We start from the raw sequence: 57,671 nt of genomic DNA, 5'->3' as shown, positions 1-57,671 counted from the left end.
CGCAGAAAGAACTTGCAGAACTGGTCGGCGTATCACAGCGTGCAATCGCAGCTTATGAAAGTTCCGGCACCATCGCACGAATCTCTACTATGAGAAAGCTCGCTCATGCATTAAATGTCTCTTATGATTATTTAAAACATGACGAGATTACAGATCCTTCTTATGGAATTGAAAAAATGGATTATATTGATGAAGTCAATGGACAGCTTGGTGAAAAAGGAGCCAGGGACATCAATGAGATTCTCGAAGCCAACCGTGCTCTTTTCGCTGGTGGCGAACTTGACGAAGAAGCAAAAGATGCTTTCTATCAAGCTGTAACCAAAGCATATCTTTCCTGTAAGATGGAAGCTAAAAAGACATTTGGACGGAAAAAGAAAAACACTGAAACGGAAAGTGATTCATAGGTGTCCGTATTTTCGTACAGCACTTTTGCTACTCTATACTTGCAGCAAACTATCTTATGAAATATCGAGGTGTTTTTATGAGTTCAAAATGTATAAGAGACACTGTTAATAAAGTAAAAACAAAATATCAGGAAAGTGATCCGTACCGCCTTGCAGCCGCTATGCATATTATTGTTAAGAAGCTTCCGCTTGGAACTGATCCAAACTGTTGTAAAGGCTTCTGTATGCGGGAATGTCGAAAGACCTGCATCGTCATTAACAGCGATCTGCCGGAAATCATACAGCAGATTATCCTGATCCACGAGATTGGGCACGCACTCCTTCATCAGAAAACCCTTCAGATCAAGTGTTTTCATGATTTTGAATTATTCGATGGAGTATCACAATGTGAATATGAAGCGAATTGCTTTGCCGCTGATTATCTTCTGGAGGATGAAGATGTCCTGGAGATGCTTAACGCTGATATGTCCTTTTTCCAGGCTGCAACTGAACTGAAAGTTCCACCGGAACTTCTTGATTTCAAATTCCGAATGATGAAACGTAGCGGTGTTCAGATTGTAGATTCTCCGATTACTTCCAACAGTGACTTTTTAAAAGATATCCCTACTTCGGGAATAATAGAAAATTACTAAATATGCTATTTTTGAAAATGATCAACTTAAATAAACATATTGGAAAAGGGGATGTAGGCATTGGTGTCATCGGTAACACTACAGATTCCGCACAACTGGCATTTTATAATCAGAGTGCACGTCCCATCCATATACTCAAGAATCCAGATCAGAATCCTGGGTTCGAACCCATGGAATTTAAAGAAGAACCTTTTATCATGAGCTTCTCCAATCCTGAAAGCATTGATGCAGTTATTTCAATTTTACAACGTGCCAAATATATTAATTTCACTTCCAAAAACGAACCGCAAAAAACAGAATAGATGAATGATGTATCTTATAAAGAATGGCTGTCTTTTCTCCAATGAGCAGGCAGCCATTTCTCATGTAATTCTTTAATACAAGTCTCCCACATATCCATCTGCTTCCAGATGCATATAGCACTCGTCCACCTTCTCTGATTCCAGAATCCGCAAAACGTGTTCCATACCTGTAGCAAGTTCTTTTGTTTTTAACTCTTCCAGCGGAATCCAATAAACTCTTCCTTCCTCAGAACTCTTTAATTCTCCGGTAAACTTATCCGCTTTATACAAGGTAATAACATAGTGCACTCCGCTCTTATGCCAATGATATAATCCTCCAAGCTTCGGTGCTTCAACCGTAAGTCCTGTTTCTTCCCAGACTTCCCGAATCATAGATTTCTGAAAAATCTCATTTGCTTCTACGTGACCGCCTGGAAAAGTTGTACCGGTATAGCTATCATTTACTTTATCCAGAGCCAGTACATTCCCTTTATGATCCTGAATCATACACATATTCATAAAACAGACCTTCTCAATCTGACTCTCTTCTTTTTCATTCAGAGATTTTCTGACACGTTTGTTGATATCCGATCGTTTGGATTTATAATGCTTGAAGACCTCTCCATACGGAATCCAGATTTCTGCATCTTCAATTTTTTCATAAACAGAATCCACCACTTCTTCCAGATGTTTGTCACTCGGAAAAGTACATTTTTTCATATAATAATCTCTGGTTGCCTGAAACATCCATTCCGCAATCTTTTCTTTCTGCTTCATTTTTAACTGGGAATACTTCTTATTCGTTTGCAGTAATCTCCCATCTATCATCTTATGGTTTTTCCGTGACATCGGTTTGACCTCTTTTCTTCTTTTTCATTCAGATTTTACTATACCACAGAATCATGCTTGCGTCATACTTCTGAGCTTCGATGTCCTCTTTTTCTTCTCTCAGTACCTTATTTATAGAGGGTTCTTTTTTAAGACTCTCTTCCGGCGGCTGTGCCACCGGTAAATAGCAAGGACAGGAAGTGAGGATACACTTCCGGGAAATCCCAATTCAGGGTACCCTACCCTAAATTGAAAAACGCTGAAAGCAACGATACTACTGCCCTCTCAGAAAGGAGAAACTGCTAATGGCTGAAAGAAAGCGAAACAAAGAAATCCATTTTTATGTCACAGAAGAAGAACGAAAGCTTATCCGCAGAAAGATGATAGAATCAAAAACAAAAAACATGGGAGCTTATCTGCGCAAAATGGCAATCGACGGTTACATCGTCAACACTGATACAACTCCACTGAAGAAACAATATGAGGAAATGCACAAGATTGGCGTAAATATCAATCAGATTGCAAAAAAGGTAAATACCACCGGAGATCTATATCCAGAGGAAATGAAAGAATTGAAAGAGATGGTGAAAGAACTATGGCATATATTAAGATCTTCCCCATTAAAGTAACAGATAAGAAATCTCTGGACTATATCACGAATCCAGACAAGACTGATGAAAAACTACTTGTTTCCAGTTTTGGCTGTTCTCCTGAAACAGCTGATCTGGAATTTGCCATGACGAGAGAACAGACAAAAAAGAACGGAATGGATAAAGGTGATAACCTGGCATTTCATCTGATCCAGTCCTTTAAGCCTGGTGAAACAGATGCAGAAACCGCCCATCGCTTAGGACAGCAATTTGCAGATGAAGTACTGAAAGGAAAATATGAATACGTGATCAGCACTCATGTTGACAAAAATCACATTCATAATCACATCATCTTTAATGCAGCAAGTTTTGTTGATCATCACAAGTATGTTTCCAATAAGCGGAGCTACCATAAAATCTGCCGGATCAGTAATCACATTTGCCATGAAAATGGACTTGCCACCAGTATGCCAACCGGAGAAAAAGGTAAAAGCTATAAAGAGAACATGGAATATCATCGTGGCACCAGTTGGAAAGCCAAGCTACGTGTCACAGTTGATAAGGCAATCTGGACTTCCATCAACTATGAGGAATTTCTACAAAAAATGCAGTTAGCCGGATATGAAGTCCGCCAAGGAAAACACCTGTCCTTCCGTGCACCGGAGCAGAAGAACTTCACTTATATGAAATCTCTCGGAAGTTATTATAGTGAAGAAAATGTCCGCATCCGCTTATCAAAAAATCGTAGCAAAGTGAAAACTCCAAAGCATCTGTCCAGAGAAGCTCGCCTGTATATCAATATCTCCACGTATGTAACGGCAGGCAATCGAGAAGGATTTGAACATTGGGCAAAACTCAATAATCTAAAAGAAGCAGCCCGCACGTTCAATTATCTTTCTGAAAATAATCTGCTGAATTATGAAGACTTCCAACAGCATGTTTCTGACATTGAAGCTTCTGTTAAAACTGCTGATCAGAGAATAGCACAAATCAACAGTGATCTGAGCACACAGAAAGTCATTCAGAAACACTGTGATTCTTACCGGCTCTGCCGTAAAGTGATAGAAGACTGTAAATCTGCAAAAAATCCAAAAGCATACCGCACCAAGCATCAGGCAGAATACCAACTCCACGATGCACTAAAAAAAGAGCTTCAGGATCTCGGCGTTACCAAAATCCCAAGCTCTAATAAAATTCAGCAGCAGATTGAAAATCTTGAATCTGAACAGGCTGCTACCGTCCGGGAAAAACAGGAATTACAGAAAAAGCTGAAAACCCTAGGAATCATTCAGCAGAATTTCACTGCGCTACTCGATGCTCCAGAGATGCAACTTCCCATATCAGGAAAAGAGCCAACTCTTTAAAAAGAAGAGGTGCCTACATAACGGTGCCTCTTGCTTTTCGTCTAATCTATTTATATCTTCCTCTTTATGCAATTTCCCATATTACAGTTACCGTATCAGTAACATTAATATCATCTGCCTCAATATCTATATCATATGCTCCCGGTGCACTCATTTCACATTCCGTACACTCCATTAATCTCATTTCATTCAATGGCTTTGTTACAAAATCTATCTCTCCCCATGAATAATCAATTGCCTGTATTTCATCCAGTTTCACATTCGCTGCTGTCGTAAGTACCTGTGCCTTTTGAATGGAATCCTCAATCGCTTTATGTAACAGCTCATTTTTACATTTTTCTACATCAGCTACAGTATATTCAATAGAAAACTCCGGTTTTAATGAACTATGTGCCAAAGCATATAGCACCTGTCCCAGCTTTTTGTTATCAGAAGCAAACTCTATTTTCATATGATGAATATACTTATATCCCTCAAATCTTCGCTTCCAACTCTTATCCCTGTCCTGATAGCTTTCATATTCTGTATCAACATTAAAATATACTGTTTTAAGGTCTTTTCTCTGAAATCCAAGTTTTTCAAATAAATCCTTGAGCAGCTCTGTATCTTTGAACCGCTCCCCGTCAAGAGGACAGTGAAAAAATATAAAACTTTCCCGGCCAGTAGCCTATGTGTGCTGCTGGCCGCTTTTTATGCAGCGAGATACAATTCGTGCTTTTCCATGGGTGTCAGCACACCCAGGTTTCGCTGTACTCTTCTGGTGTTGTAGTAGCGGATGTAGTGTTTGATCATCTGGACAAGTTCCTTCTTGCCGGTAAAGCGTCTGCCGTAGTAGCGCTCCCGCTTTAAGATACCCCAAAACCCCTCCATGGGGCCGTTGTCAATGCAGTGGGCCACACGGGACATGCTTTGTGTCATCCCTGCCTGCACGAGTTTGTGGTGGAATGTTCGGTTTGTATACTGAAAGCCTCTGTCACTGTGGAACAAGGGGTGAGCACCTGGATTTGCCTTTACAGCCTTATCAAAGGTTTTGAATACAAGAGGGTTATCGTTGCGTTCACCAATGACATAGGACACAATACGCCGATCATAGAGATCCAGAATGGCACTGAGATAGACTTTATGTACTTCAATACCTTCATACCATTTGAACTCGGTTACATCGGTCAGCCATTTTTCATTTGGCTTTTCCGCATAGAACTGGCGATCCAGTAGGTTTTCAGCTAGATACTGAGGGTTCTTGGCTCGCCTGGTACAGCCGTGGTTACTGTACTTCACGGTAGACCGAATATCTCTGGCCCGGCAGATACGAAGCACTCTCTTGTCATTGATGCGGATACCGTAGTCATGGCGCAGATCATCATTGAGCCTACGATAACCCTTGTCTGGGCTTTCAGAATGAATTTTCTCGATCTGATCTGCCAACCGCTCATTCTCTGTGGCTCTGCGGCTCCGCTTTCCAGTGGCCCACTTATGGTAAGCGGAACGGGCCACATGGAGTAGCTTGCAGGCTGCCTCAATGGGGAACCCCTGCTCCTGGTGGCACTCCTGAATGGCTTGATAAGTACGGCGCTGTCTCACTTCTTCCAAGCATCTCTCCTCTCTATCTCGTCCAATTTTTTTAGCAAAGCATTCTCCATTTCTGCCAGATACAGCTTGTGCTTGAGTTGCTCAATTTCGATTTGGGCTTTTTCCAGTTCAGTGCGGGGAGTTTGGTCTTTTTTCCGGCGGCCTCGCCGATCTTCCAACCCTGCCGCGCCCATCTGCTCAAACCTAAGTGTCCAGGTCCGTACCTGTTGATAGCTCACCTGATATTTTAGAGCCATTTCTCCATAGTTTTTCCCACTGGCAATGCAATCCTTAGCAATTTCAATGCGCTCTTCCTGTGTGGTTTCTCTGCCTTGCTTCATGTAGCTTCCTCCTCCGGAAAACCTGACTGAGTTGAAGTCTCCATGAGCATTATACACCTTTATCCATTTGCGAAGTTGGTCTGTTGATCTGATCTCATATTTTTCACAGATATATTCCAAGCTACCATTACCAGAAAGGTATTCCTGGACTGCTTTTCGCTTTACTTCTTCCGGATATATATTGTTCTTGGAATTTGGCAGGAGTCCCGCCGCTCCCTTTTCTTCATACAAATGCACCCAGCGGCGGAATGACGCCGCACTGTTATTTGCTCGCCGTATACTTTCTTTATACCCCACTCGACCATTCAGGTAGTCCCGCACGATCTCTATTTTCTTTTCGTATGCCACCTTGCTTTTGGACATAAATATCTCCCCCCTATGGAAACAGTGTTTTGTTTCACTGTCTCCTATAGGGGGAGCATATCACTTCTGTTGATCTGCGAAGAGTATCTTCATATTCATGGCAAAGTTCTTCCTTGTTTACATATAATCGGATCATATCCGGCTTTACTGCTATTTTTCCTTTTCCCGTAACTTTAATTGTTCTCATCATCTTTGATCTTCCTTTCATTCTCATAATGTTCATACCCATTGATTAAAAGCTCTATCATCTTCTTTGTCATCTGAATATACTTACCAAAAGGATTAATCACAATTCCATTTACCTGTTCCCAATTAAGAGCCAGACGAAGTATTGATTCAATAGACTGATTCATCTGCACATTTCCAGCAGAACCCTTATGCATTTCATCAGAAGATGTAAATACTCCAATCCATTCTTTTTCATCAGCATCTTTTACAGTTTCTATTTTAAGTCTTACATCATGGTCAAGTGAAATCGTGTCACCAGCCTTTACTTTACTTATCTGTTCTTCCGACATAAAAGGATTTTCCGTAATATATGGAACAACAACTTCTCCTGCCTGCTGCATTCTTGTTACCATAACTTCCATAAATAACAACATTCCATTTTTATCCTGCTGAATATAATACTGATCGATTGCTGCCTCAATCATCTGATCTGCCTGTATCTCATCCATTTCATCTGAATAAGTATCCATGCTCCTGCCAAGAACATGATCAAATTCATCAAGGACATCCGTCATCAGTCCCTTATCAATCCGACTTTTACACTCTGCAATCAGCACAGCAGGGATTCCATAAAATGCTTCTGCAATACTTCCTGTAATGGCTCCAAGTGTATCCGTATCTCCACCAAGTGATACTGCATTACGCACTGCGTCCTCAAAATCCTTGGATTCCAGAAATGCGATGATTGCCTCTGGTACTGTTCTCTGACATGTCTCATCCATGTGATATTCAGGTCTGATCTCATCAAGTGTTCTATCAAGATTATAGTTAAACTCTCCCTCTATATACTCTTTGATCTCTTCTTTTGAAGAGCCATTCCTTGCCATGTATATTGCACTTGCAGTTGCCTCTGCACCCTTTATACCTTCTGGATGATAATGTGTCACATTTGCTGTCGCTCTTGCTACCTCTCTTGTTCTTTCAATTGAATCATAAAGCCAGCCTGCCGCTGACACTCTCATGGCTGAACCATTTCCATAGCTTCCGTATGGCTTCGGATTATTTTCTTTAAGCCAATGTCTGAAGCTTCCACCATAACCTGCATGTGGATATCTTTTTCCCCAATCCTGCATATTGGATGCTACCGCCTCTTCAATTTCCTTTACTGCAGCTTTTGGTCCGACTGCCATGAGAGCTTCTCCAACTGCTATTGTCATAACAGAATCATCTGTAAAGCCACAGCCTTCACTAAACAAATCAAAGTTCTTTGTTTTATCACCTCTGTCAAACTCAAACGGGCTTCCAATAATATCTCCTAAAATTGCTCCGTACATATATGCCTCCAATCCCCGGATTACTCCGGCACCTCTCTTTCTCTGTTACAATATGAGTATAATTAAAAGTCATCTTCATATGGTCGCTGTTCGGGCGACACTTTTAAGATAAAAAACAAACGCCGATACTATGTGAGTACCGACGTAACATTTACTAATCAATATTTACTTGTAAACTCTTCATAGAAAATACTTTCTTCATCCGCTGTTGTATCCTTATCTATGAATTCCTGCAAGTCTTTTTTCATATTATCAAATACTTCCTGACTATGACTTTTATCACAAAAAGCTGTATGCATCATACATCCATATACTCCACATGTAATTGCATCATATCTTTCACATCTTTCCAAGGTTATCCTACACGATTCTTTATATTCCTCATCTGCAATAATCGTGCCACCCTCACTGCAAATAGAATTCGGTTTATATATGTCATCCCACATATCAATCTTGCTCCTATACTCCAAGAATTTCATTCGTATACTTAAATAATGTCACATTCAGCTGCATAATATCATACTGCTTATCTGTAATAGCCTTCTGCACGATCAGATCCACCTTACTACTTGGGCTAAATGCCCAGTCTGCTCTGGCAAGTAAGTCTTTCGACTGTTCCAGATCAAGCTTCAGTGCAATGCAGAGTGCCATCACAGTCTTCTTCTTTGGATGATAATTCTGGTCACATTGAATCTTTGAAAAATGTTTTCTATCAAGGTTTGCCCGTTTCCACACATCCTTATTATCAAGATGCGATTCGTCGATCAGCTCAAATAATTTATCATGAAATGAAACGCCAATATTTGCAAGCTGGTCTTCCAAAGAAATGTCTGCTGACAGCATACAAGGCTCTGCTAACCCTATATCTTCCTCAAGTGGATAGTTATCTTCTGCTTCTCTTTGAAGCATTTCCTCATAGAACGCTTCCTCTGGCAATTCTCTCATGCGAGCGTTGCTTCTGCTTCGCACCGGATATTCTTTTCTATGACTTTCCTTGACATAATTAGCATCTATGTAGGAATCAATATCCCCAACAATCTGACCGGACAGCTGAAAAGACCTTTTATCAAACACTACAAGTATAATTTCCATTTCATTTTCAGTAAGAAACTGACTGAATACTGACACAGCAATCTGTAATGCCTTATCCTTGGGAAATCCATATACACCTGTCGAAATCAGTGGAAATGCTATACTTTCACATTCAAGCTCCAATGCTTTCTGTAATGATTTTCGATAACAATTCTCGAGAATTTCAAATTCATGATTCTTTCCGTCTGTCCATACCGGTCCTACTGTATGAATAATATATTTTGCCTTTAGATTATATGCACCGGTAACAGCAATATCACCTCTTGCAATTTTGCCGATATTCGTTCTTTCTGCGAGAAGCTTTTCTTTTCCTGCTGCCTCATATATGGCTAAGTCTGTACCGCTTGCACATATTGGATTCGGATTGGCAGTATTTACAATCACATCTGCTTTTACTTTTGTTATATCGTTGCGAACTATCTTAAATGGCATCGTACATCTCCTTATCTCCTAATTCTCATTCGATTCGCAATAACATTAGTTTCATTTTGTTTCATCGCTTTCAATATCTTTAAGTGTAATACCGTCTGCATTTTTCCAGCTTGTCAATCCGTTAGCACTCTTACCTACCACAAACATTGCTGCACCAGATGGACTTGAAAACAAAACATCCTCCTGTAGAATACCCTCTACAATATTAGCTTTATTTCTCTTTTCTTTAATACCTGCTGAGATTGTCTCATCATCCTCTGGAGCAATATGACTCCCATTTAGCACTACAAAACCTTCAGATGTACGAATACCATCAGCTTCTATCTTTCCTATTCCCTTCACTGTTCTTTCTAAGTGCAACTTTATTTCTTCTTTTTCAATTTCGTTACCATCATTTTCTTCTATAGTTGCTGGTTTATTGACTGGTTCCAATACTTTATATCCTAAAACACTTATCAAAATTCTCACATTATCAATAAATTCTTCCATAACTGCTATTTGTGATTCCTTCATCACCGTATTTCGATAAGTGTTTTTTGTAAGCACCAGATATCGTTTACACTGTCTTGCAATGTCTACAAATCGATTTTCAAGATAACGAATCAATGCCTTGTTCAGGTCTCTCCCTATAAAAATCACTGCCGTGGTCCAATAATATTTCTCTTTTTCAGCTTGATAGTCTCGCAAATGTTGCAACAAACGTTCTTTTACATTTTCCGCTTCTCCGATATATACTGAATCTGTTCCATCATCTTCTTTGCAAAAGAGGAAATATACTCCCGCTTGAGCAATATCCTCTCTATAGCACGAAGACACTTCTATTCTTGGTATCTTAATTGCTTTTCCATTCCAATTTGACAACTCCGCTATAGTCAAGCTATCCGCTGTTCCATTGACCAAAAACAGCTCTATAGACTTTCCATACGCCATTGCTATTCCTCCCTGTTCTATCCTTGGTTTAACACCTACTCAGCATACTTTTCAATCCAATTTTCGCCATCATATTCGTTAATCTGCTTTTCTAACCTTGTAAGATAATCTTGCAACCTGCGATCCTCTTCACTGGCATACCAGACATTCGCTCGTCCAAAACCATAAGCCCAACCACTTGATTTTCTTGGAACTTCCCATTGAACTTTTCTTGATCTGGTTCCTGGAGGAAGCAAAACACAATCAGACGATTTGGCTATTGCATTGTAATATTGTATATCTTCAGGAGCAAACACCGCCTCTTGATAATGTCTGTAAACGGTAGCATGCTTGTACCATCCAACAACTGTTGTGAATTTATGTGCCGGATGTTTCGCGCAATATACAACAAGTACATCATCTACTGATTCTTCTTTTTTACATAGATCACAACCTGCAATATTCTCTATCCGCATTTGATTGACATCTTTCCCATTATGTGATTTTGTCTCGAAGAATCCCAAACAATATAAACCTTCCTTACCCTCTATATTCACTGGTGTGAAATTATACTTTTCATGTGCATCTCCGGTCTCATTGACAAAACTTCCGCCATTTACTGGAATATCCCTTCCATCTTCGTTTCCATGGTATTCTTTCATCCATGCTATATTGCAAAAAAGTATTCTCATTTCATCAGCCCTCTTTTCCTTTTGAAAACGGACTCAAATCAATAAATAATTCTTTCAATCCGCTTGTATCTTTAAATTCCTTGAACAAATATTCCAGAAGTTCTTCCTGCCTTGCCTGACCCAATGTGAGCCGATAAAGAGATAGAATCTTTATCAGTCTTTCATAATTCACCTCGTCCTTACTCATCGGATACATTGGCACAAGTCTCTCTATCTTTACACTCTGATTTTTCCCAAAACACCAGAATGGTACAAGTTCTGATTGATCATCCTGCTTTTCCGCTTTTGCTGCTTCAAACATTTCTTTCCAAATGTCACGCTTAAACTCCATTCCGACTGCCTTACCATATTTATCGGCAACATTCTGTCTGATTGCCAGGCACTTAAATCTGTTAATTCTTCCCTCTCTCTGCTCAAGATCAATCGGATTTCTAGGAAGATTCCAGTGCATAATCACACGACAGTAGTTATGAAAATCAAGTCCTTCCTGCCCGATAGATGTTGTAGCAAGCACAAACGGACGCATTGGTGAATTAAATGCATTTCTAATGTTTTCTTTACGCATGACTACCTTGGAATTATCTCCCGCATCCTTTGTAAATCCTACCGCATAACTTGACCTGATTCGACACCCGTCACTTTTCTTGTAAGCTCCGTTAATACGCTTTTTGAAATCAGGATAAGTATCAGCGATATAGGTAGCTGTATGTATTTTCAATGAATCCATCATCATATCATGAACGATTTGATACTGGTTACCCTCTGACTGAAAACCCGCCGTTTCTTTCAACATATGGATATACTCATCAATCATTGCCTGAAAGCAGCCATCCTTACAGTATTTAAGTACATTCTGCCAATGGGAATTATCATCTCTGCATCTACCATAGGCAAGGTCAATAATAGCTGTTGACTCTGGTAAGTTAAAATTATTCACAAACACTTTTGCCAGTGATGTTGCTCTGGCTGTGCTTCTTCCATTTGAACGATAGATGCATATTGCTGGCGATCCTAATACCATATTTACCAATGTTTCCAGAAGATCATCCGGCTTTCTTCCAAGATGAATCTCTTCCGGTGCATCGAGATAACTTCTTAGCCTATCAATATGAGCAATAAATCCTTTATTTCTTTTATCCTTCGAACTGCTTCTGACCTCAGATGTTGTATCCTCTTCATCAGCATTCATTTCCCACACAATATCGTCTATCCAATGTTTTGCATAAAAGACTCCATCCATGAGCATCGGTGCAAGATAATACCATCTGGCATCCTCCTTATTGCTAGACGAATTACTATACTTTTCATCGATTACTGCAAGCTTCTCTTTCAATTTCAGCCGTACCGATTTTTCTATTACTTCCAATGATTCATGATTATTCAATGACTCAATCGGTAAATACATATCCGAAAGTGTCTTAGATGGGTAAAGCAGTGCAAATAGGCTCATGCCTCTTACTTCTCCATTTGAGACATTAAACCTCAGTCTTGCCACCGGGTATCTCCTCGAACCTTCCGCAAAATAACCTGTATTCTTCTTATCTTGGTTCTTAATCTGATGTACCAGTTTTCCAACTGTAAGTCTTTCCGCTTCGTAGGAAACAAGTGCACCTATCATTCGTGGAACCATCTCCCATGCAGAAAAAACAAGTATTTTTGAAAATCCTTTACTGTTTTTATATGCTCCCTGCATCTCATAATATGGCAGTGATGGAGGAATCCACAGATATTTTTCTGCCCCACCGGTAAATGCCTTTTCTTTCAATGCTTCAAGCCTTGCATTGGTTTTCGGCAGTTCATCATATTTATTGATTTTATTGCGATTCAGCCACAAAAGACTTTGTTCTCTTTCACTTCCAAATTCATCCGGATGTTTTGTATAATATTTTTCAATCTGCTCCTTAATCTTATATTTCTTCATAAAGGACATAAGATACGGACAGCTCTTTGCATAATCTACCGGTAAAGTGTGATTTGAATCTGTTTTTGACAGCAATCGTGACATCTGTATATAGGAGTTTATGTCATTTTCATCTATCTGCAAATGATGTTTCACGCTGCTGTCATCCGTATAATCACCTGAATCCATGACTGATATACGCTCTGTCCTGCTGACTCCCTGATACATCGCATTCTCTGCCAGTTCCTTCATACGGATAATAGCACTATCTCCTGCTTTCAACTCACTTAGAGCATGAGAATAATTCTTCCACACTTCCTTGAATTTAGTATCTTTGACTTCATCATCAAAAAGAAAGTTCATAACCTGAAAAAACTCTGCATAATGCTCATCAAGCTGATTTTCATCTATCTCTTCAAGGGTAGAATACAATTTATATGGTGTAGCCGACAATAGAAGCACCCTTGTATCATGTCCACTAAGGAAACTGTGTGCAAGGATACCAAGCTCACTGTCATCGGATGACAAAAGGAACTTAAATCGCTGAAACTCATCCATGATTACCAGATCCGGCTCAAGCATGGATACACTGATTCTCGCAAACATCACACGAAGCTTATTCATCACATAATAATTGGAATATGTAAGCTGTTTATTGTATCTTCTTTCATGCAAATGATTAAGCAGCATTTCCCTTATACTTTCATATTCCTGATAATTCAGTATTTTATCTATCACATTTTGTGGGTATACACCTTTCGTCATCTTTTCGCATTCTGCCACACGATTTTCAAAGCTCCATTTTGCCCATCCATCCCATGCTTTTACAGCATCCATTATCATAAATTTTTCAAGAGAAGCTGCATGACCTTTAAAGTCCGGCATTCTCCTTAAAATGGCATACATAAGTGCTCTTTCCTGCACACTTCCGCCTCCGGAGGTCATGCGGAAAGATGTTTCCGGTGTAAGCGGGATAAGCTGTATATAGCCTTCCTTTATCTGTGGATCGTTCTCCTGCTCGGTAATCTTTAAATGCTGCATAGACAGTCTGGTATCTGATACTGAACCGATGGCATTCTTTCCTGTTACATCAAGCTTTCTGATATTCTGATTTGCTATGTTCTGATTAGAGCAGATATAAATTACCTTAAACAGATCATCTTTCTCTTCCATTCTAAGCCTTGCAGTCTTTACAATTGCTCCCCTAGCAATAAGAGTTTTTCCCATGCCCACCTCATCTGCTACAAGCACACGATTCTGATTATGCCTGAACAGATAATCCACTCTCTCAACAGTCGCTCTTTGAAAATCCTTCAGACTGGAGAGGGTACGCTTTTCAATTTCATCTATATTAAATTGTGACATAACATCACCTCGTTATCTTCTGATTTTCAAAATATTACAAAAAGTCTCATACAGCTTGCGGAATTCGTCCGGTATAATATCCTTATCTGTAACCATCTTAAGCACATATCCAATGTCTTTTATTCTTTCCGGCTCTTCCACAGATGTTTTTAACATCTTTTCATAGAGTGCCGGCATTGCATCACTCGAAGTAGCAAAAAATCCGGATTCTCCCATCTGCTTTCCTTCAAGCATAGATGCTACATAATCATTGCCAAGTACAAACGCTATGTACTCAACAAATGATGCCCTATCTTTTACCACACTGTTTACTGCCGCACTTTCTCTGTCATCCGGGAAACCACTTGTAGGGATCATAATAATTCTGCGGATTGTATCATCACCTGATCTTGCAGTAATCTCATAGAACTCAGATAACTGTAATATCTCAAGCTCTGAAAATTCTATATGTTCTGACAATGTCTGCTCCTGCTTTGAATTAAATGGTGATACTGTAACCTCACTATCAAATTCAATACCACTGAACTCAACCTCTATCTTGTACTTTCCGGCATTCTCACTATCCTCTGAAATTACAGCCTGCCTTTTCACACGGCACAAGTCTTTGATTTTCTGCTCCAGCAGATTTCTATTATCACTTTCTGTTTCCAAAACAGCATCCGCAACTGTAACCTGTTCAAATGGATTCTTAGCATCTTGTGCCGGTCCGCAGAATATATCTTCTAAGAATTTATTCCCATTCAGATACATATTCTTTGTACCAAGCCACAGCATCATTTCAACATTTTTATTAATTGCAGAATAGGAAGCATTCATGGAACCAAGATACAGGTCAACATCTGAATATTTCCTTCTCAGATAAATTTTTGCATGAATATCCTGTTTCTTTTTATCCGCAAGTTCATCTGAGATTTCGTCCTCACCATCTATAATCTCATCCTTTAATACATAGATAGTAAAATTATCTACATCTGATGCTTTAAGTTTTCCAAGCTCAGACCTTCTGGTAATAAGTGTTCTCTTACAGTCTGACAATGCCCTGTCTTTAAGGTTAAAATCAGCAATCACACTTTCTGATAAAAACGGGGACATCACTACAAGCTCATTAAATGTCGAATTGGCATTTCCTCTTTCCTTGCAAAATAGAATATCATCCTGCATCCGGTAGGCATTTTTTCCGATACCAAGCGGAAGCACTTCAAAATTCTCTCCAAATATTTTACTATCAAGCGAAAAAGATACATCCTTAATGTCTGCACATAATCCACGAATCAGATTTCTTTTCTTTCCGGCATTATTGCTGGTATTATGCACATTTGTTACAAGATAATCCAGAAAATCACAGATTGCTTCTGTCTTTTTCTTCTGTCTGACATTTTTACTGCTATCCATTGCAAAGCTGATATCCCAGCTCCTGTCAAAAGTCAGGTTTCTGCTCATTACCACAAAACGATATTTTTTATCCCCATCAGCGTTTACATATGCTAATACCCATGTTTTCGGATGAAATGACGGGTATCGACCAAGCTGTCTATCCTTTGGCAGTGCAACCTCTACTACCATTTTCTCTAATAAAATAGATAGTGCAGTTGGTTTTGTTGGCACTTTAATCTGTCCTGCTTCACAAAACAGCACGATTTTATCTGATACCTTCTGCAATGCATTCAGCATACCAATTGGATTTTGCATAAGCTTACTATCTGTTTCCTCAGATAATCCAAGGCATATAGCCACAGCTGTGAGTGCTTCCAGGTCAAGTGAATAGGTAGTGCCTACTGCTCTGTCTAGTCTATATCCGTCCGGAGGCATCAAAATACCGCTGTAATCAGTTCTATCTCGGTTTGAATCCGGTCTAAACATCAGCACTCACCTCCCCGGTATATATGTCATTCACAATTCTTCTGGCATTTGAGAATCTGTAATCAAGCATCCCACCGCCTACCCATTTTGAATGATCAAATTCCTTTGTTCTGCTTAGCTTTGCTCTGGCTGCTCCTTTCAGACTCCGTTCCCTCTTACGAATCAGCTCATCTGCCATATCAATATCAGATGCCATAAATGCTGCTTGTATCCCACATAGAAAGCTCTTTGCTCTTGGATTTATCAGCTGCAATTCTGCAATGACAGCATCCAGGTCGACTGTCGAATTATGCCTTATATCCGGAAGCAACCTGCTCCATTCATCATTTGCGTATGTATTCTCGCCTTCTGAAAGCATGACATTGTATCTTACTCTTGCCATATACACTAGATTATTAAAATCGCAGGCAAGCTTCATCATATATGCCAGCTTTTCACTTACTTTCTCTGATAGTTCAGCCGTCAAAGAAGCAAAATCATCATATTCATTCAAATCAATGTGATTTTTCAACACATATTCCAAAAGAGACCCTTTCGTTGACTTCTGAATCTGCTTATCCAGATAAAAAGCTTCCTCCTGCGTCAACTCTATTGTAAGGTTGTCTCGCCAGTCATCATGATAAATCGGAAGATTCCAGAATCTAATATTGCCGATATCTCCTGCATCTGAATCATCCTTATCATTTTCCTCTGCATCATCATTTCTGTTTCCAAACCGGCTAACCTTCTTCTCTTCTCGAAGTTTCGTTGCCAATAAAACATATTCAGAAATAGATAAACCATAATCACAAAATATTCCATAGGTGCGAATACCATTCCAGTAAATATCGGATGGCTTTCTAGCCACCCAGCCTTTTGGCAATACACGAGTTCCGATAACTCCCTCTGCCTTTGGATTCGCCTTCAACAATCTAATACCACAATCTTTTTCAGCAGAATCTATAGCTCTTAAAACTCTATTGGCATCCTTTCCATATCTGCCATCAACAGCTTCTCTTAGCACATATGGGACAATAAGGAAATACTTTGCCCTAGTCTGGATGGTGGAGGTTCCAGGAAAGAAATAATTAGCAAAAGCATCACGAACTATACCGATTCCCAGTTCATCGACTGCTCCCTGTTCACTCAGAAGGTTAATCACATCTAATGCCTTCTGCCGGTCTTCCTTTGAAAAGTCTATCCATCCTAACTGCATATTGTTACTCTCCCCACTTAACGGTTTATCTGATACTTATAATAAATTACAACTGTTCTCAGTATAGCATATATTGCTTTATTAAGGTAAGCGCCAAATATTCCTGCGGATTTCCTGATCCTCAAGTTTTGCCTATAATTGTAGAGTCGAAAGATATTTAGACTATTTCACTACAATTATGGAGGATAGGTTATGGCAGGTACTCGCAAAGCCCGTGTTCCGATGGCGGAACAGATCAGGCTTATCAATGAATGCCGCCAGAGCGGCATGACAGATGCTGACTGGTGCCGTGAAAACGACATTGCAGTAAGCACCTTTTACAACTGGGTCAGCCGTTGCCGGAAAGCGGCAGCGGATCAGATCCCAGCAGCGAATTATGGTCATTCTCCGGTTCCCCGCCCGAAACAGGACGTGGTCCCCATTGACATTGTTCCGGATCACATCCCGGAACAGCATACAGCATCACAGATGCTAAACTCGCACCTTGACAATTCACATACGATCGAAGTTGCCATGAAGGATATCACAGTCCACATCAGCAATGATGCAGATCCGGTCCTGCTCACCAGGATATTCCGCCTGATTCAGGAGATCTCATGTTAGGGGATATCTCCGGACTTGAAAAGATCTACATTGTCTGCGGCTACACCGATATGCGGAAGTCCATTGACGGACTCTGTGCCGTTATCGAGGACCAGCTTAAGATGGATCCCTCGTCCAGTGCTCTCTTCCTTTTCTGCGGAAGAAGACGGGACAGGATCAAAGCCTTGTTCCGTGAACCGGACGGCTTCGTTCTGATCTATAAGCGGCTGTCTGTCCGCGGCGGCTATCAATGGCCCAGGAAGCAGTCGGAAGTCCGGAACCTTTCCTGGCGGGAGTTTGACTGGCTGATGTCCGGGATCGATATTGACCAGCCCAAAGCCCTCAAAGCAGAGTAAAAAATCATCTGGATCTTAGCAGAAATCCTGCACAGAAAAATACGGAAATCCCCTGTAGATTCGGCATTTTTCAGGAGCTATTTTCCTTTAGTAAAAGCCCCGTTTCTGATATAATAAAGGTATCAGAACCGAGGAGGGAAACGATGGCTTCCAGTGCAAAAGATATCCAGCTCAGAGAGCTGAAAGATACGGTATCACAACTGAAAACAATGGTATCCGAACAGACTGAACTGATCCGATCTCTCCGTCTTATCATTGACGAAAAATCCAGTCACGAGAAAGCGCTTCAGGAACAGGTAGATTATCTGACCAAAAAGCTTTTCGGCTCATCCAGCGAAAAAAGATCCGATGATATTCCGGGACAACAGAACCTTTTCGATGAAGCGGAAGTGGAAGAGGATCCATCCCTGCTGGAAGTAGAAACTGTGATCAAGGAACATACCCGTAAAAAGAAGGCAACCCACGAGGATCTCTTCAAAGGCCTGAAGGTTGAAAAAGTAGTGATCCCTCTTCCCGAAGAAGAACAGATCTGTCCGGTATGCGGCACACAGATGGTCCTGATCGGTGAGGAGTATGTCCGCCGGGAACTGGAATTCATTCCTGCCACCTGTAAAGTGATCGAATACTACAGCCAGAGTTACGGATGTCCATCCTGCAAGGAAGGACTCGGCGATACGGAAAAGCCTGTGATCATAAAGTCTCAGGTTCCGGCGGCTCTGGTTGGGAAAGGTCCTGCCTCAGCATCCACTGTTGCATGGACCATGTACCAGAAGTATGCCAACGGGCTTCCCCTTTACCGGCAGGAAAAAGACTGGAAGCAGTATGGGGCTCAGATCAGCCGGACCACCCTTGCCAACTGGATCATCTACTGTTCGCAGAACTATTTCCAGCCGATGTATGATTACTTTCATCGGGAGCTGCTGAAGCGCAGTTTTGCAATGGCAGATGAGACACGGGTCCAGGTGTTAAAAGAGGAAGGGCGCCAGGCCCAGACCCAGTCGTTCATGTGGCTGTTCCGAAGCGGCGAGGATGGACTTCCGGCGATCATCCTGTATGGCTATTCCCCTACCAGGAGTGGCAGCCATGCAAGGGAGTTTCTGGAAGGCTACAGCGGATACCTGGAAACGGATGGATATCAGGGATACAACAATCTTCCGAGGATCAGACGCTGCTCTTGTTGGGCGCATATCCGTCGATACTTTATCGACGCCGTTCCCAAAGGAAAACAGTATGACTACAGCCAGCCGGCAGTGCAGGGCGTCCAGTACTGCAACCGGTTGTTCGCCATTGAGGACTCCATTAACAAAAAGTATCCCGGTGATTATGAAAAGCGGAAGCAGCTGCGTCTCGAGAAGGAAAAACCCGTTCTGGAGGCTTTCTGGTCGTGGCTCGATCAGCAGAAGCCCGTCCGGAATACCCGGATGGATAAAGCCGTGAATTACGTTCTTAACCGACGTGATACAGCGGAGACTTATCTGGAAGACGGACGGTGCAGCTTTACCAATAATCTCAGTGAGAATGCAATTCGTCCATTCGCAGTAGGCCGGAAGAACTGGCTCTTCAGCAATTCCGTTGACGGAGCGAATGCCAGTGCGGTAGTCTACACAATGGTTGAGATGGCAAAAGCATACGATCTGAATATTTATGGATATCTTAAATTTTTACTGGAGCACCGGCCAAGTAAAGATATGACCGATGAACAGCTGGCAGAGCTGGCACCTTGGAGTGAAAAACTCCAATCTATCAAAAATCGCATGTGAATTATAGTGAATTACTCCAACTCGCAAAGGGCTGGAGTAATTTTGTATCCGACCGCATTAATATTTTGCGCTTACTTATTAAGTATCAATAATTTGCCTTATGAGAAGATTGGAAAGAAGGAACCGGTATGTATTGCAGATGAGGTGCCGTTTGAGATTCCGGAGAGTTGGGAGTGGGTTACACTTAAAATGATTGCTATAACAGAGCTTGGTAAAACTCTTGATAAAGCAAAAAATCAGGGAGACTACAAGCCTTATCTATGCAGTATAAATGTATATTGGAACGGGATTGACTTGACTAAGGTTAAAGAAGCTCGCTTTGAAGAAAATGAGATTTCAAAATACAAATTGAAAAAGGGAGATCTTCTAATTTGCGAAGGTGGCGATGTAGGTCGTTCTGCAATTTGGGAAAATGATCAAGAAATGTACTATCAAAATGCTCTACACCGTGTCAGATTCTATGGTGGAATAAATCCTTACTACTTTCGTTTGTTGATGGAATGCTATAAAGGGAATAAGATTCTCGATAAGAAAAGTAAGGGAATGACCATCAAGCATCTGGTTCAGACAGCATTGAATGCAATATATTTTCCCCTACCACCGGTACAAGAGCAACAACGTATTGTAGATAAATTCCAATCACTGATACCAATTTTAGAACAATATAATACTTCAGAAATTAGACTATCCAATCTGAACATTGGCTTTCCTGACCTTCTCAAAAAATCTATTTTGCAGGAAGCTGTACAAGGAAAACTTGTTCCACAAGATCCCGCAGACGAGCCGGCATCTCTCCTTCTGGAACGTATTCGTGCAGAGAAGCAAAAGTTAATAGCTGAAGGAAAAATCAAAAAAGATAAGCACGAATCCGTCATTTTCAGAAGGGATAATTCTCATTATGAAAAGCGTGGCTCCGAAGAAGTCTGCATCGATGACGAGATACCATTTGAAATACCAGAAAATTGGGCGTGGGCGAGACTTTCGTCATTTGGTGTATTCAGTAGTGGAAAAACACCCTCGATGTCAAATCCTCAGTTCTGGAATGGTGATATTCCGTGGGTAACTTCGAAGGATATGAAACGACCAGTGATTACAGACTCTGAGATGCATATCACTAAATTGGCAGCATCAACAATGCAATTATACCCAGCGGGTACATTACTTCTGGTTGCTCGCAGTGGTATCCTGAAGAGGTTACTCCCACTATGTACACTGGGGATCGACAGTACTATAAATCAAGACATTAAAGCCTTTAAACTTTATGACATCGACATATCGGAATGGCTGTACTATGGAATAAAAGCTTTTGAGCCATACATTCTTAAAGAATTGGTGAAATCCGTCACAACTGTTGAGAGCTTGAAATTTGATGAATTCTCTTCCATGCTTTTACCAGTGCCGCCACTGGCAGAACAGCATAGAATTATATCAGCAATTAAAGCAATGCTGAATCTACTTGCTCCATTGTCCAACAACCCGTTATTCTCATTATGAGAAGTTGGACGGTACAGAGCGTTGTATTGATGATGAACTGCCGTTTGAAATACCGGAAAGCTGGTGCTGGTGTAAAATCAGGAACATATTCACGCTTCAAGCGGGAAAAAATATTCAAGCTGCAGAAATCCATGAAAATCCATTTCCCGGTTCTTATCCCTGTTATGGTGGAAACGGAATTCGAGGCTATGTTGCCAAATCCAATCGCTCTGGTGATTATCCTATAATCGGAAGGCAAGGCGCTCTGTGTGGCAATATCAACCGAGGTACAGGTAAATTCTACGCCACAGAACACGCTGTATGCGTTGAAACATATTCGGGTGTTAATGTTACCTGGGCCTGCCTCTTTCTTACCGCACTTAACCTAAATCAATTCGCCACTGCAACAGCACAGCCTGGATTGGCAGTGACCAACATAAATGAGGTTTTTATTCCTTTACCGCCCTTAAACGAGCAGCAGCGCATCGTTCAGAAAATCGAAGAGTTGCTCCCGCTTGTTAAAAGTCTATAGGTATAATATCGTAGTGAAAGGAGGTCTTTCACTATGATAGAAGAATTTGAAAGACATTTGAGAGGTACAAATCTCTCGGAGAACACGATATCCTCGTATCTTTTTGCCCTACGGCAATACAACTCGCAGTACGATGGTATCACAAAAAAGAACCTGCGAGCGTATAAGGTTTGGCTAATAGAAAGCTATAAGCCAAAGACGGTCAACCTGCGTCTGCGAGCAATTAATTGCTACTTGGAAAGTATCGGTAAAGAGAACTTAAAAATGCCGTTTGTACGTGTGCAGCAAAAAGCATTTCTGGAAAATGTCATCAGCGAGGCGGATTATGAATATTTCAAAACCTGCCTCAAACGGGATGGTGAACTGTTCTGGTACTTTGTTATACGTTTTCTGGCAGCGACCGGCGCACGAGTCAGCGAACTCATACAGATCAAGGTGGAACACATCAAGCTTGGACATTTGGATTTATATTCGAAGGGTGGTAAACTTCGGCGAATATATATACCAAAGTCCTTGCAAAATGAAGCCCTTTCTTGGCTGAACGATAAGCATCAAGAAAGTGGCTTCATTTTTTTAAACAAATATGGGGACAGAATTACAACCAGAGGCATTTCCGGACAGTTAAAGAAACTGGCGGTACGGTATGGTATTGATCCAGCAGTTGTATATCCGCATTCTTTCCGTCACCGGTTTGCAAAGAGTTTTTTAGATCGCTGCAATGACATTGCATTTCTTGCTGACCTTATGGGGCATGAGAGCATCGAAACCACTCGCATTTACCTCCGCAAAACCTCAACCGAGCAACGTGCTATCGTAGACAAAGTTATAGACTGGTAAAAAAAGCGCATACCCCGTGTGATAAAATACGTGGTATGCGTTTTTAGGAATTATCGGATAATTGCCACTATTTCTTTAAAAGCAGTAACGATACGATGTTGCTCGGCTACTGGTGGTAACGGAACTAAGATAGAGTTTAGCTTTTCCTGATTCATTTTGGGCTGAGCGGTACCAGTCACATATGGTGCTAAATTGATCGCATTTATAAAGAGCGCTATATAGCGCAAATCTACACCTCCAACAGAGTCTATAACATGAGCGTGATTATTAACCCAGTACTGCCCCGATGCAATAAAAGCGATAGGTTTACTTCGTAAAAGAAGATTTGCTCCGTCTTCGCCAATGAGGAGTAATGGCTTATCGAATAGATACTGGTCTACTTTATCAATAACCCCAGATGCGCCATAGTAGTCATATTTTTTTTGAAGCTTTTCTCGTTGAGCTACTGATAAGGGAATACGTTCTGCATCCCTATTTACAAGTGCTGTTCCAAACCTAACCCAGCACCAGCTTTCCGGTATTTCAAACGGCAGTTTGTCATCAATACAACACTCTATACCGTCCAACTTCTCATAATGAGAATTATCCCTTCTGAAAATAACGGATTCGTGCTTAGCTTTTTTGATTTTTCCTTCAGCTATTAACTTTTGCTTCTCTACACGAATACGTTCCAGAAGGACAACGGCTGGTTCATCTGATGGATTCTGTGGAACAAGTTTCCCCTGAACCGCATATTGAAGAATAGATTTTTTTAACTGTTCAGGGAAATCTTGATTATATTCTTGTAACAAAATTTCTTTTTCCCCATATAGCTTTGATAAATTTAGTGCTTCAATCAATTTAGTAATAATACGAGTTTGTTCATTAACAGGAGGCACAGGAATAAATAGTTCGGAAATCACCGCCGGCTTAAGTTCTGTTTGATTTGTTGAACCAGAACAACTTTTTTCTAAATATGGCTGGTAATAATTCAAAACATAAAAAATATAATCTGCCGATAAAAATTCCGATGCTCTAATAACAGTAACGTGAGAATCCGGCACAATAATATTTTCATTGATACGATCAGAATCATGAAACATTCCTATACGACCAAGTGTCCCATTTCCGGTGGAATTGATAACAATATCGCTGTCTCGCATACATTCCTCTTCTGAATATTTAGGAAATACCGTATCATCCAAATATTTTGCAAGTGTCATATCAATACCGCCTGCTTTGACATTACACTTTTGTGCAAACACCTGAATATTGCTGGAAACAGTATATTTAGGTGATTTTCCACGCTTAATTTCTTTTTTTACAAGGTTCTTTAATCTTACCCACTCCCAATTCTCCGGAATCTCAAACGGTACTTCATCCGCAATACATACCGGCTCGTTCTTTCCAACCTTCTCATAAGGCAAATTATCGGCTCCCCGGAAGATTATAGAAGGATTCTTTTCTTTCTTGATTTTTCCTTCTTTTATCAACTGTTCTTTCTCGGCTCTAATACGTTCTAAGAGAACAGATGCTGGCTCATCATTTGGATCCTGCGGAACCAGTTTCCCCTGCACGGCCATTTGTAATATTGAATTTTTTAATTGCTGTCCGGTCATTAGTTCTCCTCCAGATTTATTCCCAAAATATCCGTTATCTGCGCCAGAATTCTATCAATATCAGCATTTAAACTGGCTCTTTTTTCCTGATACTGCTGAATCAATTCCTTTGGTGGTAAAATTTCTTCTTCCTCATGAGGATATCCGCAAAGGTCTATGTTATAGTTCTTCTCTTTGATTTCATCAATGCTGTATTTCTTTGCCTTATCAAATCCCTCTTCCTGTATTTCCTGGCGATTTTCCCACCACTCAACTGCTGGTGCAAAATGCTCTAGTTTCATAGGTTTTGTCTTACTGAAATGCTTGTATCCTTCTGGCATATCCAGACGGTAAAACCATGTTTCTTTTGTAGTACCATTTCTATCAAAGAACAAAATATTGGTTGTGATTGATGTATACGGAGAAAAAACACTTCCAGGCATACGAACAATTGTGTGTACATTAAACTCAGAAAACAGTTTTGTTTTAATGGCTACTTTTGCATTGTCTGTTCCAAATAAAAATCCATCTGGTAAAATTACCGCTGCTCTACCATTTTCTTTCAAACGATACATGATAACTGACATAAAAAGATCGGCCGTCTCACTGCTTGCAAGATCGGACGGAAAATGATTTTTGACTTCTGTTTTCTCTGAGCCTCCATAGGGTGGATTCATAAGGATAACATCTACCTGATCATCTTCTGTGTAATCAAGAACATCTCTCAACAATGTGTTGTCATGAAAAACCTGCGGAACATCTAAATCGTGTAATAACATATTTGTGATACAAAGCATATACGGAAATTGCTTCTTTTCAATTCCATATATAGAGTTTGCATACATTTCTTCGTCCTCGGTTGTCTTAACCTTTTTCTTTAACTCTTTTAACCAGCTTGTGATAAATCCACCTGTACCACAAGCAAAATCTGCCATTTTTTCGCCTATCTGTGGTTTTATCATCTGTGCCATAAAATCTGTCACTGCACGAGGTGTGTAAAATTCTCCAGAAGAGCCTGCACTCTGTAATTCTTTCAAAATTGTTTCATAAATTTCTCCAAAAGCATGACTTTCTTCATAATCTGTCAAATCCAACTCATCAATTACACCAATAACCTGACGTAGAAGAACACCATCTTTCATATAGTTATTCGCATCAGCAAATGTTGTCTGGACAATAGCCTTTTTTATTGGAGTGTCTGCATTGACTGGAAGATTTTTCAACGTTGGAAACAATGTATTGTTTACAAAATCCAAGAGAATATCTCCTGTCATTCCTTTTCCATCTTCATCATGTCCCCAGTTTCTCCAACGACATTTTTCTGGAATAATGGACTGATAGTCTTCTTCATCCCATTCCCAATCCTGTTCTTTTGCATCATATACTTTCAAAAAGAGCATCCATGCTATCTGCTCAATACGCTGTGCATCGCCATTGATACCCGCGTCATTACGCATGATATCTCTTACTCTTTTTACAAAATTTGACATATTTCCCATTCTTATGCTGCTCCTCCATCATAAATTGCATTTTCCAGTTCTTTCACTGCTTTCAGATAGCCATCCTTACCGCCAAAATAAGAAGCTATCTTCTGTGGCTTTCCCATTCTCATAAAAGGATCCAGTTTCAATATTTCTGTCTTTTCTATTTCATATATTCCCGTATTCATATATTTGTCTAATAATGCCTCCAACACTTCTCTGGCAGCACCACTATATTTATTCAGGAAATCTCTTTTCTTAACATTTTCAGCACGTTCTTTGCGTGTCAATGGTTTCTTATCAAATGCAACATGACATATAAAATCAAAATCATCAACATCTGACATTCCCTGATCTTCCTTCAATGTTTCAAGATCAATCCCCTGTTCACGCAAAAGTCCCCTAATTTTTTCTTTCTTTTCTTCTGCCGACCATTTTCGGATAAAATTATCCAAAGAAGCATATGCCCCCAGAATATTCTCCTTTGTGTAGTCGATGATGCTTTCTTGACGAAGCAATTTTCCATTTGCGTCATAAACAGATACTGTCTTATAGACAATTTTCACCTGACATCCATCCCGATTCACAATTGGCTTCGGCTGCTTTGGATCTACAGGATCTGGGCCTGGTCCTACAGGCGGTTTAGTTTTTTTTCCTGACCCGGACTTAGGATTAAAATCTTCGTCCATCTCAATTGGACCATCCCAATCTGGATCGGCAAATAATCTACTGACATTTCGAAAATCCATAACAACAAAATGTGTTTTTCCTTCTTTTTCCCGTAAACGTGTTCCTCGACCAATAATTTGCTTAAACTCTGTCATGGAACCGATCATTTCATCCAGCACAATCAATTTTGTCATTTTGCAATCTGATCCTGTAGATAATAATTTTGAAGTTGTGGCAATTACCGGGTATTTTTCTCTAACAGATATAAAATAGTCTAACTTGCTTTTTCCATATGTATCACTACCGGTAATCCTAACTACATAATCAGGATTTTTTTGTACCATATCCGAATTCTGATTTACTAATGCTACCCTCATTCTTTCTGCTGCATCTTCTGTCGCACAGAATACAATTGTTTTTGCCATACGATCTGTGCTTTTTAGATAGTTCGTAATTTCTGCTGCAACCTGTTGAATACGGTCTTCTATAATAATATTGTAATCATAATCACTATTGGTATAAATTCGATCTTCAATTTCGTTTCCGTAAATATCACATTGTCCTTTGCGTGGTCTCCACCCTTCTCCAACATCTGTCATAACATTGATTACCTTAAATGGAGCAAGGAATCCATCCTCTATGCCTTCTTTTAAACTGTATGTGTAAATCGGTTCACCAAAATAATCAATGTTGGATATGTATTTTGTTTCTTTTGGTGTAGCAGTCATACCGATCTGTGTTGCTGATGCAAAATATTCCAGAATTTTCCTCCAATTGCTTTCTTTTTTGGCTGAACCTCTATGACACTCGTCTACGATGATTAAATCAAAAAAATCAGGTCTAAATAACTGTTTCAGTTTAAGAATTGTATTATTAATATCCTCTTCCTGGTCATCATTTCCACCTGCCAACTGTTGATACAACGAAAAATAAACCTGATATGACGTAATCGTACTCGGATCATCCTTTGAAAAATTGACTTTATGTATTACTTTTTCTAATGGTGCAAAGTCCTGTTGAATAGACTGATCCACGAGATTATTACGGTCAGCAAGATAAAGTATTTTGCTTTTCATACCACTTTTTAATAACCTGTATACTATCTGAAACGCTGTATATGTTTTTCCCGTTCCAGTTGCCATAACTAAAAGCAGGCGATCTTTACCCCTGGAAATTGCATCTACTGTTCGATTAATTGCAATACGTTGATAATAACGAGGCGGATATGTCTTCTGGCTACTGTAATATGGCTGTTGAATCATTTTTTCCTGATTTTCTGACAGACCTTCTCCGTTATTTGCTCCATTTTTGTATCTGCAATATAGCTCTTCTTCTGTTGGAAATTCATCAAGATCTAATTCCCGCTCTTTCCCAGTCAGAAAATCATGTTCAAAAAATCCGTCTCCATTTGAACTATAAGCAAACGGAATATCCAACATACTGGCATAGGCCATCGCCTGTTGTAAACCATGTGAAATACTATGTTTATTGTCTTTTGCTTCTACAATCGCTATCGGATTGTTAGAATTCAAATATAGAACATAATCCGCACGTTTCGGCTTTTCTCTGGTAACAAAATTCCCCTTCAGATTGATTTTTCCATCTGTTATATTGGTTTCCATCGTTATTTTCTTGATATCCCATTTTGCCGTAATCGCTGGTGTAATATATTGAAGCTTTATATCTTCTTCGGACATCTGCTTTTTAGATATTATCGTCATGAATACAGCCTCCCTCTTCTGTAGATAGTTCCTGATAACAAATATTATCGGAAGTTGATAAGTATATTCTGCTACTATTCCCACTTTTAATTACTGTAGCTTTTATTTGTTTTTTGTGTTCTTTACATATTTTCCACTACGGATTCTTGCATCCTTTGGCTTCTCAGCATCTGCCGGAATTGCCCAATAACTGCCAACACGCATTACTCCAGGAATTCTATTTTCAGAGCAAAGTACCTGCACTCGTCGTTTCGACAGTCCCCATTTTTCAGCTGTTTGACTGATTGAAAGATATTCCATGCCTTCATCTCCATATTATAGTGAGTTCACGATCAATCATATTTCTATCTTTAAATTATAATCCCAAGTGCGAACAAAGTCAATTTACATCCAATGCCTTACACTTTGAGATTTGTTACTTTTCTTTCACAGTAACTGCTCACGCAAAAAAAGCCGGAAGTCACCATGTTATCTGCGACCTCCGACTTATTTTGCTTATTCTACACTGTCCTTACACCCAAATCAGCTCCTCTCTCCGGCTTATCTTTTCCCTGTTTTTCTTGAATAATCTTCTTATTGATTTCCAACCGTTCATGGATAGATGGTTTCTTCTGTGGCACAGACTTTCCTTCCGCTTTCCCTGCATCTTTTACATTTGCCTGTTTCTCTGCTCCAATCGCTGCTGTCGATCTGCTCTCTTTCTTATCTGCCACCAGCTGTTCCCGGCGTTCCTGTACTCCTCTTTCTTCCAGACTACAAAAGCTCTGCAGATAAGGCAGGACATGATTCTGCATATCCGTCAGATCTTCCATGTATTTCTGGAACTCTTCATTCCCCTTGCCTTTCTGATAGTTGATCCAGCTTTCGTCCGTCAGTCTCATCTCATTCTGCAGCTTTAACTGACTGAGAAGACCTCCGTTGCCAGTACCAATATCTATTTTTCCTTTGAAATGGTGCAGCATCTGGTCACCTTTTTCTGCATAATATACCGTTACAAACATCTGTGCAGTTGTCGTTGGTTCATTGGTTTTGGGATTACGCTCAGCATACCATGCTTTGTCCTGTTCTGCGGTCTGGGAATTCAGATCAGATAACTTCTGGCATCGTGGATTCATGAACTCACTTTTCTCGCAGTAATTGACATACACCATCGGCTCCATATCTTTCGGAAGCTCTGGTTCATAGGACTTCAATCGCTCGATCAATACTCCGGCACGGACTGACAGATTACATTCTTCCTCTACAATGTCCTTCAAATAAGAGATATAAGAATGCGTATTGCCACTCTGTAAATCCAGCATCACCTCCTGTACCGTATTCTCTCCCTGCTCCACATTATCACGATATTCATACGGATCAAAGGCTTCTGCAATCTCATCCAGTGCTTCCGCCAGTTGTTCTGTATTCATTTTCTCCGGATACATCGCTTCCCGAACATCCTTCATCGGTACATATTTATAGTCCGGCAGTGCTTCATGAATTTTTTCTATTCCTTCCCGAATCAGTGGAAGCTCTCCAAAGAAACGAATACCATCCATGCAATCACCATGAACAGTATCTCCTTTTACAACAGCAAACTCTCCTTCATCGTAGTAACTGTCTTCCGGATCACGGTAGATAATACCCATACTACATACAAGATAGGCATTTTCCGGATTTTCTCTGTATTTTTGATAGACTGCGGCAATCTGATTGACATCCGTACTCTTCTCATAACCACCCATATCATGGAACTCGTCACATTCTGCAGCAAAGTATTCCAGATACGGTTCTTTCTTCGGCAACATATTATTAAGAACGTCATCGATCATGTTGTAATTTGCTTCTTCCAGTTCTTCCACCTTTGCCAATGGCTTATACTCGCCCTGGCTTTTCTGAATTTCTGCCATTACAACTTCATCCATTTCTTCTACTTTTTCCATAAGGAGATCATAATCTCCACGAATGCATTCTCCCGTCCAGCCTTCCTCTTCCAGAAGTTCCTCTGCTGCTTCTTCGATGGAAATTTCATCATTTTCATACACACCGCCATCTATCAAGCGGAACTCTTCATCGTAAAAGGAGTAGTCATATCCTCCTTCTGTTCTCTGAATAGCAAAGTAACGTTCTCCTACCTCATATGCCAGTTCACTAAGAACCTGTTCTTCCAGATTCAGGAAAGAATCTAGCTGTTCAAAACTGATACTGTCTACAAAATGAGCGGTTACCTTTCCCCCCTCATTCAGAACTACGATATCACTGACAGACAGGGAATGTCCCCGGAAGTCTTCTGGTCTGTCGATGTTGAATCGTTCAAATATATCATCTAGCGACATATTTCCAAATAATTCTCCCACATAGACCAGTTCATAGTCTTCTTTTTTAATCTGCATCCCGTGACTTTCAATGAAGCTCATATTCATAAACGCATAGTTTTCACCTGGCAAACCATCTCTTATTTGATAAATACCGAATGTTCGTCTTGTCCCTAATAGCAGATTTGCCTCTTTCAAAGACTGAATCTGCGGATATTTCTGCATCTCCCATTCCAAATTGCGGAATCGTTCCAGTTCTTCTGTAGACATCTGATAATGCTCCGGACCTCGTTCAATCTCCATTCGCTCTGTAACATAGATTGGTGATGAAAAATTGGTAATCAGATAGATATCTGCTCCGGCATCATATAATTTCAGAGCTTCTTCCTGTCCAATCACATTCATCGGCTCCTGAAATGCTCCAAAATCTTCATCTGCATAATCCAGATCCTGATCCCTTATCCGTTCCCACATCTGTGATTCCATGCCAAACAGCCCTTCATGTGCCTGTATCATTTCTTTACTTGCATACTCTCCCTTGCTGCCATCACTACCCAGGCAATAGATTTTAGAACCCATTCTGTGATAATCCAGGGCTGCTTCTTTTCTAAGCGGCACCATATCCTCTGCTGTATATCCATAATCCCGAAGTTCCAGCTTGCCTATGGTTGGATCTGGTAAGTCCTGAATATCCATTTGGGCATCATCCAGAAGTTCCTCTACTCTATCTTCATCTGACCGATTGACTGCATCTGCCAGATTTCTTACCAGCGTCCTTACTTTCTCTTCTTCGCCAACCAGATTTGCATATTCAAAAATCTGTTCTTTTACGTCCGCTGGAATTGCTATTCCCATGTGTTCTGCACGGTCTATTTGTTCCTGTGTATATTCCTGCATTTTCTGCGTTTCTATTCCTGTTATCATGTTTCTCGCCATATAAGTTCCTCCTGTATTCCCAAAAGTGGCATAACCGGCAGAACATTCTTTCTACCAAATTATGCCATCTTTCCTGTTTTCTTATTCCAGACCGAAGTCCCGTTTTCTATCTTCCCTGCCATTCTCGCTTTCCCGCTGGCTTTTTTCTTTATAAATCTGCAATTTCTCATGGATAGAACCACGTGCCGGTCGTTCTTCTTTCTCTTTCGATTCTGACTGCTCTGCTTCTGTGTCTTCCCGTTCATCCATATTAAGAAGGGCATTTAGTTCTGACAGTCGCTCCAGTTTCTGGTTCAGTTCCTCTTCTTTTGTGAATGGCTTTCCAACTTCCTCTTTGGCATTTGTAAGCTGCTCCTGTACCGTTTCCAATCGTTGCTCCGCTTCTGCCAGTTTCTCCGGATAGCTTTCCAGAAGATTATTGATACGGGTGATATTTCCCAGGGCATCTGCTCCCAGATGAACTTTCGATACCGATTCATGCTTCACAGACAGGATAAACTCCTTACTCCAGCTGTCGAACTGGATTCTCATGTTGAATCCCTGATAGTTTCCGATATCCATTGCTGCATCGACTGCTTTCATGTCCTTGCAGACTGCCAGTAGTGCCGCTCCTGCTTCTTTCTTTTCTGTAAATACTTTGCCGCTGATCTCCATGGAAAACTGTTCTGGATCTGTGATTTTATGCTCCTGATAATGGGCAAGATCCGCTTTGTAGCTATCAATAGTCTCGGTCAATTTTGCAATCTGCTGTGGAAAATTTCTTGCAATATCATCTTCCAGACGGTACTGGTTATTCATGTGATTGGCTTTTAAAAGTTTCAGTTTTGCCACATCCACGTCCAGTGCCATCTTTTCTTTTACTGCCGGATTTCCAGTTGCCAGTGCCTTAACCTCTGCATAGGACAGTGCTGCTTCGTCCACATCTTCGCAGCTTCTGACCGGTGCTTTGCTCGTCATAATCTGGGAGATGAACTTCTGTTTATTCTCGATCAACTGCCACATGTAGCTGTCGAAGGTGGATTCTGTCACATACCGAAAGATATGAACCTTTTTATTGTGATTTCCCTGCCGGATGATACGTCCTTCCCTCTGCTCCAGATCAGACGGTTTCCAGCCAATATCCAGATGATGCAGAGCAATCAGACGATCCTGCACGTTGGTACCGGCACCCATCTTTGCTGTTGAACCAATCAAAAAACGAACCTGCCCAGATTTTACTTTTCCAAACAGCTCCGTCTTCTTTGCTTCGGTATTTGCATCATGAATGAATGCAATTTCTTTTTCCGGTACACCTTTCGCCATCAGCTTCTGTTTCAAGTCATCGTAAACATTGAAACTGCCATCGCCTTTCGGTGTGCTCAAGTCACAAAAAATGATCTGCGCCGATTTCTGTACAACTGTATCTTTCCAGATTTCATAGCTTTTTTCTGCACAGACCGACACTTTACTGCCCGGATTGTCTGGCAATAGTTCATTGACCAATCGCTGATCCAGTGCCAGTTTTCTTCCGTCATTGGTAATTTTCAGCATATTGTCTACACTAGCATCTACGCCACCGTTTCTTACCACTTCCGCACGCTCTCCTAGGCTTGCTACGATTTCTTTCTGCTGTTCTGTTGGTTTCAATACTACAGTTTCGTATTCCGCTTCCGGTACTGGAAGATTCAACTGATCCGAAGTCTTGATATCTGCAATCTCCTTGAACATATTCATCAGTTCCGGGATATTATAGAATCTGGCGAATCTGGATTTTGCTCGGTATCCGGTTCCTTCCGGTGCAAGTTCAATGCTGGTCACAACCTCTCCAAACGTGGATGCCCAGGAATCAAATAATCCCAAGCCCATATTCTGTAATTTGCTGTTCTGCAGATATCTCTGCATGACATAAAGTTCCGTCATGCTGTTGCTGATCGGTGTGCCCGTTGCAAAGGTAATGCCTTTTCCACCGGTAATCTCATCCAGATACTGACATTTATTAAACATATCTGCTGATTTCTGTGCTTCGTTCTGGGCAATTCCGGCTACATTTCTCATTTTTGTATAAAGGAACGCATTTTTATAACTGTGTGCCTCGTCTACATACAGATGATCCACTCCCAGTTCTTCAAAGGTAACTACATTATCCTTTTTCTCTTTCTGATTCAGCTTCTCCAGTCTTGTCATCAGCGTTTTTCTGGTCTTTTCAATCTGCTTTACCGTATAGCGGCCGCCATCCTGCTCATATCTTGCACTCTGGATTGCGATTTCCAGATCGTCAATCTGCTTCCGCAGCATGGCTTCCTGCCTCTCATCAGAGATTGGGATACGCTCAAACTGGGAATGACCGATGATAATCGCATCATAGTTTCCCATAGCGATTCTGGCACAGAACTTTTTCCGGTTCGCCGGTTCAAAATCTTTCTTGGTTGCCACCAGGATATTGGCTCCCGGATATAACTGCAGGAACTCGGCTCCCCACTGCTCTGTCAGATGGTTCGGCACGACAAATAGATTCTTTTGTGATAATCCCAGACGTTTGCTCTCCATTGCAGCCGCTACCATCTCGTAGGTCTTCCCAGCTCCTACTACATGAGCCAGAAGCACATTATCCCCGTAAAGCTGATGTGCGACAGCATTTTTCTGATGTGGGCGAAGTTCAATTTCCGGGTTCATTCCTGGGAAAGTCAGATGACTGCCATCGTATTCACGGGGACGGATACTGTTAAACCGTTCATTATAAACTCTTACCAGTCTTTCACGTCTCTGTTGATCTTTGAAAATCCAATCCTTAAATGCTGCTTTCATGGCATCCTGTTTCTGTGATGCCAGCATAGTTTCTTTTTTATTGAGGACACGAATCTCATCCCCATTTTCATTGACACTCTTATCATAGATACGAACATCTTTCAGATTCAGTGTATCTTCCAGAATCCGGTAAGCATTTGCCCTCTCGGTTCCATACGTTGCATAGGCAAACGCATTTCTTGGACTGTCTGCATTTTTCCCGGTAATCCGCCACTCACCATTCACCTCAGAATATTTTACCTGTATCTCCTTCTGTGCAAGATACCACGGAGTATGAAGCAGTTCCCCCATAAAGTCCTGATAATCCGATGGTTCAATCCAGGTTGCCCCAATCCTTACTTCGATTTCAGATGCTTCCAGTTCTCTTGGCTGAACTGCTTCCAATGCACGGACATTCGGTGTGAATTCCGGGTGATTCTCTGCAAAGGTTCTTGCTGTGTTTAACTTCTCCCTGACATTTCCAGATAAATACTCATCTCCACTCTCCCACTGGTCTGTCAGTGGGTTCTTAAATATAACTCCAACCAGTTCCTCCGTGATTTTTTCTTCTGTCTTTCCTGTCAGCTGTGCCATATAGGACAGATCCACCTTTGCTCTTTCATTCAATGATAATGCTAAGGCTTCTGTCGCAGTTTCCACACTGGTTACCGCCACTGCCTTTTTGATGGTTCGTTTCGTAAACATGTCTGCTTTTCGCTTCAATGTTCCATCTTCGTTCAGGTCTTCCAGAGAACACAACAGACAATAAGAAGCGTCATCAGAAAACGCCCGCTTGTTTGCATTACTTCCAATGACTCCATACTTTGCTGTGTAAGCATCATATACTTGATTCAATTTCTCCTGCTGTTTGTGAATTTCTTCATCTGTTACGGATTCTTCCATCTGCATGGCAATCAGTTCACGCACCGTGTCTCGGATCTCCACCATACCTTTTACACGTTCTGCAGTAGCGGCAGGCATCTTTACCTGATTCATCAGAGAGTTAACACGGTAATATACCTGATCATCTACAACCGCATAACTGTAATTACGAACATTCGGATCTGCCGGGATACTCTCTGGTACATCATCCAGTTCTGCATCCACATCAACTGCAGGTGCCATATTTCCATGAATATTCCTGACAGCTTCTGCAAGCTGGACTTCAAGATCAGCACCTTCTATCGGCATACAGGTTGTTTCCATACCATACGGACCGGATACCTCTTTCATCTCACCCAGAATCATTTCCGGATGGTCTGCAAAATACTGATTGACCGTAATTCCATTGGCATCACTTCCAAGATTCACCCACTCCGGCATCTCTTTTGTCATGCTGTCACGCTTCTGGAAGAATAAAATATCTGCACTGACTTCCGTTCCTGCATTTGCTTTGAATGCTGTGTTCGGCAGGCGGATGGCTCCAAGGAGATCGGCACGTTCTGCCAGATACTTTCGGACTTCCGGTGATGCTTTATCCATGGTTCCTTTTGTTGTGATCAAAGCTGCCACACCACCCGGACGCAACTGGTCGATTGTCTTTGCCAGAAAATAATCGTGAATCATAAAATTATAGCGGTCATATTGCCTGTCATTCACTTTATAAGCTCCAAATGGCACATTTCCGATTGCCACATCGAAGAAATCATTCGGATAATCTGTCTTCTCAAAACCTTTAATCTGGATATTGGCATCTGGGTAAAGCAGTTTTGCAATTCTACCGCTGATACTGTCCAGTTCCACACCATAGAGTTTTGACTGGTTCAGCTTCTCAGGAAGCATTCCAAAGAAGTTACCAACACCCATGGATGGCTCCAGGATATTTCCTTTTGTAAATCCCAGATTTTCCAACGCCTGATACATACTTTCAATCACGATTGGCTGTGTGTAATGGGCATTTAAGGTAGAAGCTCTGGCTGCTGCATATTCTTCCGGTGTAAGGACTGTCTTTAATTCCAGATATTCCGTCTCCCATGCGGATTTTGTTTCATCGAAAGCATCAGCAAGACCTCCCCATCCTACATATCGGGATAAAATCTCCTGTTCGTCTGGTGTGGCATTGCGGTTTTCTTCCTCGCATTTCTTTAAAAGCTGGATTGCCATGATATTAGCACGGAACTTTTCCTTTGGTGTTCCCTGTCCCAGTTCATCATCTGTGATATGGAAGTTTGTTGCTGGAATATCAGACTGTTCTGGTGTTATATCTTCCTTTTTTTCTGCATCTTCTACTGCTTCCGGTTGTGTCTCAACTTCCGACGGTTCCTGATTTTCCTCTCGTATTTCCTGCTGATCAGAGCCTTCCTGCTCCACTTCCAAAGCCTGCTGAGCTCCTTCCAGATCCGCCTGTCTCTGTGCTTCCTGCCGTTCTTCATACTTTTCCAGTTCTTCCGGTGATAAGAAATCATCGGTGCGAATCAGCTGACGGACACGTTCTGCAACCTTATTCCACTTTAATAGAACTTCTACATCTGGACTGCCAATCTTCCCTTTCGCAAGTTTTAATCCTTTCGCATCATGGGAAGCATCGGATTCATACGCTCCCGGTATCCCAGGTGCTGCTCCACCTGTACCATACTCATTTTTCAGAAACTCAGCTGCATCCTTTATATCGTGATGTTCCATGAAATACTCATAGATCCGATTCCGTCCTCCGGCAGTGATCCCGCCTCTTCTAAGGACTGCATCTATCTCATCCTGTGTGATAAAGGAAAGGGCCGGACGTTCGACCGTAAATTTCTGGTCTACCCAGGAACGCTCCCTCTGGAGATCCTGAAAACGCTGGAAATATTCCGGATTATGCTGAATCTCCCACCTGCGATAATCTTCTGGATTCTCATCCATATCTTTCTGCAGCCATTCAAAGCGATGGGCAATTGCATCTGCTTCCGCTGAATCTGTCCAAGCTTCCCGCACGACATCCTGCCAATCCGAATATGATTGCTGCTCCTCCCGGTTTCTGCTGGTATCCCGAAAATGGAGTGCAAGAAGATTGGTCATTTCTTCCTGCTCCTGTTCAATGGCGTTATTGGAAATCAGATTATCCACGTAACTTCTATCCTCATACATATCCCGGATTCTGTCCGCCGCTTCTTCCCACGTAACCATGCGATCAAAGTTTCTTCTGGCGGAATCTCCCCGTCGGATACGGATACCATCATTGTCATACCAGATACTGATTTTCTGTCCATCTATGGTAAATCCTTTTCCACCTGTTTCATATTCCTCCTTCAGGAAGTTCTGCATTTCTTCATTATCCAGACCTTCAATCAGTCTTGCCGTAATATGAAACAGTGTATTTTTCTGTCCACTTCCCGTGCGGAGAATATCATCTACTACTTCATCAGAAATAAGAAAAGCGGCTGGCTGTTCTAATGCAGCTGCCGCTTTCCTTATTTCTCCTAACTGTTCCTCTTCTGTCGGGAACAGACTTAATTGTAAATAATCTCCTGAATTACCAGTTCCTCTGCCTGTGCTTTGATCTGGTTCATGTGTCTGGTCCATGCCATCCCGTCTGCCATTTTGTCCGGTGCCGGGTTTTTCTCCAGAAGTTCTGACATCAGGTTGTCTACTCTCTGCCTTGCCTGGCTGTCGATTTCCATCAGATGACTGTCCAGACGGTTCTGTAAGGTCAGAATGTTGAATCTGGCTACTTTGTGGTTTCTCAGATACTCTTTCCTCATCAATCCGTACTTCCCGATCGTTCCTCTCGTCTCCTCCAGACTGATATCCGGAATCTGGTACTCTCCATTCTGGCTGTAAGTGATCTCTCTCATGCTCTGTTTCCTCCTTATTTTCTCCTCTATCTTCTGTGTTCCTTGTTTTACTTTCACGAATTAACGTGTTAAATTCATTATAAGCTACTTCTTTTTCTTTTGCAACCGTTTTCAGATCTTTTTCCAAGTCATTCAACACATATCGTCCAATCTGCATCAATACCGGTCTGCTGATCTCATTCACAGAACTTCCAAGGTGTCCAATAACCTTTAACTGGTTAAAATCTGTAATATGACGAAAATCCTCTGCATCAAGATATTCCTGCACATCCAGTCCGCATCGGTTCAGTAACACATACCAGACACTGTTTGTCATCAGTTCCCGGAACTCCACTTTCTGATTCTGTTCATCCAGATCTTCCAGAAAAGTGCCGGCTACATCCATTTGCAGTTCGTCGAAAGCATCCGGCAACCAGGCCTGCACACTTTCTTCTGCCGCCTGGTGAAGAACCTCTGCTAATCCTCCCTCTGTTGCTTCCAGTGCCAGCCGCTCCTGCAGATAATCTGCCACCAGTTGTTCTCCTTCTGGATTAAGATTCCATAACTGCGGATCTCTGCCCAGATTTTTTACCTTATAAGTATCCTGCACATCAAAAACATATCGGAGTTTCGTTTTTGGTCCGGATGTGTTATCTATCAGGGCAATTCCTTTAGAACCCTTTTTAATCCATCGGTACATCTTCTGGTTCCAGATTTCCATGGATGCCACGGCTGTTGCTCCCGGACGCTGTGCATAGATCAAGAGCTGTTCCGGAAAAGTGTACCGGTACAGCCTGGATGCAGTATTTAGAAACCGCATCCATTCCTGCGGATTGGCAGCAACATCCTTTGCCACTTCCTCCGTCAGAAGTTCCATTGCATATAATTTATTTGCCATCTGTTACTCCCTTTCTTCTTCCCACTTTTCTTCTACAACATCGGCAATCCGTTCCATTGCCCTTGTCATAGAAGGAAAATTACTACTGTTACTTGCTTTTCCAATCTGATCAATAAGAAATTCCGGCATATCTGCAAGTGCTCCGGCAATCATAGCCTTTACCCGGATATCCTCCAGCATAAGAAGCTCTTTTACACCAAATTCTTCACCAAATACATCCTGATATCTCCGTAAGTCATCCAAAAGATATTCCGGTTTTAAATCTCTATCCATTTCCTTTCTTTTATCATCACCATATAAACACCAGTCCATATTCTTTTCTCCTCCATCTTCATAAAATTAGGGACTGCTCACACAGTCCCCTCAAAATCATCGTTATTTCTCGTTATAATACTGAGGCAAGGTCTTTCGCCCTATTCTTTGGGATTGTATCTGTCCCTTTTGCTTTGATCTCCGCCTTGGCTTTCTCCAGTTTTCCATGGATTCCACCTTTTGCTTCTGTTCTCCCAGTTGCTTTTTCTGCTGCTTTTTCTTTCTCCAGACGTGCTTCCCTGCGTTCGGCATTTTCCATAACTGCTGTCTTTCCATCACAGAACTGAACCTTATCCGAAAGCTGTTCCTGCCTCTCTACCTGCGTCTCATTGACTTCCTGTACCATGGCATTTAATTCCGGTACTTCAAACATTCCGTTATCAGGAAGAATCAGCACCTCATGAATTGAAGAGGGAAGAACAAAATAATCACTTCCCAGGCATTCACCGATCTGCTTACGAATATCTTCCTGCAGTAACAGTGATGCACCATTCATTTTTTGTGCATTTGAAAGACAGAACATTGGATTTTCCATTGCTTCAACATTCAGTTTTTCATTCAAAAGATTTTCTGTTTCTTCACCAAAAATCATGGATTTTATCATTTCATTCATGTCCATCAAAACAACACCACGATTTCTGTCTGCCGCCACTGCATCTGCCTGGATTTGTTCTGCTGTCACACCCCATTCATTCATAAGATTGACAGTAACCGGAATACTACCAATTCCTCCCTCGTTTTCTTCCACATTCACTGCGTAATATGCTGCAAAATCTCCATGTTCGGTAACAACTTTATCAGCCAGGCGTTCTTCATTCCATTCCCGGTCACAGATTCTCACCTGTAATTTGTCCTTCATTTTTTCATAATCCAAAATATCCGGAAGACCCATATTGATAAATGCCGCTTTGTCCTGCACTTCAATACGCATATCTGCCACATCACCCACACAGGAATCCAGATTTTTTCCATTGACATATTCCATATAAAGAGAATCCAGATATACCATCGGCACAGCTCTTTGATCACCCTGTGGAATTGAAATGCCAGTCAACCTTAATCCATTATTTTTTGCAACTTCTTCAATACGGATTTCTCCATTCTGATATGAATCCGGCAAATAGTCTTTTACATTATCTTTGACATATTCATAAAATTCTTTTCTGTTCATCATACGCTTTTACCCCTTTCTGATCATGTGATGGTTCATTCTTTTCCTGCTGACCATCTGCTCGGCTTTTTTCTGATAAGCCATCATTCTTTTTAAAGTTCTCTCATGGTTCTTTCTTGCTTCCTGTCTCTTTTCCATTGTTTTCATCATATTTTTCTGTTCCTTTCTGTGAATTTTTGTATTTTAAAGGGAGCCCTGATTCAGGGCCCCCTTTACTGAGGATTACTGTTTTCTGATTTTCTTTCTGCTGATATAAAGTCCTGCCATGCCTCCGGTAGAGATAAGCAGAAGCAGAATCGGCAGCCAGATATTTGTGTTATCTCCTGTCTTCGGTGCATCTGATACCTTCGTCTCTTCATGGGACTGCGGCACATCTGGTGTGCTTGGTGTTTCCGGAACTTCCGGTTTCTCATTTGTCAGATTGAAAGTAACTTCTACAACCGGCGTACTGTCGTCTGCATAGGCAAATGTCACTTCATGCTTGGTCTGATCCAGTGTGTATCCATCCAGTGTTTTTGTCTCCACCAGATAATACTTGATTGCTGTATCATATTTGCCGTTCTTGAATGCGGCAATCTCATACAGCTTACTCTCGGCATGACCGGCAGCATCTGTTTTTAAGGTTTCCAGGACCTTTCCTTTGCTGTCACGGAATTCAAATTCTACTCCTTTCAGCGGTTCCCCATATGATTTATCTGTCTTATTGAGAATGACTTTTCCCTTGGCAGTATCATCTTTCATAACCACTTTCTGGATTTCTCCAGTATCCTTCACCTCAAATGTCACATCCGATGTCAGAAGATATCCTTTTGGTGCCTGTTCCTCTCGTAAGGTGTATCTACCAATTGGCAGTTTTTCAATATAGTGTGCCTCCTCTGTGGAAGTCCAGCTCTCTACTACCTGATCGTCCTTATCAAGAATCGTTAGTTTTGCACCAGGAATCTCTGTATCTCCTGTGATATCTGTCTTGCTGATCTGAACCTTGGTCACATCATCTTTCATCTCATGCTTCTGAATCTCAGCTGTATTCTCAACCGTAAAGGTAATGCTCTCTGCAGTAACATATCCGTCTGCCGGTTTTGTTTCCGTCATGGTATACTCATTACCTACAACAAGTTCTTTGATCACATGGGATTCTTCTGTAGAAGTCCATTCATCTACTATATTGCCATCTGAATCCGTCACTTTCAGGTGTGCACCTGGAAGTTCTTTGCCTGTGGTCAGGTCTGTTTTTGTCAGTTCCACTGTGGTCGGCTGATTTTCAAACGTAAAATCATAGCTTACTTCTGCCTGGTCTTCTCCGGCATATTCAAAGGTAAACTCCTGTACTTCTTCTGTTGTAACAAATCCGTCCGGCGCAAAGATTTCTTTCACATAGTATTTTCCGTCCACCGGAAGATTTGCCGTAAAAGTAATCTGTCCTTTTTCATCTGTTACTCGCTGCTCGATCAGACTGTCTTTCTCAAGGAGTACCTCGCCCTTTGCATTTTTGATATTTTCACTGGTATAAAGACCGAAGACACCACCTGCAAGAACACGTTCTGTATCTTTTTCTTTCTTCAGAACCGTAACCTTTACTTTCTGACGGGAATTCTGCCATTTCTCATCATAAGTGATGACTGGTGTGTCCTGATCACGGTAGGAAAGGTCAACATATCTCGGCTCTCCGTCCAGCACATAACCATGGGCTGTTTTTACTTCCTTCACATAGTATTTTCCAGCCGGGAGATCTCCCATCTGTGCAATACCATTGGAATCTGTTGTAATGGTTCCCACTTTTTCATCTGCTTTGAAATAATCATCGCTGACACCATCTGCCGCTTTGATATCTTCCGCAGCAAATACATCGAAAGTCACATCTGAAAGGCTTCCGGTTACATATTCAAAGAGATGCTCCACAGTACCTTTTACATTGTCCAGAAGTGTCACTTTATCCAAAAACTCTCCATTTTTGTTGATGATCAGAAGTCCTGTCGGTACTTCATCTTTCATCTCTACTTTCTGAATCTCTGCGGTATCTTCCAGCGTAAACTTCACATCCGTTGCTTTCAGATAACCATAAGGTGCCATTTCCTCACGAAGGGTGTATTCCTCACCAACTGTCAGTCGTTTGATCACATGTGGCTGATCTTTTACAGAAATCCACTGATCCACAACATTACCTTCTTTATCAAGAACGGTGAGTTTTGCCCCATCCAGTTCCACACCTGTTGTCACATCAGATTTAGTAATCTCAACGGTTGTCGGCTGATTCTTCTTCACTGTTTTCAGTTTTACTGTCTTCACATTCTGTCCCTGATAAGAGGCATCCAGTTCCAGAACTTCATCGGAGGATACAAATCCTGCCGGTGCTTGTAACTCTTTCACATAATATTGTCCAAATGGCAGATCCAGCGTACATGCTGCAAGACCATCGCTATCAGAAGTCATTTCCTGTAAAAGTGTGTCTGCTTTCACGATCACTTTTCCATCCGCCTTAATATCCGCTTTGTTATAGATACCAAAGACAGCTCCTGCTACGGTTGCACCATTTTCTGCATCCTGTTTTTCTACCTGGATTGCAACTTTCTGTCGGTCATCGCCAACAGTCACTTCCTGTTCGATCACAGGTGTATCCTGATCTGCATAGACAAATGCGACTTCTGATCTGTCATGGTTCAGGACAAATCCTTCCGGTGCAGTCTTTTCTACTACATAGTAAGAACCAAGTGGCAGGTTATCAGCAACTGCTTTTCCGTCTTCCCCAGTCGTTACCGTTGTTACCAGTGCATCTTTTGCATAGATCAGCTGTCTGTTTCCGTTTTCATCTTTCTGGTAATCCGGTGTATAGATATTTTCAGCTGCATAGACATTAAATTCTGCACCCTTCAGGTATCTTTCCTCATAAACAAAATCTTTCTTAAATCCGGTCAGCATCTCACCTTTTTTATAAATCGTCAGCTTTCCTTTTACCGGATGGTTCTCGTAATCTACCGTAATAATGGCATCTCCGCTTTCAGAATCCATCTGGTATGCTGTGTTTGCATCCACTGCAATCTCTACATAATTCTTGTTGATTGTGTACCCTTCCGGTGCGTTGACTTCCTCAATCCGGTAATGTCCGATCTTCAGATTCTTCGGCATGATCAGATACCCCTGATTGTCCGTAAAATAGGACTTATGGGTTGTTGTCACTGGGTAAGTTGTTACCTGCTCAACATACTTTTTATTATCCAGGTCATATACCTTAAATTCTGTTCCTGCAATCAGGACGGATTTCTTTGTTTCATCGTCTTTTTTCACGATTTTCAGTTTTGCCTTAAACTCTTTATCCAGAAGCACTCGCCAGATCTGCGGCTCATTTGGATGATGCTCTGTGATATTCACTTCAAAATCATCAACTGGCTTGTAATTGTGCGGTGTTGTAGTTTCACGCACAATATAGCTTCCAAATGGTAATGGAATACTGCAGGCATATCCTTTTTCATCTGTGAAAATCTCCGTTGCTCCATTTTCTCCACTCACTACTGATTTGGCAGAATCAAAATCATAGCTTCCATCTGCTTTCTTTGTAAGGGAAGATTTCAGATAAACTGTAAATCCAGCTCCGGATAACAGATCTGCATCTGTCTTTCCATTGTTGGCTGCTTTGATGATCTGGAATGGCTGCTTGATGACCTGCTCACTGGAAGCGCACTCTCTTTTTACTTCTGCTGTCATATCTCCTTCATAACTGCATGTAAGATCATGCTCTTCTGCATCTGCCAGGTATCCGGTCGGCGGAGTAATCTCTTTGACATAATATTTGCCAAGATATAAGCCATTTACAGAAGCCTGTCCTTTGTCATCTGTTGTAAGAGAAGCTACCTGCTCTCCTGCTTTATAAATAGTTCCCGTTGCTCCATCCGGGTACACGATATCTTCACGGGCATACAGTCCATAAACTGCACCTTTCAGTGTGGCATCTCCCTGTGGTACTGTTTTTCCTGTTTCTTTATCAACTTTGAATAAATTGATCTTTGCTGTCACACGGTCATTGCTAAAGGTATGGGCAAATGATACGGTTGCTTCTTTATCATTGGTGTAAGAAAACTTGAACGTATACACATCTTCTGTATTTCTTACATAGCCTTCCGGCGCCTGATCTTCTTTTACTGAATAGGAATATCCAATCGGAAGATCTGCTGTGAATTTTGCAGTTCCATCTGCTCCAGTAGTTGCTTTCTCAATCAGTGTTCCTTTTTTCACAACAGCTGTTCCGTCTGCATTTCTGATATCATCGGATGCATACAGAGCAAAAATACCGCCTTTCAGTGGTTTCTTGGTGTCTTTATCCTGTTTTACTACGGAAATATCTGCTTTCTGTCTCTCGTTGTTAAAAGTCACATCTGCAAATACAACTTCTTTGTTCTGACCAGCATAAGTTAGAGTCACTGACTTTTCTTCATTGCCGTTATAGAAATTGTCCGGTGCTTTTGTTTCTTTTACCACGTAGGTTCCAAGATGCAGGTTTTTCAGTGTGACAGAACCATTCTCTCCTGTAGTCAGATTTTCTTTTACAAGGTCACCTTTGCTGTACACTTTTGTGCCATAAGCTGTTACGATATCTGCCCCGGCATACACGTTATACACTGCATTTTTCTGTCTGCGTTTTTCATACTGAAATACCGTTCCATTTTCACTGACATCTGCTCCGGTAAGAACCTGTCCTTCTTTGTAAATGGTAAGTTCTGCCAGCTGTTTCTTATTTTCCACGGTTACAGCTGAGGTCTTACTTGCTACCAGTTTTACATTTGTTGCCGTTGCATTTACTACATATCCCTGTGGTGCTGTGATCTCTTTCAGATAAACAGTATCCTGTGTCTTGATGATCGTAACAGAAGATTTTCCATTCTTATCTGTTGCCGGCATCTGAGTGATCAGCTTTGTACAAGCCTCATCGCTGTATACACCGAATACTGCACCTGCAAGATTGACATCCGCTGTATCGTCTTTCTTTACGATTTCGATCGTAGCCTGTTCAATCCAGGACACCTTTAAGCTTACATATTTTTCATCAGCAACACCTTCTCCAAACACAAATGCCAGATCCTGAACACTTGCATTCGTAGTCAGTTTATATGCTGAGTAATCTTTTGTAATACTTCCCTTCATCTTTGTAGAAAAAGTAGCACTTACATCTTTTGTCTGTGTCAGAGGCGCTGAAAGATAAAACGTGGTTCCTCCTCCAATTGTTACGCTTGCACCTGCCGCACTTACATTTCCAGTAGATACATTATGGAGCTTTACTCCCTTTGGCAAGTCCATTGTAATTTTCTGCTGGGAAGATGCGTTGAACTTAATGTTCTCCGTTCTCTGAACATTTCCATCTACATAAGCTTTTACATTCGGTTTTGAAAATGACATCGCTACATCTGGTATTTCCGGCTTATTCACACAATAATTATAAAGCTCTTTTGCCAAAGCCTCGCCTGTAGCATTTGTTCCATAGAATGCATCACTGCTTCCATTGGCATAAGATGCAGCCATGTGAATAATGATGAATCTTTTTCCTTCTGAGAAATCCGTGTGTTTATTCGCAAAAAAGCTTTCGCTCCCTGCGGCATCTGTACCGTAATAACACACTTTTGCTAACGCCTGATTGTCCCCAATCTTTGTGATTGTATAATTTCCGGATCCTGGTCCAGGTTTTGCTGGCTGTACACAATACGCAGTTGCTCTGACGCTTCCGTAGCTGATATAGTACGGCTCTGTCAGATAGGTTCCAAGATTATAATCTGCATATCTATACAGAGGTCCTTTTTCGATTGTTACCTGCTGTGTACTTCTTGCTGAATAAGCCGAAACTGCTTCAAATGTTGCAATCTCTCCTTCTTCCATAGAATCAAGATCCACACCTTCGTCTCCTGCCTGTTCCAAAACATCATGAAGCTCTAACCCTGATTCTTCATCATAGGTATCCTGATTCTGTGCCTGCTCTACCAAATCATCAAATTCATCAGCGTCAATATCGGTAATCTCCGAGTCTGCTTCGGAATCCTCCGCTTCTTCTGTCTGCTGTTCACTGCCAGCTGTTTCGGATTCGGTCACTGATTCACTCACTGCCACCTCTGTCTGAGTTTCTGTTGCTTTCTCACGCACAATCAGTTTTCGGCTGATCTGGTACTTCGGATGCTCCTGATTTACCGGTTCCACATAATAGACCGCTTTGTAAGTGTCCACATGATCTGTCGTAAAATCTTCATTCTTGTCATTCTTTGCTTCCTCAAATGTGACTTTAACCTTGTTATCATCCTTGATTTCCAGTCCTGTAAAGTCTGATTTCACATCAAATACACTGCCTGTTTCAATTTCATAATCTTTGGCAGTCACCACCTCATCTTCATCCAAAAGGTCTTTCACTTCCTCATAAAGTGGAGGTTTTTCCTCTGGCTGGATCTCCGCTGCATATGCCGTCATCGGAGACAACACTGTACTAAGGATTGTCATGCCTGCCAGCAAGCCAGATACTACTTTTCTAAAATTACCTTTTTTCTTCATGCTAAGGTCCTCTCTTTCATAATATTTGTATTAAAACAGACAGTCCTTAGACTGCCTGCAATACACTACTTATCGTTGTGGGAAAATCAGATTAAACTGTACATTTCCCTCTCCGGGATCAACCATTTCCACGGTTGCTTCATACTGTCTCCCTGTTTTTCTGGATACCAGATCCTTATAATGGATTTTTCCTTTAGACAGGAACTTCTTTGCTGTCGTCTTATCCATCTTTTTCCCCTGGCTTGCAAGGAATTTATCATTCTTCCACAAGGTAAAAGCACAATTCCGGTCAGAACAGTAAAAGTTTACTTTTCCTTCCCGGACATCAGCTCCACAACGGGGACATTTGCCAATGACTTCTCCTTTTGCTTTTCCCTGAAACTGATTTTTCTTCTCTTCTGAAATCCCCTGATATCTGGCAACCAGTTCCTGCATCAGCTCTGTAATCCCATTTAGGAATTCATCTGCTGTCTCTGTATTCTGGGCAATGTGATTCAATGCCATTTCCCATTCAGCTGTCATCTTCGGAGATTTAATCTCGTCCGGCAAAACCGTAATCAGTACATTTCCATCATCTGTCGGAATCAGATTTTTCTTTTCCCTTTTCACAAAACCAGACTGAATCAGTTTTTCAATGATTGCTGCCCTTGTTGCCGGTGTGCCAAGTCCTTTCTTTTCCGTATCTTCGGTCAGCTCTTCATTCCCAGCACGTTCCATCGCAGAAAGCAGGGTATCTTCTGTGTACTGTTTCGGTGGCTGTGTAAAATGCTCCGATACAAAAGAATCACAGGGACCATAATGCTTGCCTGCCCAGATATCCAACTCCGGCTCTTCTTTTTCTACAATGATTCCAAAGAACTGTTTCAGTTTTTTCTCAATTGTCTTGAACCCTTCCTGTTTTGTTTTCTTTGCATTGAGATAAAACGTATGATAATTGCAGGTAATCTGACATTTATGACTCTCATAAATATAAGGATCTGCAGTTGCTGTCAGAACTCTGGCGCTGATCAGATACAAAATCTTGCGGCTTCGTTCTTTCAGTTCACCAATATCTGCTTTGGCTACTTCCATGGTTGGGATAATCGCATGGTGATCGGATACTTTCTTTGAATTTAATACCTTACTCACGTCCGGTTGATATTCCAGACCTTCAGCATAAGGCATTTTCCCAAATAACATCTGAATCAGAGTTTCTGTGCTTTCTCCCATCTCATCTATCAAATACTGGCTGTCTGTTCTCGGATAAGTGACCAGCTTCTGCTCATACATCTCCTGCACGGCATCCAATGTCTGCTGTGCGGTATAACCAAACATTCTGTTTGCTTCCCTCTGCAGAGTGGTCAGATCATAAAGCTTCGGAGGGCGGACTGTTTTCTCTTTCACATCATCCTTCTCCACTTCGCACATACGCTCCATACAGTCCGCAGCCACTCTATCTGCATCTTCTTTTTTCTGAAAATGCTCTGTGACCGCATCCATATCGTCAAACTTGATATGAGCCATATAATATTTCTCTTTGGTAAATTCCTTGATCTTCTGATTTCGATCCACGATCATAGCAAGTGTTGGTGTCTGCACTCTTCCAACTTTCAGATTCTGGTTATACAGAACGGAAAAAAGACGGCTCGCATTGATTCCCACCAACCAGTCTGCCTTTGCCCTGCAAAGTGCTGACCGATAGAGACTGTCATAACACGAACCGTCTTTTAATGACGCAAATCCATCTTTAATTGCCTGTTCTTCCATAGATGAGATCCAGAGCCGCTTCATCGGTTTTTGGCATTCTGCCTGCTCATATACCAAACGAAAGATTAACTCTCCTTCACGTCCTGCATCAGTAGCACAGATCACTTCATCTACTTTGGAATCTCTCATCAGTTTCTTTAAGATTTCGAACTGCTTCTTTGTGCCCTCCAAAATCTTGTGTTTCCAACATTCCGGCACAATCGGCAGATCATCATATCTCCATTTTTTATATTTTTCATCGTATTCCGATGCATCACATAATCCAACCAGATGTCCTACGCACCAGGAAACGATATAACCGTTTCCCTCCACGTAGCCATCTTTTCTTGTTCTGGCTCCAAGCACAGAAGCCAGTGCCATCGCAACCGATGGCTTTTCTGCAATCACTAATTTCATTTACTCCTGCTCCTCTTCTTCATCTTCTAGTACCTCATCATTGAAATCTTCATCTTTCAAAACTTCTGTCCCTGCATTTTCCTGTTCTTCCTGCTCATCTGCATCGTCTACTTCCCGTTTTTCTGACTCTGAATCTTCGGATTCATTTTCATCCTCTTCCATCTCATCTTCATCATCATATTCATGTTTCGGTTTGTAGACTTTCAAGTAATAACCACCTGCCGCAGCTCCAACAGCAACCAATCCGATCAGTAGATAAGTCCCTGCTGAACTTTTGTCTTCTGGCATCTGAATGTCATCCTCTACCTTATCTTTCTCATCTGTCTCTGTCGTTTCCGGCTTTTCTTCTTCAGCCTGTTTCTCTGGTTCTGCATAAACAGTATCTACTTCCGGAAGTGTCACAGAATCAGAAAGTGTGAAGTTCATCAGATCTTTCTCACTGACTTCGGTAAGGAAATACACATTATCCTGAGATTTTGAATTGTCGATGATCAGATAAAAAATCTTACCACTCTTAGTTGAAATGGTATAAAACTCTTTTGTGCCTTCCGTAGCTGTTTTGGTAACAGAATCTGCTGTCTCGCCTTCTTTATTAAGCTGTTCCTCAATACCTGTCACTGTCCGATCATCCACAGTTCCTTTTGCATCTGTTGGCTCAGAAGCCTGTGCATCCTGCGGAAGTGGTGAAGTCATTGTTTTCTCAGTCCCAGTTGCATCTGCACTGGTCGTAGTTGCCATCGCACCATTGCTGTCACCTGAAGTTTTCTGTTTCTCTGCCTGCTTCTTTGCCCATTCATAATAAGGATTCTGCAACACATACTTTTCAGAAGTATTTCCGGCACCATCCGTTACCGTGATTTCAATCTGTTTTGTTGTAAAATCTTTCTGTGTCAGTTGCACTCTCAGCATTCCATCCTTCAGATCTGTATAAGTGGTGCCATTAACTGTCACAGAAGTAATGCCGGAAACGGTATCATTTCCCTGAATCGTCAGTACACCATCTGTCAGAGATGCAGAAAGCGTAGGCTTTTCTGTGTCATAACACTTAATAGAGCGATTCTGCTCATAGACCTTCCCCTCACCATCTGTCACACGCACATAGACCGTTTGATTACCAGTAATGGAAATACTTCCATTCCCTGTCACATCCTGCCAGCTTCCGTCTTTCCCAGCTTTCGCTTCAATTTTTGTGATAGAAAATCCTTCTGGCATATGACTGGCATCCACAGTAATTGCGACTGCCGTTTCCCCCTGTCTCCAGCCATCTGGCTTTTCAATCGTAATTGCGGGTGCTGTATTCTCTGCCGCTAACACACTCTGTGTCTGCAACATAGGCGATGTCAAGCAAAGAATCGTTGTTGCCGCAAGCAATCCTTTTTTCACGCTATTTTTAGATTTCTTCTGTTTCATCTTCTCTAAATTCATCATCAGACCTTGTTTCCTCCTTCTGTATTTCTACCCTGCCGGGCAGTTCATTTTTCATTCTCTTTTTGAAAGCTTCCAGCTCTGGAATGCTCATATCCATCGCACGGATAATTTTTACAATTTCCAGATTTTCCGCTTCTGTTTTTGCTATCTCCGCAGCCTTGAAACGCTTTAAATCTGCTTCATATCTGGCTTTGGATGCTTCCATTTTTTCCTTGGCTTTCTCATAATCTGCCGTTGCTTTTTCAAGACTTTTCATCGCTTCTCCTTTCCGGACGGCTGTTACACCGCCCTTTTCCTTACCATCGTCCGAATCCATAGAAATGACTCTGCCAGTATGGAGAGTTGATGGACGTATACTGCACCGGATGCCCACAATGGATCATCTGACCATTGCCCACATAGATTCCGATATGCGTTACCGGAACTCCTGCATCGTAAGTACCTGTAAAGAAGATCAGATCTCCTGGCTGTGCTTCTGACTGAGATATCGGCGTACAAATGTCATACAATCCCTGTGCCGTTAATCTTCCTGTATTCCTTACACCTGAATGTGTCAGGCAGTAACTTACGAATCCAGAACAGTCAAATCCACTTGGCGAATATCCACCCCACACATACGGTGTCCCAAGATATCTCGCTGCTTCATTTAACAAACGCTGTGCTGCTTCACTGGTATATTCATTGCCGCCAAATCCTGCCCCTTCTCCTGTTTCCAGATAAAAGATCGGGTTTAACCGCTCTCCATTTTTCAGAAGTTCAATGTGAAGATGGCTTCCTGTAGAATTTCCAGTATTTCCTACAAGCCCTATCTCATCACCTTTCGTGACGGATGCTCCTGCAGATACACTCCGGCTGCTTAAACGTGCATACCGCAGTTCATAGCCTTTACTGTCCTTGATCACAACATAATTGCCATAGCTGTCGTTATAAGCAGAAGTTGTAACCGTTCCGGTCAGCCCTGCCATTACTTTTGTCCCTTCCGGTGCTCCGATATCCATACCATTATGAAGCTGATTTGCTCCTGATATTGGATGAATCCTGTATCCATAATAGCTGGTCACACTGGAATACCAGTTAAAATCAACCGGTGTTGCAAACATCTGCAAGTTGCCTTTTGTATCGTTGTAGGCACTGAACAGTTCTTTCTGGAAAAATCCCAACCTGTCCTGACAGATTGACATCAGGTTTCCACTATTTAAGGTGACATTCAGCACATCTACATCTCTTGTCCTGGTCACTTCCACTTCATTGCTTCCATTATCATCTGCCAGATAACATTCCCATGTTTGATGTCCATGTGCAGATGCTGCCGCATGACTGTCATAATAGACATCAAACTGTACACCGTATCTTGCGAAAGCTCCGGTATCTTCTACAGTATATTCGACACCATTCATAACTACCTTTGTTCCCATTGGTACAAACGGATTGGAAGCATCTACCGCTAAGGTATGATTGGCAGTTGGATATGCTCCACTGGCAGTCGGTCCTCCGCTCCAAATACCACAACAAATTGGGCAGTTACAATACCCACTGGTCACAACCTGTCCCAAAGATTCTCCAACTCTTACAGTTGCTGTCTCTGTCACAGTCTCATTGACTGCTTCTGTTTCTAACCGATACTGCAATGCAAAAAGAGCATCCAGTTCTGGCTTTACCTGTTCAAAGGTAAATTCTTCATACTTTGCTGACAGATAACTGATCAGGATAAACGGATCATGCTCAATAGGTCCGATGTTATATCGGTATTCCTCATGTCCCGGTTCTTCAGATTCCATGTTGTTGATCCGCTCCTGCAGATTAGCTTCCAGCTGTGTATAATACAATTCCGCTTCCCGGATTGCCTGATCCGATGACAGATAACTGGTCCCTGTGTAAGTGATTACATTTTGTAAAAACACTGCAGAACATGACGTGACATTCGTTATGATCAGAAACATCAATCCGATCAGAACTGCTACACTGATATACACCTTCCGATTTTCTTTAAAGAAGTTGGTGACCTTACCGCCAATCTTCTTAATATAATCAATCGTACCTTTTGTAGCTGTTCCTACTGTCTGTTCACTTCGCTTCGCTTTGGCATAATCCCGTTTGATCTGTTGCTTCTGAATCTGTTTTTTCAGCTTCTTCTGCTCCTGATGGGATGCAGCCTGTGCCTGTTTCTCTTCCTGTCTTTCAAGTCTGCTTCTTTTTCTGGATGCCCACTGTTTCCTGCGTCTGGCACTTCTCTGTTCCAGCCGGTAAACACCTTCGCCGCTTTCTTCTAACTTATGGGCACCTTCTACCGCCGCATTATCGTCTTCATTTTTGCTGATCTCACGGTGCAATGCTACGGAAGTTGCACTTCCTGCTTTCTTGACAACAGAAGTTTTTTCTGTTTTCACAGATTCCCCTTCACCAAACTTCAAACGGGATTTTTTCTTTCCAGGAGTTTCTCCTTCATTTGCCTGATAGACCTGTGCTTTCTTGGAATGCTGCTTTGCTTCCTTTTTCTTTCTTGCTTCTTCATAAGAAAACTTTTTGGCTTTTTCTTTCTGTTTCTGATGGCGGAAATTGACTCCATACGTATCCATCTGGTTCAATTTCTCCATATCTTTGTCATTTTTCACAGAAGCACCAGTTTCCTCATAAGCAAACTTCAAACGTTGTTTTTGTTTTGGCTTTTTGCTGCCGCCGGTCTGATTTCTCCGGCTGTCTCCTCTGTTTTCTGATAGATCAGCACGTTTTTCTTTCAGTCTCCCTGACTGTCCGGCTTCAGATTTTTCTGCAAGTCTGGATTCTTTTCCGACTTCAGCACGAATCCTTTTCCGGTTTTGCTGCTTTCTATTTTGTCCAAAATCCTCACTTTGCTTCTCTGTCCGTATCAGTTCCGGTGCATCTCTGGATTTTTGCGCAGAGGGACGAATATTTTTCCCACTCCGTTCAGACTGGCGGGAAGACTTATCCACAAGGCTTAATTCTTTTTCCCCTTGTTTTCCTCCCATCAGCACATCACTGGCACGGTTACTGACACGAACAGAAGATTTATCCGTCAGGTTTTCTTCCACCAGACCATCCTTGGTCATCTTCTGGACTTTCTTATCCCTGACTTTCATTCTCTGTTCTGCCACCACTTACTCCTCCTTCTTCGGATACCCTTTCCCTGCCTGTAATAAACAGAGAAAAGCGATGCCAAAAACAGCACCGCCACTAAAAGTTAATACATATGAAATTGCTCGTAACATTATTTTCTCCTTTGATTTAATCTGCTTCAGAAGTTTCCTCCAAGCGGGTTGTCATGATTTTATAGAGGGAATTCTTCGGAAATCTGTCTACGAATGGGATAATGACATTTCCATAGAACAGAAGTCCTTCCCCCTCATTACTGTTGGTTACATAGGACAGCTGGGTTGGTGAGATATTCAGCTGTTTTGCCAGAATCTGCCTGTCTCCGGATGCCTGGTTGAGCATATAAATAAAATCTGAATTTTCAAATATATTCTCGATTTCCCTGGAAGACAGCAAATCCTTGATATTCTGGGTGATGCCCGTTGGAATACCACCCCATTTACGGAATCGCTTCCAAATCTCCACGCTGTAAGCTGCAGTCTGCTCTTCTTTTAAGAGAAGATGGAACTCATCCACATAGTATCTGGTGGACTTATGGGCAGAACGGTTCATCGTTACCCTGTTCCAAACCTGATCCTGAATGACAAGCATCCCGATCTTTTTCAACTGCTTACCAAGTTCCTTGATATCAAAGCAGACAATACGGTTATTGATATCCACGTTTGTCTGATGGTTAAACACATTCAAAGAACCTGTAACATAGATTTCCAACGAAGTGGCCAGTCGCTGTGCTTCCGGCTCTTCCTGTTTTCTCAGAAGGTTATATAAATCCTCCAGGATTGGCATCTTCTCCGGTACTGGATCGGCAAGATATTCCTGATATACTAACCGTACACAACGGTCAATGATGGTCTTTTCTACCGGCTCCAGTCCATTCTTTCCTCCAACAATCAACTCACACAAAGACAGAATAAAATCTGCTTTCAGTGACAGTGGATTATCTTCCTCGGAATAGTTCAGGTTCAGATCCATTGGATTGATATACTGGTCAGATACCGGTGAAACCCTCACCACCTGCCCATGCAGTGCCTGCACCAATGGAGAATACTCAGCTTCTGGATCGCAGATGATGATATCGTCTTCCGTAATTAGGAAACAGTTCGTAATCTCTCTCTTTGCTGAGAAGGACTTACCGGAACCAGGTGTACCAAGAATCAGTCCATTCGGGTTCTTCAAACGTTTCCGATCAACCATGATCATGTTGTTGGATAATGCATTCAATCCATAATAAAGAGCTTCCCCTTCCTGAAACAGTTCCTGCGTCGTAAATGGCACGAAGATCGCTGTTGAAGATGTGGTAAGCCCTCTCTGAATTTCAATCCGATTGACTCCCAGTGGAATACAAGACATGAGTGCTGCTTCCTGCTGATAATCCAGCTGTTTTAAGGAACAGTTATATTTCTGTGCAATTCCCTGCACCTGGAAAATATTATTATCCAGCTTCTGACGTTTCTTTGCGGTATTCATAACAAGAACTGTCACAAGGAACATTCTCTCATTTCTGGACTGCAGATCTTCCAGCAGATTCTTCGCCTCTTCTCCATAGGTTATAAGGTCCGATGGAAGCACGTCCATATCATAACCGGAACGTACCGCCCGTTTCTGCTCTTCAATCTTCATCTTATCCAAATCTGAAATCTTGCTCTTGATCATTTTGATCGCTGAACTCTGATCAATGGACTGAATATGAATGTTAACATTGATGCTGTCATCCACATCCAGAAAATCCGCAAGCATTCGGTCTGTCAGCTCCGGTGCAAGAATCTGCAGGTAACTCACGCTCCCCATCGTTCTTCCCATCAAAAATGTCTGATTCTTGGAAAAGTTAAATGAAGTCGGTGCAATAAAATCTTTGGTCTTCAATCCTGTTTCCGGCAACATCTTATACTGGAACTTAAATGGCTCAATTCGATCCTGGTTGAACACATGATATAGAATCTCCAGCCGCTCCAGACCATTTAAGGAATGTGCCTGTGCCCCCAGAACCTTAAAGTTATTTAAGATATCTGTTTCGATTCTTTCAAGCCTTGGTCTTGCTACTTTCAAACTCTCTGCTTCAATTCCAAAAGTAATATACTTTGTCTTCACCAGACCATTATTTCCTTTTGAAAGCTGATTTTTCAACATAGTACGGTACTCTTCACGAATGGCATTGAAGTCATCGTTCTGATCAGGAATGTCAATGCTTTTCTCAAATTCTGCCACATCCACCTGCTGATTGATAAAGGACAGCTGCACACTGATGGAAGAATCAAAGTAATTTAAGAAATCACAGTAATTTTCAAATATCGTGGTTTTATCCTCATTTAAAGCAAGCTGATAGTTGATGTCATAAAACTGAATTGTCTTAGAGAAAAAGGTCTTTGTCACCTGGCAAATACCATCCTGCAGCATCCGAATATACGGAATACTCTGCTGTGCTGTTGTAGGAATGTTTTTCTGTTTCCTGCGGTCCCGTTCCTGCTTCTTCCTACGCTTTTCCTGTTCTCTTTCTTTTCTGCTTTTTTTGTTTCTTCTTTCCTGACGGTTTCTTTTTTCCGCCAGGGACAGACGCTCCTGCTGAGCCTCCTGCTTTGTCTTTTTTGCCATCCGGCACACCCTCCTTTTTTACAAGGGTGGAAATCTCCTGATAAAAATTTTCTGTCTTATATGGTCTTACTGCCGGACAGATAAACTTCTGTCGAATGATATTTGCCACCACTTTTTCAAAGGGAAGACCGTCTTTTTCATACATTGCCATGAAGAAAAACGGAAGCATGATCGTTACCATCAGGATGGCTGCGATACTGGAACCGATTGGTTTTCTCATGAACAGATAAAACGGAATTCCCGCAACTGCGGCAAGTGAAAAGAAAATCAGCTGCCGCTTTGTCAGATTTAACGCTACTTTTGTTTTGACCTTTGTAAGGTCTTTGGGTACTGGTACATACGCCATGTATGTGCTCCTTTCCTGCCTGTTAGTGGGCATTGAATATTGATTTGCTAAGGCTTCCGGTCTTGAATAATGAAAATGCAAGAATCACGGTATAAGCCGCTACTGAAAACATTGCTGCATGAAGGTCACTGGATATGGTCATTGCATTTACTAAAACTGCATAAATTCCCACACAGACCATCATGAAGAATCCCTGAAATGCCAGTGCGAACAAGCCTTTTAAATAGTTGTTTCCGATATTGCCCCATTCCTTATTGGTCATGGTGGCAAACGGAATTGGTGCTATGGAAGTATAAAGGTAAATCTCTATCATTCTTCCGTATAAAATAACGGTTATAATGATCGACAGAATCCGCATGGTAATACTGATCAGCAGCGTTTCCATGGATAACAAGAACAAATCCCCCAGTTCCATATCTTCCAGTGCATCCACAATCCTTGTGATTGCTTCCGATGCGTCCACTGCTGTGTTTCCGGAAATTACTCCGGCGGCATTGTTGACCACATGCTGGCCAACGTCAAAGACCGCCATCGTGATATTGAACGTATTCGTCACCAGATAAATGGCTACATACGCCTTAAAGATCCAGAGGAAAATGTTGTAAGTCTCAAATTCATGAAAATTGTTTTTCTGCGTTACCATCGTAATCAGTTCATAGCACAGGACAAATGTGATGATCAGTCCCGCAATGGGGACAATCACCGTTTGGGAAATGTTCTGGATCAGATTGAAGATTCCGGCATTCCATCCCTGCGGTGTCTGTCCCACCTGCCCGGCTATGGTTCCCACCTGCTCATTGACAGACGTGAACATGTTATCCAAACAGGACTTGATAAGCCCGATCAGGATATCCTTTATCGCTTCCGTAATTCTCTCAATGATGGTGTTCATCTACCACTCCTCTTAAGAGAACAATGTTGCCAGCTGTGGAATCAGGGTAGTTCCCAGCAGCATGATTCCGGCACCAGCCATCAGCTGTTTTATCCCCAAATAGGTGTAGGAAAACGGCTCGATGGCGGGCGGCGGCGTGTCAAGAAATATCTATGGAGTTTTTAAGAACCGCCCCGGCGGGGGCAGGTCAGGCCGTGACCTGCTCCACCTC

42 protein-coding genes (1 of these 42 running past the window's edge) are annotated in these 57,671 nt (G+C 41.6%); 11 read left to right on the top strand and 31 right to left on the bottom strand.

Going from position 1 to position 57,671, the window contains the following annotated elements; all coding sequences use genetic code 11:
• The 3 genes from EFA47_RS00210 to EFA47_RS00200 all read left to right on the top strand — a co-directional run.
• Nucleotides 1–404, top strand: partial view of a helix-turn-helix domain-containing protein gene (locus tag EFA47_RS00210; protein ID WP_055299425.1) — the 3' portion only. Its footprint begins 49 nt before the window's first position; only the last 404 of its 453 coding nucleotides appear in the window; its start codon lies beyond the left edge, outside the window; its stop codon occupies nucleotides 402–404.
• Between the two features lie 77 nt (nucleotides 405–481).
• Nucleotides 482–1,036 (top strand): ImmA/IrrE family metallo-endopeptidase, encoded by a 555-nt coding sequence (locus EFA47_RS00205; RefSeq protein ID WP_122641494.1) that lies wholly within the window; start codon nucleotides 482–484, stop codon nucleotides 1,034–1,036.
• 2 nt (nucleotides 1,037–1,038) lie between these two features.
• Entirely contained in the window at nucleotides 1,039–1,338 is a 300-nt protein-coding gene (locus tag EFA47_RS00200; protein WP_122641493.1) for a hypothetical protein, read from the top strand.
• A 72-nt stretch (nucleotides 1,339–1,410) separates the two neighbouring features.
• On the opposite strand, the gene EFA47_RS00195 is transcribed toward EFA47_RS00200, so the two are convergent.
• Complete coding sequence (locus tag EFA47_RS00195; RefSeq protein ID WP_049946956.1) at nucleotides 1,411–2,166, bottom strand: 8-oxo-dGTP diphosphatase; 756 nt, start codon at nucleotides 2,164–2,166, stop codon at nucleotides 1,411–1,413.
• A 284-nt stretch (nucleotides 2,167–2,450) separates the two neighbouring features.
• Between EFA47_RS00195 and EFA47_RS00190 the strand changes: the two genes are divergently transcribed.
• Both EFA47_RS00190 and EFA47_RS00185 read left to right on the top strand, forming a co-directional pair.
• Complete coding sequence (locus EFA47_RS00190) at nucleotides 2,451–2,774, top strand: MobC family plasmid mobilization relaxosome protein (RefSeq protein WP_122641492.1); 324 nt, start codon at nucleotides 2,451–2,453, stop codon at nucleotides 2,772–2,774.
• Nucleotides 2,741–4,099, top strand: coding sequence for a relaxase/mobilization nuclease domain-containing protein (locus tag EFA47_RS00185; RefSeq protein ID WP_122641491.1), 1,359 nt, complete (start codon nucleotides 2,741–2,743; stop codon nucleotides 4,097–4,099). Before EFA47_RS00190 ends, EFA47_RS00185 begins: the two co-directional genes overlap by 34 nt.
• A 64-nt stretch (nucleotides 4,100–4,163) precedes the next feature.
• Here EFA47_RS00185 and EFA47_RS00180 read toward each other — a convergent pair whose 3' ends face one another.
• From EFA47_RS00180 to EFA47_RS00125, 12 genes are all read right to left on the bottom strand, one after another.
• On the bottom strand, nucleotides 4,164–4,697 hold the full coding sequence (locus EFA47_RS00180; protein WP_235853309.1) for an SIMPL domain-containing protein: 534 nt from the start codon (nucleotides 4,695–4,697) through the stop codon (nucleotides 4,164–4,166).
• Between the two features lie 92 nt (nucleotides 4,698–4,789).
• Nucleotides 4,790–5,680, bottom strand: coding sequence for an IS3 family transposase (locus tag EFA47_RS00175; protein WP_235853308.1), 891 nt, complete (start codon nucleotides 5,678–5,680; stop codon nucleotides 4,790–4,792).
• The gene (locus EFA47_RS00170; protein WP_122641489.1) at nucleotides 5,677–6,372 is read right to left on the bottom strand and encodes a helix-turn-helix domain-containing protein; all 696 of its coding nucleotides are present in this window, start codon (nucleotides 6,370–6,372) and stop codon (nucleotides 5,677–5,679) included. The genes EFA47_RS00175 and EFA47_RS00170 overlap by 4 nt, the downstream gene beginning before the upstream one ends.
• Before the next feature lie 34 nt (nucleotides 6,373–6,406).
• On the bottom strand, nucleotides 6,407–6,562 hold the full coding sequence (locus EFA47_RS00165; protein ID WP_206215501.1) for a hypothetical protein: 156 nt from the start codon (nucleotides 6,560–6,562) through the stop codon (nucleotides 6,407–6,409).
• Nucleotides 6,546–7,874 carry an ADP-ribosylglycohydrolase family protein gene (locus EFA47_RS00160; protein ID WP_122641488.1) on the bottom strand — a complete coding sequence of 443 codons (1,329 nt, stop codon included), beginning with the start codon at nucleotides 7,872–7,874 and terminating at the stop codon, nucleotides 6,546–6,548. Before EFA47_RS00160 ends, EFA47_RS00165 begins: the two co-directional genes overlap by 17 nt.
• Nucleotides 7,875–8,032: 158 nt before the next feature.
• Nucleotides 8,033–8,320, bottom strand: a complete 288-nt coding sequence (locus tag EFA47_RS00155) for a hypothetical protein (protein ID WP_235853174.1) — start codon at nucleotides 8,318–8,320, stop codon at nucleotides 8,033–8,035.
• A gap of 13 nt (nucleotides 8,321–8,333) precedes the next feature.
• Nucleotides 8,334–9,398 carry a macro domain-containing protein gene (locus EFA47_RS00150; RefSeq protein ID WP_122641486.1) on the bottom strand — a complete coding sequence of 355 codons (1,065 nt, stop codon included), beginning with the start codon at nucleotides 9,396–9,398 and terminating at the stop codon, nucleotides 8,334–8,336.
• A 51-nt stretch (nucleotides 9,399–9,449) separates the two neighbouring features.
• The gene (locus EFA47_RS00145) at nucleotides 9,450–10,328 is read right to left on the bottom strand and encodes a GIY-YIG nuclease family protein (RefSeq protein ID WP_055260894.1); all 879 of its coding nucleotides are present in this window, start codon (nucleotides 10,326–10,328) and stop codon (nucleotides 9,450–9,452) included.
• Between the two features lie 35 nt (nucleotides 10,329–10,363).
• Complete coding sequence (locus EFA47_RS00140) at nucleotides 10,364–10,999, bottom strand: hypothetical protein (RefSeq protein ID WP_122641485.1); 636 nt, start codon at nucleotides 10,997–10,999, stop codon at nucleotides 10,364–10,366.
• A 4-nt stretch (nucleotides 11,000–11,003) separates the two neighbouring features.
• The gene (locus EFA47_RS00135) at nucleotides 11,004–14,264 is read right to left on the bottom strand and encodes a DEAD/DEAH box helicase (protein ID WP_122641484.1); all 3,261 of its coding nucleotides are present in this window, start codon (nucleotides 14,262–14,264) and stop codon (nucleotides 11,004–11,006) included.
• A gap of 12 nt (nucleotides 14,265–14,276) precedes the next feature.
• Nucleotides 14,277–16,124, bottom strand: coding sequence for a phospholipase D family protein (locus EFA47_RS00130; protein ID WP_122641483.1), 1,848 nt, complete (start codon nucleotides 16,122–16,124; stop codon nucleotides 14,277–14,279).
• Nucleotides 16,117–17,319: a DUF6361 family protein gene (locus tag EFA47_RS00125; protein ID WP_122641482.1), complete on the bottom strand. Its 1,203-nt coding sequence runs from the start codon at nucleotides 17,317–17,319 to the stop codon at nucleotides 16,117–16,119. The genes EFA47_RS00130 and EFA47_RS00125 overlap by 8 nt, the downstream gene beginning before the upstream one ends.
• 192 nt (nucleotides 17,320–17,511) lie before the next feature.
• Between EFA47_RS00125 and tnpA the strand changes: the two genes are divergently transcribed.
• The 6 genes from tnpA to EFA47_RS00095 all read left to right on the top strand — a co-directional run bounded on the left by tnpA (nucleotide 17,512) and on the right by EFA47_RS00095 (nucleotide 22,859).
• A complete protein-coding gene (gene tnpA, locus EFA47_RS00120) occupies nucleotides 17,512–17,922 on the top strand; it encodes an IS66 family insertion sequence element accessory protein TnpA (RefSeq protein WP_122641481.1) in 411 nt (136 codons plus the stop codon).
• Nucleotides 17,916–18,257 carry an IS66 family insertion sequence element accessory protein TnpB gene (gene tnpB / locus EFA47_RS00115; RefSeq protein ID WP_072524981.1) on the top strand — a complete coding sequence of 114 codons (342 nt, stop codon included), beginning with the start codon at nucleotides 17,916–17,918 and terminating at the stop codon, nucleotides 18,255–18,257. The genes tnpA and tnpB overlap by 7 nt, the downstream gene beginning before the upstream one ends.
• A gap of 143 nt (nucleotides 18,258–18,400) precedes the next feature.
• Entirely contained in the window at nucleotides 18,401–20,017 is a 1,617-nt protein-coding gene (tnpC, locus tag EFA47_RS00110) for an IS66 family transposase (RefSeq protein WP_122641480.1), read from the top strand.
• A 42-nt stretch (nucleotides 20,018–20,059) separates the two neighbouring features.
• Nucleotides 20,060–21,511 carry a restriction endonuclease subunit S gene (locus EFA47_RS00105; RefSeq protein WP_122641479.1) on the top strand — a complete coding sequence of 484 codons (1,452 nt, stop codon included), beginning with the start codon at nucleotides 20,060–20,062 and terminating at the stop codon, nucleotides 21,509–21,511.
• 4 nt (nucleotides 21,512–21,515) lie between these two features.
• Nucleotides 21,516–22,022, top strand: a complete 507-nt coding sequence (locus EFA47_RS00100) for a restriction endonuclease subunit S (protein WP_164689883.1) — start codon at nucleotides 21,516–21,518, stop codon at nucleotides 22,020–22,022.
• A gap of 33 nt (nucleotides 22,023–22,055) precedes the next feature.
• Nucleotides 22,056–22,859: a tyrosine-type recombinase/integrase gene (locus tag EFA47_RS00095; protein ID WP_122641477.1), complete on the top strand. Its 804-nt coding sequence runs from the start codon at nucleotides 22,056–22,058 to the stop codon at nucleotides 22,857–22,859.
• 50 nt (nucleotides 22,860–22,909) lie between these two features.
• On the opposite strand, the gene EFA47_RS00090 is transcribed toward EFA47_RS00095, so the two are convergent.
• From EFA47_RS00090 to EFA47_RS20295, 18 genes are all read right to left on the bottom strand, one after another.
• On the bottom strand, nucleotides 22,910–24,457 hold the full coding sequence (locus EFA47_RS00090; RefSeq protein ID WP_122641476.1) for a restriction endonuclease subunit S: 1,548 nt from the start codon (nucleotides 24,455–24,457) through the stop codon (nucleotides 22,910–22,912).
• Entirely contained in the window at nucleotides 24,457–25,935 is a 1,479-nt protein-coding gene (locus EFA47_RS00085) for a class I SAM-dependent DNA methyltransferase (protein ID WP_122641475.1), read from the bottom strand. The genes EFA47_RS00090 and EFA47_RS00085 overlap by 1 nt, the downstream gene beginning before the upstream one ends.
• Nucleotides 25,936–25,937: 2 nt before the next feature.
• Complete coding sequence (gene hsdR / locus EFA47_RS00080) at nucleotides 25,938–28,307, bottom strand: EcoAI/FtnUII family type I restriction enzme subunit R (protein ID WP_122641474.1); 2,370 nt, start codon at nucleotides 28,305–28,307, stop codon at nucleotides 25,938–25,940.
• A gap of 102 nt (nucleotides 28,308–28,409) precedes the next feature.
• Nucleotides 28,410–28,607 carry a helix-turn-helix domain-containing protein gene (locus EFA47_RS00075; RefSeq protein ID WP_122641473.1) on the bottom strand — a complete coding sequence of 66 codons (198 nt, stop codon included), beginning with the start codon at nucleotides 28,605–28,607 and terminating at the stop codon, nucleotides 28,410–28,412.
• A gap of 200 nt (nucleotides 28,608–28,807) precedes the next feature.
• A complete protein-coding gene (locus tag EFA47_RS00070) occupies nucleotides 28,808–31,537 on the bottom strand; it encodes a YodL domain-containing protein (RefSeq protein WP_122641472.1) in 2,730 nt (909 codons plus the stop codon).
• A gap of 81 nt (nucleotides 31,538–31,618) precedes the next feature.
• Nucleotides 31,619–38,950, bottom strand: a complete 7,332-nt coding sequence (locus EFA47_RS00065) for a DEAD/DEAH box helicase family protein (protein ID WP_122641471.1) — start codon at nucleotides 38,948–38,950, stop codon at nucleotides 31,619–31,621.
• Nucleotides 38,951–38,953: 3 nt separating this feature from the next.
• Nucleotides 38,954–39,262, bottom strand: coding sequence for a hypothetical protein (locus EFA47_RS00060; protein WP_026648905.1), 309 nt, complete (start codon nucleotides 39,260–39,262; stop codon nucleotides 38,954–38,956).
• Nucleotides 39,263–39,335: 73 nt separating this feature from the next.
• Nucleotides 39,336–40,436, bottom strand: coding sequence for a DUF5688 family protein (locus EFA47_RS00055; RefSeq protein WP_122641470.1), 1,101 nt, complete (start codon nucleotides 40,434–40,436; stop codon nucleotides 39,336–39,338).
• Nucleotides 40,437–40,442: 6 nt separating this feature from the next.
• Nucleotides 40,443–40,583 carry a hypothetical protein gene (locus tag EFA47_RS19705; protein ID WP_164689882.1) on the bottom strand — a complete coding sequence of 47 codons (141 nt, stop codon included), beginning with the start codon at nucleotides 40,581–40,583 and terminating at the stop codon, nucleotides 40,443–40,445.
• Nucleotides 40,584–40,655: 72 nt separating this feature from the next.
• A complete protein-coding gene (locus EFA47_RS00050) occupies nucleotides 40,656–46,952 on the bottom strand; it encodes a SpaA isopeptide-forming pilin-related protein (RefSeq protein WP_122641469.1) in 6,297 nt (2,098 codons plus the stop codon).
• A gap of 69 nt (nucleotides 46,953–47,021) precedes the next feature.
• A complete protein-coding gene (locus EFA47_RS00045) occupies nucleotides 47,022–49,094 on the bottom strand; it encodes a DNA topoisomerase 3 (RefSeq protein ID WP_122641468.1) in 2,073 nt (690 codons plus the stop codon).
• Entirely contained in the window at nucleotides 49,095–50,522 is a 1,428-nt protein-coding gene (locus tag EFA47_RS00040) for a CD1107 family mobile element protein (protein ID WP_330511666.1), read from the bottom strand.
• The gene (locus EFA47_RS00035; RefSeq protein ID WP_227163109.1) at nucleotides 50,485–50,838 is read right to left on the bottom strand and encodes a DUF4315 family protein; all 354 of its coding nucleotides are present in this window, start codon (nucleotides 50,836–50,838) and stop codon (nucleotides 50,485–50,487) included. Before EFA47_RS00035 ends, EFA47_RS00040 begins: the two co-directional genes overlap by 38 nt.
• Nucleotides 50,819–53,620, bottom strand: a complete 2,802-nt coding sequence (locus tag EFA47_RS20440) for a CD1108 family mobile element protein (RefSeq protein ID WP_122644340.1) — start codon at nucleotides 53,618–53,620, stop codon at nucleotides 50,819–50,821. The genes EFA47_RS00035 and EFA47_RS20440 overlap by 20 nt, the downstream gene beginning before the upstream one ends.
• A gap of 145 nt (nucleotides 53,621–53,765) precedes the next feature.
• Nucleotides 53,766–56,222 (bottom strand): VirB4-like conjugal transfer ATPase, CD1110 family, encoded by a 2,457-nt coding sequence (locus EFA47_RS00020; RefSeq protein ID WP_206215500.1) that lies wholly within the window; start codon nucleotides 56,220–56,222, stop codon nucleotides 53,766–53,768.
• Nucleotides 56,104–56,568, bottom strand: a complete 465-nt coding sequence (locus EFA47_RS00015; RefSeq protein ID WP_044956137.1) for a PrgI family protein — start codon at nucleotides 56,566–56,568, stop codon at nucleotides 56,104–56,106. Before EFA47_RS00015 ends, EFA47_RS00020 begins: the two co-directional genes overlap by 119 nt.
• A gap of 22 nt (nucleotides 56,569–56,590) precedes the next feature.
• Entirely contained in the window at nucleotides 56,591–57,460 is an 870-nt protein-coding gene (locus tag EFA47_RS00010) for a VirB6/TrbL-like conjugal transfer protein, CD1112 family (RefSeq protein WP_005344182.1), read from the bottom strand.
• A gap of 12 nt (nucleotides 57,461–57,472) precedes the next feature.
• On the bottom strand, nucleotides 57,473–57,559 hold the full coding sequence (locus EFA47_RS20295) for a Maff2 family mobile element protein (RefSeq protein ID WP_279230489.1): 87 nt from the start codon (nucleotides 57,557–57,559) through the stop codon (nucleotides 57,473–57,475).
• Nucleotides 57,560–57,671 lie beyond the last annotated feature (112 nt).

This window comes from Luxibacter massiliensis (genome assembly GCF_900604355.1).
GTDB lineage: Bacteria > Bacillota > Clostridia > Lachnospirales > Lachnospiraceae > Luxibacter > Luxibacter massiliensis.
Note: the sequence above shows the minus strand (reverse complement) of the source record. Positions and strands in the feature narration are given on the sequence as shown.

Coding starts and splice junctions, on each gene's coding strand:
- EFA47_RS00130 (WP_122641483.1), bottom strand. CDS start 16,124: ATGTTTAGACCGGATTCAAACCGAGATAGAACTGATTACAGCGGTATT.
- EFA47_RS00205 (WP_122641494.1), top strand. CDS start 482: ATGAGTTCAAAATGTATAAGAGACACTGTTAATAAAGTAAAAACAAAA.
- EFA47_RS00010 (WP_005344182.1), bottom strand. CDS start 57,460: ATGAACACCATCATTGAGAGAATTACGGAAGCGATAAAGGATATCCTG.
- EFA47_RS00040 (WP_330511666.1), bottom strand. CDS start 50,522: ATGATGAATTTAGAGAAGATGAAACAGAAGAAATCTAAAAATAGCGTG.
- EFA47_RS20440 (WP_122644340.1), bottom strand. CDS start 53,620: ATGAAAGTCAGGGATAAGAAAGTCCAGAAGATGACCAAGGATGGTCTG.
- EFA47_RS00145 (WP_055260894.1), bottom strand. CDS start 10,328: ATGGCGTATGGAAAGTCTATAGAGCTGTTTTTGGTCAATGGAACAGCG.
- EFA47_RS00140 (WP_122641485.1), bottom strand. CDS start 10,999: ATGAGAATACTTTTTTGCAATATAGCATGGATGAAAGAATACCATGGA.
- EFA47_RS00125 (WP_122641482.1), bottom strand. CDS start 17,319: ATGCAGTTAGGATGGATAGACTTTTCAAAGGAAGACCGGCAGAAGGCA.
- EFA47_RS00085 (WP_122641475.1), bottom strand. CDS start 25,935: ATGGGAAATATGTCAAATTTTGTAAAAAGAGTAAGAGATATCATGCGT.
- EFA47_RS00185 (WP_122641491.1), top strand. CDS start 2,741: ATGGCATATATTAAGATCTTCCCCATTAAAGTAACAGATAAGAAATCT.
- EFA47_RS00020 (WP_206215500.1), bottom strand. CDS start 56,222: ATGGCAAAAAAGACAAAGCAGGAGGCTCAGCAGGAGCGTCTGTCCCTG.
- EFA47_RS00155 (WP_235853174.1), bottom strand. CDS start 8,320: ATGTGGGATGACATATATAAACCGAATTCTATTTGCAGTGAGGGTGGC.
- EFA47_RS00065 (WP_122641471.1), bottom strand. CDS start 38,950: ATGGCAAATAAATTATATGCAATGGAACTTCTGACGGAGGAAGTGGCA.
- EFA47_RS00165 (WP_206215501.1), bottom strand. CDS start 6,562: ATGATGAGAACAATTAAAGTTACGGGAAAAGGAAAAATAGCAGTAAAG.
- EFA47_RS00075 (WP_122641473.1), bottom strand. CDS start 28,607: ATGGAATATCTTTCAATCAGTCAAACAGCTGAAAAATGGGGACTGTCG.
- EFA47_RS00160 (WP_122641488.1), bottom strand. CDS start 7,874: ATGTACGGAGCAATTTTAGGAGATATTATTGGAAGCCCGTTTGAGTTT.
- EFA47_RS00045 (WP_122641468.1), bottom strand. CDS start 49,094: ATGAAATTAGTGATTGCAGAAAAGCCATCGGTTGCGATGGCACTGGCT.
- EFA47_RS00200 (WP_122641493.1), top strand. CDS start 1,039: ATGCTATTTTTGAAAATGATCAACTTAAATAAACATATTGGAAAAGGG.
- EFA47_RS00135 (WP_122641484.1), bottom strand. CDS start 14,264: ATGTCACAATTTAATATAGATGAAATTGAAAAGCGTACCCTCTCCAGT.
- hsdR (WP_122641474.1), bottom strand. CDS start 28,307: ATGACGATAATATCTAAAAAGCAGATGTCCGAAGAAGATATAAAGCTT.
- EFA47_RS00060 (WP_026648905.1), bottom strand. CDS start 39,262: ATGGACTGGTGTTTATATGGTGATGATAAAAGAAAGGAAATGGATAGA.
- EFA47_RS00090 (WP_122641476.1), bottom strand. CDS start 24,457: ATGACCGGACAGCAATTAAAAAATTCAATATTACAAATGGCCGTGCAG.
- EFA47_RS00170 (WP_122641489.1), bottom strand. CDS start 6,372: ATGTCCAAAAGCAAGGTGGCATACGAAAAGAAAATAGAGATCGTGCGG.
- EFA47_RS00095 (WP_122641477.1), top strand. CDS start 22,056: ATGATAGAAGAATTTGAAAGACATTTGAGAGGTACAAATCTCTCGGAG.
- EFA47_RS00195 (WP_049946956.1), bottom strand. CDS start 2,166: ATGTCACGGAAAAACCATAAGATGATAGATGGGAGATTACTGCAAACG.
- EFA47_RS00190 (WP_122641492.1), top strand. CDS start 2,451: ATGGCTGAAAGAAAGCGAAACAAAGAAATCCATTTTTATGTCACAGAA.
- EFA47_RS00015 (WP_044956137.1), bottom strand. CDS start 56,568: ATGGCGTATGTACCAGTACCCAAAGACCTTACAAAGGTCAAAACAAAA.
- EFA47_RS00150 (WP_122641486.1), bottom strand. CDS start 9,398: ATGCCATTTAAGATAGTTCGCAACGATATAACAAAAGTAAAAGCAGAT.
- EFA47_RS00055 (WP_122641470.1), bottom strand. CDS start 40,436: ATGATGAACAGAAAAGAATTTTATGAATATGTCAAAGATAATGTAAAA.
- EFA47_RS00070 (WP_122641472.1), bottom strand. CDS start 31,537: ATGGCGAGAAACATGATAACAGGAATAGAAACGCAGAAAATGCAGGAA.
- EFA47_RS19705 (WP_164689882.1), bottom strand. CDS start 40,583: ATGATGAAAACAATGGAAAAGAGACAGGAAGCAAGAAAGAACCATGAG.
- EFA47_RS00035 (WP_227163109.1), bottom strand. CDS start 50,838: ATGGATTCGGACGATGGTAAGGAAAAGGGCGGTGTAACAGCCGTCCGG.
- tnpC (WP_122641480.1), top strand. CDS start 18,401: ATGGCTTCCAGTGCAAAAGATATCCAGCTCAGAGAGCTGAAAGATACG.
- tnpA (WP_122641481.1), top strand. CDS start 17,512: ATGGCAGGTACTCGCAAAGCCCGTGTTCCGATGGCGGAACAGATCAGG.
- tnpB (WP_072524981.1), top strand. CDS start 17,916: ATGTTAGGGGATATCTCCGGACTTGAAAAGATCTACATTGTCTGCGGC.
- EFA47_RS00050 (WP_122641469.1), bottom strand. CDS start 46,952: ATGAAGAAAAAAGGTAATTTTAGAAAAGTAGTATCTGGCTTGCTGGCA.